At 45.3% G+C, this 57,321-nt stretch carries 57 protein-coding genes, 1 tRNA gene and 1 pseudogene (1 of these 59 only partly in view); 26 read left to right on the forward strand and 33 right to left on the reverse strand.

Going from position 1 to position 57,321, the window contains the following annotated elements:
* Window positions 1-251 precede the first annotated feature (251 nt).
* Window positions 252-440, reverse strand: a pseudogene (locus K4039_RS16390) (IS701 family transposase); the annotation flags it as partial.
* 627 nt (window positions 441-1,067) lie between these two features.
* Entirely contained in the window at window positions 1,068-1,295 is a 228-nt protein-coding gene (locus K4039_RS16395; protein ID WP_265236587.1) for a hypothetical protein, read from the reverse strand.
* 46 nt (window positions 1,296-1,341) lie between these two features.
* Between K4039_RS16395 and aspS the strand changes: the two genes are divergently transcribed.
* The 10 genes from aspS (at window position 1,342) to K4039_RS16445 (ending at window position 10,709) form a co-directional block, all read left to right on the forward strand.
* Window positions 1,342-3,138, forward strand: coding sequence for an aspartate--tRNA ligase (aspS, locus tag K4039_RS16400; protein ID WP_265236588.1), 1,797 nt, complete (start codon window positions 1,342-1,344; stop codon window positions 3,136-3,138).
* 148 nt (window positions 3,139-3,286) lie between these two features.
* Window positions 3,287-4,402: an ATP/GTP-binding protein gene (locus K4039_RS16405; RefSeq protein ID WP_265236589.1), complete on the forward strand. Its 1,116-nt coding sequence runs from the start codon at window positions 3,287-3,289 to the stop codon at window positions 4,400-4,402.
* Window positions 4,399-5,169: a DUF3226 domain-containing protein gene (locus K4039_RS16410; protein ID WP_265236591.1), complete on the forward strand. Its 771-nt coding sequence runs from the start codon at window positions 4,399-4,401 to the stop codon at window positions 5,167-5,169. The genes K4039_RS16405 and K4039_RS16410 overlap by 4 nt, the downstream gene beginning before the upstream one ends.
* A 199-nt stretch (window positions 5,170-5,368) precedes the next feature.
* Window positions 5,369-6,559: a M20 family metallopeptidase gene (locus K4039_RS16415; RefSeq protein ID WP_265236592.1), complete on the forward strand. Its 1,191-nt coding sequence runs from the start codon at window positions 5,369-5,371 to the stop codon at window positions 6,557-6,559.
* A gap of 192 nt (window positions 6,560-6,751) precedes the next feature.
* Window positions 6,752-6,874: a hypothetical protein gene (locus tag K4039_RS16420; protein ID WP_265236594.1), complete on the forward strand. Its 123-nt coding sequence runs from the start codon at window positions 6,752-6,754 to the stop codon at window positions 6,872-6,874.
* A gap of 583 nt (window positions 6,875-7,457) precedes the next feature.
* Entirely contained in the window at window positions 7,458-7,616 is a 159-nt protein-coding gene (locus tag K4039_RS16425) for a hypothetical protein (protein WP_265236596.1), read from the forward strand.
* Window positions 7,617-7,923: 307 nt separating this feature from the next.
* Window positions 7,924-8,130, forward strand: coding sequence for a HEPN domain-containing protein (locus tag K4039_RS16430; RefSeq protein ID WP_265236598.1), 207 nt, complete (start codon window positions 7,924-7,926; stop codon window positions 8,128-8,130).
* Between the two features lie 169 nt (window positions 8,131-8,299).
* Window positions 8,300-8,689, forward strand: coding sequence for a hypothetical protein (locus K4039_RS16435; RefSeq protein WP_265236600.1), 390 nt, complete (start codon window positions 8,300-8,302; stop codon window positions 8,687-8,689).
* A 73-nt stretch (window positions 8,690-8,762) separates the two neighbouring features.
* Window positions 8,763-9,548, forward strand: coding sequence for an exodeoxyribonuclease III (xth, locus tag K4039_RS16440; protein ID WP_265236601.1), 786 nt, complete (start codon window positions 8,763-8,765; stop codon window positions 9,546-9,548).
* A gap of 285 nt (window positions 9,549-9,833) precedes the next feature.
* Window positions 9,834-10,709, forward strand: coding sequence for an SDR family oxidoreductase (locus tag K4039_RS16445; RefSeq protein ID WP_265236603.1), 876 nt, complete (start codon window positions 9,834-9,836; stop codon window positions 10,707-10,709).
* A gap of 46 nt (window positions 10,710-10,755) precedes the next feature.
* Here K4039_RS16445 and K4039_RS16450 read toward each other — a convergent pair whose 3' ends face one another.
* Both K4039_RS16450 and K4039_RS16455 read right to left on the reverse strand, forming a co-directional pair.
* Window positions 10,756-11,880: an EAL domain-containing protein gene (locus K4039_RS16450; RefSeq protein ID WP_265236605.1), complete on the reverse strand. Its 1,125-nt coding sequence runs from the start codon at window positions 11,878-11,880 to the stop codon at window positions 10,756-10,758.
* Window positions 11,881-12,342: 462 nt separating this feature from the next.
* Window positions 12,343-12,416 (reverse strand) — tRNA-Pro (locus tag K4039_RS16455).
* 74 nt (window positions 12,417-12,490) lie between these two features.
* On the opposite strand from K4039_RS16455, the gene lipA reads away from it, so the two are divergent.
* The 3 genes from lipA (at window position 12,491) to K4039_RS16470 (ending at window position 16,124) form a co-directional block, all read left to right on the forward strand.
* Window positions 12,491-13,381: a lipoyl synthase gene (gene lipA / locus K4039_RS16460; RefSeq protein WP_321161620.1), complete on the forward strand. Its 891-nt coding sequence runs from the start codon at window positions 12,491-12,493 to the stop codon at window positions 13,379-13,381.
* Between the two features lie 701 nt (window positions 13,382-14,082).
* Window positions 14,083-15,351, forward strand: coding sequence for an RNA polymerase sigma factor SigC (gene sigC, locus K4039_RS16465; protein ID WP_265236608.1), 1,269 nt, complete (start codon window positions 14,083-14,085; stop codon window positions 15,349-15,351).
* A 245-nt stretch (window positions 15,352-15,596) separates the two neighbouring features.
* Complete coding sequence (locus K4039_RS16470; RefSeq protein WP_265236610.1) at window positions 15,597-16,124, forward strand: transcriptional repressor; 528 nt, start codon at window positions 15,597-15,599, stop codon at window positions 16,122-16,124.
* Between the two features lie 171 nt (window positions 16,125-16,295).
* Here the strand turns inward: K4039_RS16470 and K4039_RS16475 are convergent, their stop codons facing one another.
* From K4039_RS16475 to cysC, 15 genes are all read right to left on the reverse strand, one after another.
* Window positions 16,296-18,122: a peptidoglycan-binding protein gene (locus tag K4039_RS16475; protein ID WP_265236612.1), complete on the reverse strand. Its 1,827-nt coding sequence runs from the start codon at window positions 18,120-18,122 to the stop codon at window positions 16,296-16,298.
* A gap of 390 nt (window positions 18,123-18,512) precedes the next feature.
* Window positions 18,513-18,689: a hypothetical protein gene (locus K4039_RS16480; protein ID WP_265236614.1), complete on the reverse strand. Its 177-nt coding sequence runs from the start codon at window positions 18,687-18,689 to the stop codon at window positions 18,513-18,515.
* 541 nt (window positions 18,690-19,230) lie between these two features.
* Window positions 19,231-19,707, reverse strand: a complete 477-nt coding sequence (locus tag K4039_RS16485) for an SH3 domain-containing protein (protein WP_265236616.1) — start codon at window positions 19,705-19,707, stop codon at window positions 19,231-19,233.
* A gap of 313 nt (window positions 19,708-20,020) precedes the next feature.
* The gene (locus tag K4039_RS16490; protein ID WP_265236617.1) at window positions 20,021-21,529 is read right to left on the reverse strand and encodes an AAA family ATPase; all 1,509 of its coding nucleotides are present in this window, start codon (window positions 21,527-21,529) and stop codon (window positions 20,021-20,023) included.
* 360 nt (window positions 21,530-21,889) lie between these two features.
* Window positions 21,890-22,402 (reverse strand): DUF177 domain-containing protein, encoded by a 513-nt coding sequence (locus tag K4039_RS16495; RefSeq protein ID WP_265236619.1) that lies wholly within the window; start codon window positions 22,400-22,402, stop codon window positions 21,890-21,892.
* Window positions 22,403-22,618: 216 nt separating this feature from the next.
* Entirely contained in the window at window positions 22,619-23,092 is a 474-nt protein-coding gene (locus tag K4039_RS16500; protein ID WP_265236621.1) for a R3H domain-containing nucleic acid-binding protein, read from the reverse strand.
* Between the two features lie 11 nt (window positions 23,093-23,103).
* Window positions 23,104-24,252 (reverse strand): membrane protein insertase YidC, encoded by a 1,149-nt coding sequence (yidC, locus tag K4039_RS16505; protein WP_265236623.1) that lies wholly within the window; start codon window positions 24,250-24,252, stop codon window positions 23,104-23,106.
* A gap of 203 nt (window positions 24,253-24,455) precedes the next feature.
* Window positions 24,456-24,848 (reverse strand): PH domain-containing protein, encoded by a 393-nt coding sequence (locus tag K4039_RS16510; protein WP_265236625.1) that lies wholly within the window; start codon window positions 24,846-24,848, stop codon window positions 24,456-24,458.
* Window positions 24,820-25,224, reverse strand: coding sequence for a ribonuclease P protein component (gene rnpA / locus K4039_RS16515; RefSeq protein ID WP_265236627.1), 405 nt, complete (start codon window positions 25,222-25,224; stop codon window positions 24,820-24,822). The genes K4039_RS16510 and rnpA overlap by 29 nt, the downstream gene beginning before the upstream one ends.
* A 42-nt stretch (window positions 25,225-25,266) precedes the next feature.
* A complete protein-coding gene (gene rpmH / locus K4039_RS16520; protein WP_006632320.1) occupies window positions 25,267-25,404 on the reverse strand; it encodes a 50S ribosomal protein L34 in 138 nt (45 codons plus the stop codon).
* Between the two features lie 283 nt (window positions 25,405-25,687).
* The gene (locus K4039_RS16525) at window positions 25,688-27,325 is read right to left on the reverse strand and encodes an acetolactate synthase large subunit (RefSeq protein WP_265236633.1); all 1,638 of its coding nucleotides are present in this window, start codon (window positions 27,323-27,325) and stop codon (window positions 25,688-25,690) included.
* A gap of 139 nt (window positions 27,326-27,464) precedes the next feature.
* A complete protein-coding gene (locus K4039_RS16530) occupies window positions 27,465-28,832 on the reverse strand; it encodes an NAD-dependent succinate-semialdehyde dehydrogenase (protein WP_265236634.1) in 1,368 nt (455 codons plus the stop codon).
* A gap of 537 nt (window positions 28,833-29,369) precedes the next feature.
* A complete protein-coding gene (locus K4039_RS16535) occupies window positions 29,370-31,697 on the reverse strand; it encodes a tyrosine-protein kinase domain-containing protein (protein ID WP_265236635.1) in 2,328 nt (775 codons plus the stop codon).
* A gap of 140 nt (window positions 31,698-31,837) precedes the next feature.
* The gene (locus tag K4039_RS16540) at window positions 31,838-33,565 is read right to left on the reverse strand and encodes an SLBB domain-containing protein (protein ID WP_375339810.1); all 1,728 of its coding nucleotides are present in this window, start codon (window positions 33,563-33,565) and stop codon (window positions 31,838-31,840) included.
* Window positions 33,566-33,602: 37 nt separating this feature from the next.
* The gene (cysC, locus tag K4039_RS16545) at window positions 33,603-34,127 is read right to left on the reverse strand and encodes an adenylyl-sulfate kinase (RefSeq protein WP_265236637.1); all 525 of its coding nucleotides are present in this window, start codon (window positions 34,125-34,127) and stop codon (window positions 33,603-33,605) included.
* Window positions 34,128-34,430: 303 nt separating this feature from the next.
* Between cysC and K4039_RS16550 the strand changes: the two genes are divergently transcribed.
* From K4039_RS16550 to hetR, 6 genes are all read left to right on the forward strand, one after another.
* Window positions 34,431-36,338, forward strand: a complete 1,908-nt coding sequence (locus K4039_RS16550) for an FAD-dependent oxidoreductase (protein WP_265236638.1) — start codon at window positions 34,431-34,433, stop codon at window positions 36,336-36,338.
* 95 nt (window positions 36,339-36,433) lie between these two features.
* Entirely contained in the window at window positions 36,434-36,685 is a 252-nt protein-coding gene (gene patX, locus K4039_RS16555; protein WP_265236639.1) for a heterocyst-inhibiting protein PatX, read from the forward strand.
* Window positions 36,686-37,084: 399 nt separating this feature from the next.
* Entirely contained in the window at window positions 37,085-37,312 is a 228-nt protein-coding gene (gene patX, locus K4039_RS16560) for a heterocyst-inhibiting protein PatX (RefSeq protein ID WP_265236640.1), read from the forward strand.
* Between the two features lie 469 nt (window positions 37,313-37,781).
* On the forward strand, window positions 37,782-39,059 hold the full coding sequence (locus K4039_RS16565) for a transposase (protein WP_265236641.1): 1,278 nt from the start codon (window positions 37,782-37,784) through the stop codon (window positions 39,057-39,059).
* The gene (locus tag K4039_RS16570) at window positions 39,059-39,220 is read left to right on the forward strand and encodes a hypothetical protein (RefSeq protein WP_265236642.1); all 162 of its coding nucleotides are present in this window, start codon (window positions 39,059-39,061) and stop codon (window positions 39,218-39,220) included. Before K4039_RS16565 ends, K4039_RS16570 begins: the two co-directional genes overlap by 1 nt.
* A gap of 272 nt (window positions 39,221-39,492) precedes the next feature.
* On the forward strand, window positions 39,493-40,398 hold the full coding sequence (hetR, locus tag K4039_RS16575) for a heterocyst differentiation master regulator HetR (RefSeq protein WP_265236688.1): 906 nt from the start codon (window positions 39,493-39,495) through the stop codon (window positions 40,396-40,398).
* Window positions 40,399-40,572: 174 nt separating this feature from the next.
* Here the strand turns inward: hetR and K4039_RS16580 are convergent, their stop codons facing one another.
* On the reverse strand, window positions 40,573-41,427 hold the full coding sequence (locus tag K4039_RS16580) for a TIGR00297 family protein (protein ID WP_265236643.1): 855 nt from the start codon (window positions 41,425-41,427) through the stop codon (window positions 40,573-40,575).
* Between the two features lie 11 nt (window positions 41,428-41,438).
* Here K4039_RS16580 and K4039_RS16585 point away from each other — a divergent pair, with 11 nt between their 5' ends.
* Window positions 41,439-41,876, forward strand: coding sequence for a VOC family protein (locus K4039_RS16585; protein ID WP_265236644.1), 438 nt, complete (start codon window positions 41,439-41,441; stop codon window positions 41,874-41,876).
* A gap of 111 nt (window positions 41,877-41,987) precedes the next feature.
* On the opposite strand, the gene K4039_RS16590 is transcribed toward K4039_RS16585, so the two are convergent.
* Together K4039_RS16590 and K4039_RS16595 are read right to left on the reverse strand one after the other, a co-directional pair.
* Window positions 41,988-42,599: a triacylglycerol lipase gene (locus K4039_RS16590; protein ID WP_265236645.1), complete on the reverse strand. Its 612-nt coding sequence runs from the start codon at window positions 42,597-42,599 to the stop codon at window positions 41,988-41,990.
* Between the two features lie 2 nt (window positions 42,600-42,601).
* On the reverse strand, window positions 42,602-43,219 hold the full coding sequence (locus K4039_RS16595) for a triacylglycerol lipase (protein WP_265236689.1): 618 nt from the start codon (window positions 43,217-43,219) through the stop codon (window positions 42,602-42,604).
* 316 nt (window positions 43,220-43,535) lie between these two features.
* Here K4039_RS16595 and K4039_RS16600 point away from each other — a divergent pair, with 316 nt between their 5' ends.
* The gene (locus K4039_RS16600; RefSeq protein WP_265236646.1) at window positions 43,536-44,099 is read left to right on the forward strand and encodes a hypothetical protein; all 564 of its coding nucleotides are present in this window, start codon (window positions 43,536-43,538) and stop codon (window positions 44,097-44,099) included.
* Between the two features lie 104 nt (window positions 44,100-44,203).
* On the opposite strand, the gene K4039_RS16605 is transcribed toward K4039_RS16600, so the two are convergent.
* Entirely contained in the window at window positions 44,204-45,361 is a 1,158-nt protein-coding gene (locus K4039_RS16605; protein ID WP_265236647.1) for a tetratricopeptide repeat protein, read from the reverse strand.
* A gap of 108 nt (window positions 45,362-45,469) precedes the next feature.
* On the opposite strand from K4039_RS16605, the gene K4039_RS16610 reads away from it, so the two are divergent.
* Together K4039_RS16610 and K4039_RS16615 are read left to right on the forward strand one after the other, a co-directional pair.
* A complete protein-coding gene (locus tag K4039_RS16610; protein WP_265236648.1) occupies window positions 45,470-45,793 on the forward strand; it encodes a DUF4258 domain-containing protein in 324 nt (107 codons plus the stop codon).
* Window positions 45,783-46,007: a YgiT-type zinc finger protein gene (locus K4039_RS16615; protein WP_265236650.1), complete on the forward strand. Its 225-nt coding sequence runs from the start codon at window positions 45,783-45,785 to the stop codon at window positions 46,005-46,007. The genes K4039_RS16610 and K4039_RS16615 overlap by 11 nt, the downstream gene beginning before the upstream one ends.
* Before the next feature lie 18 nt (window positions 46,008-46,025).
* Here K4039_RS16615 and K4039_RS16620 read toward each other — a convergent pair whose 3' ends face one another.
* The 8 genes from K4039_RS16620 to sir form a co-directional block, all read right to left on the reverse strand.
* Window positions 46,026-46,793 (reverse strand): PPC domain-containing protein, encoded by a 768-nt coding sequence (locus tag K4039_RS16620; RefSeq protein WP_265236652.1) that lies wholly within the window; start codon window positions 46,791-46,793, stop codon window positions 46,026-46,028.
* An 11-nt stretch (window positions 46,794-46,804) separates the two neighbouring features.
* Window positions 46,805-47,251, reverse strand: coding sequence for a hypothetical protein (locus K4039_RS16625; RefSeq protein ID WP_265236653.1), 447 nt, complete (start codon window positions 47,249-47,251; stop codon window positions 46,805-46,807).
* Window positions 47,252-47,475: 224 nt separating this feature from the next.
* Window positions 47,476-47,904, reverse strand: a complete 429-nt coding sequence (locus tag K4039_RS16630; protein WP_265236654.1) for a lysozyme inhibitor LprI family protein — start codon at window positions 47,902-47,904, stop codon at window positions 47,476-47,478.
* A gap of 233 nt (window positions 47,905-48,137) precedes the next feature.
* Window positions 48,138-48,491: a lysozyme inhibitor LprI family protein gene (locus K4039_RS16635; RefSeq protein ID WP_265236655.1), complete on the reverse strand. Its 354-nt coding sequence runs from the start codon at window positions 48,489-48,491 to the stop codon at window positions 48,138-48,140.
* Between the two features lie 151 nt (window positions 48,492-48,642).
* Complete coding sequence (locus K4039_RS16640; RefSeq protein ID WP_265236656.1) at window positions 48,643-48,993, reverse strand: type II toxin-antitoxin system PemK/MazF family toxin; 351 nt, start codon at window positions 48,991-48,993, stop codon at window positions 48,643-48,645.
* Window positions 48,980-49,210: a hypothetical protein gene (locus tag K4039_RS16645; RefSeq protein WP_265236658.1), complete on the reverse strand. Its 231-nt coding sequence runs from the start codon at window positions 49,208-49,210 to the stop codon at window positions 48,980-48,982. The genes K4039_RS16640 and K4039_RS16645 overlap by 14 nt, the downstream gene beginning before the upstream one ends.
* A gap of 51 nt (window positions 49,211-49,261) precedes the next feature.
* Window positions 49,262-50,098 (reverse strand): 16S rRNA (uracil(1498)-N(3))-methyltransferase, encoded by an 837-nt coding sequence (locus K4039_RS16650; RefSeq protein WP_265236660.1) that lies wholly within the window; start codon window positions 50,096-50,098, stop codon window positions 49,262-49,264.
* A 231-nt stretch (window positions 50,099-50,329) separates the two neighbouring features.
* Window positions 50,330-52,321 carry a sulfite reductase, ferredoxin dependent gene (gene sir, locus K4039_RS16655; RefSeq protein ID WP_265236662.1) on the reverse strand — a complete coding sequence of 664 codons (1,992 nt, stop codon included), beginning with the start codon at window positions 52,319-52,321 and terminating at the stop codon, window positions 50,330-50,332.
* 287 nt (window positions 52,322-52,608) lie between these two features.
* On the opposite strand from sir, the gene K4039_RS16660 reads away from it, so the two are divergent.
* The gene (locus tag K4039_RS16660) at window positions 52,609-52,857 is read left to right on the forward strand and encodes a chlororespiratory reduction protein 7 (protein WP_265236664.1); all 249 of its coding nucleotides are present in this window, start codon (window positions 52,609-52,611) and stop codon (window positions 52,855-52,857) included.
* A 362-nt stretch (window positions 52,858-53,219) separates the two neighbouring features.
* Here K4039_RS16660 and K4039_RS16665 read toward each other — a convergent pair whose 3' ends face one another.
* Together K4039_RS16665 and K4039_RS16670 are read right to left on the reverse strand one after the other, a co-directional pair.
* Window positions 53,220-53,600, reverse strand: a complete 381-nt coding sequence (locus K4039_RS16665; protein WP_265236666.1) for a hypothetical protein — start codon at window positions 53,598-53,600, stop codon at window positions 53,220-53,222.
* A 118-nt stretch (window positions 53,601-53,718) separates the two neighbouring features.
* A complete protein-coding gene (locus K4039_RS16670) occupies window positions 53,719-54,858 on the reverse strand; it encodes a glycosyltransferase family 4 protein (protein WP_265236667.1) in 1,140 nt (379 codons plus the stop codon).
* A 617-nt stretch (window positions 54,859-55,475) separates the two neighbouring features.
* On the opposite strand from K4039_RS16670, the gene K4039_RS16675 reads away from it, so the two are divergent.
* On the forward strand, window positions 55,476-56,522 hold the full coding sequence (locus tag K4039_RS16675; protein WP_265236670.1) for an ABC transporter substrate-binding protein: 1,047 nt from the start codon (window positions 55,476-55,478) through the stop codon (window positions 56,520-56,522).
* Between the two features lie 161 nt (window positions 56,523-56,683).
* A protein-coding gene (locus tag K4039_RS16680; protein ID WP_265236671.1) for a sugar ABC transporter ATP-binding protein crosses the window boundary here: on the forward strand, window positions 56,684-57,321 show its beginning. The gene runs 907 nt beyond the window's last position; the window shows 638 of its 1,545 coding nt (coding positions 1-638); its start codon is at window positions 56,684-56,686; the stop codon falls past the right edge of the window.

Below are 57,321 nucleotides of genomic sequence, written 5' to 3' on the forward strand. Positions count from 1 at the left end.
TCGCAAAACTCTTTGTTATTCTAAATGTGAGGAAATGCTGAAGCATTCTATTAAGTTATTAATACATTACTTGAAATTTGACGATATTCCCATTCCTGGGGCATCCATACCTTGATTCAGCAACGCCCGAAATAATAAGCACTTTGAACCCTGTCCTGAGCAGATACTTGGATCTTTCTACACGGTAGTAAATCAATGAACTCCAGACTGCCAAGGAATTTCAACCATCCTTACCTTTAGGGCACTACCGATTTTTCTATTACTGTATCATCAATACTCAGTATTCCTCCTTCTAAGTTGATAATCTTCCGAGCTGTCTCGAATAAATCTTTCGGTTCATATCTTTCTCTTAATAAAAAGCGATTGATAGAATCATGCGAAACATCTCCCAATATCTCTGCTAATCTATTACACCCCCCAAACTTTGGTTCTAAGAGCAAAAATAAAATATACTTTTCTGGCCTTGCATTGTGCTGTCGAGGGTTTGGTAGTTTTTATCATTGTCAAATACCTGTTTCTAGACCACTCATATTTATAAATGCACTATGAGAGTTATTTTGTCAATGCGTAAGTCCTAGTTACATACCTCGCGAACGGGGACGGCACTCAAAGAAAAAATCCTTGTTGCAAAAATGAGATACTCCCGATCGTTGGGTTGTTATCTTTTGCGACTCAGATCGGATTGCTATGATACCCTGACAGCAGCGAGTTTTGTGATTAGCAAGGAAGAAGTTTTTGTTGTCGAAGAAGTTGGAAAATCACTCTTGTGCTATTTGGTGGAACTTCCTTTATTACTACAAAAATCACCAAATTTGATTAGCAATGCGCTGAAGGTTCAACCGATTCAATTGTATTCATTTTTTACATAAAAGCACTATCTAAAATTATTTGACTGAGTGCTGATGCCGAAGTCTCAAATCTAAAATGGTATAAGTTTGTTGGCTTGCCAACTAAGTCGTTTGGATAAGACTTGTTTATTTACTTTGAACGACTCTGAACTCAGCATTTTTTTTGAGTCTAATGCTATGATAGCTTTACATAAACCTGAATCCTTCAGTATACCAAGCTCAATATTGCTGCCAACTGGACACGGGTAATTTCAATAGCCGATCGCACAATTTTTCGGCGACTGGGGTTAAGCGTAACAGCTCAATACCCAAAGCCTTCAGCCAATACAACAGCTTGGCTTGTAATTTTGCTATGGGTGGGCTCGGCACTTGCACTCTCATGCACTCAATACCAAAACCGCCGTGGCGATCGCCCCTGCATTTGCATTCAGCACCATGTTCAGGCATACTGCATAATTAAAAAGCTTTATTTTTAGTCTATAACTCCCAACCCATGAGAACTTACTACTGCGGTGAACTGCGAAGCAAACACATCGGAGAGACTGTCACCCTTTACGGCTGGGTGGATCGCCGCCGCGATCATGGCGGGGTGATTTTTCTCGATGTGCGCGATCGATCGGGTATTGTGCAAATTGTCAGCGATCCTGAACGCACCCCCGACTCCTATCACGGCGCTGAGTCTTTGCGCGGCGAATACGTGGTGAAAATTACCGGTAGAGTCACCAGCCGCCCCGAAGATTCCCTCAACCCCAAATTACCCACGGGTGAAGTAGAAATTTACGCTGACGAAATTGAGTTGTTAAATGCGGTACGCAAGCAGTTACCGTTTCAGATTTCCACGGCGGATAGTGAAAATGTGCGGGAAGATTTGCGGCTGAAATATCGCTATTTGGACTTGCGGCGCGATCGCATGAGTCGGAATTTGCAGCTTCGCCACCAAGTTGTCAAAGCTATGCGCCGCCACCTGGAAGACGTTGGAGGTTTTATTGAAGTTGAGACACCGATTTTAACTCGATCGACTCCTGAAGGTGCGAGAGATTATTTAGTACCCAGCCGCGTCAACTTGGGGGATTGGTACGCTTTGCCGCAGTCGCCGCAATTGTTCAAACAATTGTTAATGGTTTCGGGTTTGGACAGATATTATCAAATTGCCCGCTGTTTCCGCGATGAAGATTTGCGCGCCGACAGACAACCAGAATTTACGCAATTAGACATGGAAATGAGTTTCATGTCTTTGGAAGAAATCATCGAATTAAACGAAGGTTTAGTCTGCCAAATTTTCCAAAGTGTCAAAGGTGTAGAATTGTCTCGTCCTTTCCCGCGCTTGACTTACGCTGAAGCAATGAATCGCTACGGTAGCGACAAACCAGACACTCGTTTCGGTTTGGAATTAGTCGATGTTTCCGATTTGATGAAAGATTCGGGATTTAAAGTATTTTCTGGGGCGATTGCTGCGGGCGGAATTGTGAAAATTTTGCCAATTCCGGGCGGGAATGAGGCTTTTTCTAATGAGCGGATTAAAAAAGGCGATTTGTTTAAGGAAGCCAGCGAAGCCGGTGCGAAGGGATTGGCTTTCATTCGCGTGCGGGAGAATGGCGAAATTGATACGATCGGCGCAATTAAGGATAATTTGACGGAAGCGCAAAAACAGGAATTGCTCGATCGCACGGGCGCGAAACCAGGTCATTTGTTGTTGTTTGCAGCAGCCGACGCGAATGCTGTCAATAAGACTTTGGATAGATTGCGTTTGTTTGTCGGTAACGAATTGGGATTGATTGACAAAGAGAAGATGAATCTGTTGTGGGTGACGGATTTCCCGATGTTTGAATGGAACGCTGACGAGAAGCGTTTAGAAGCTATCCATCACCCGTTTACTGCGCCGCATCCTGACGATATTCACGATTTGAAGACGGCGAGAGCTCAAGCTTATGACTTGGTGTTAAACGGCACGGAAGTGGGCGGTGGTTCTCTGCGGATTTATCAGCGGGATGTTCAGGAAAAGGTGTTTGAGGCGATCGGCTTATCGACTGAGGAAGCTTACAATAAGTTCGGCTTTTTGTTGGATGCGTTTGAGTATGGAACTCCGCCCCACGGAGGTATTGCTTACGGTTTGGATCGGTTGGTGATGCTGTTGGCGGGCGAGGAGTCAATTCGCGATGTGATTGCGTTTCCGAAGACTCAACAGGCTGGTTGTTTGCTGACGAATGCGCCTGCTGGGGTGGATGATAAGCAGTTGAAGGAGTTGCAAGTGCGATCGACTTATACGCCCAAGTCAGAGTCTAAATCGTAAGAATACCCGGCGGCTAGAAACCGCGTCGATACAGACAAAACCCGCCTCCGCGGGTTGAAGAGTGGGCGGTTAACATTATGTTATCTTCTTGAGTCCGCGGAGGCGGACTTTGTTCTTGTAGGCGCGGTTTCAACCGCCGTCTTATATTATGAAACACCTTGACAATTTAACCATCCATCGGTTCCGAGGCCTGCGAGATTTGAACTTGCATGATTTGGGTCAAATCAATATCTTGGTTGGTGGAAACAACTCAGGAAAAACCAGCGTTTTAGAGGCAATATCAACCTATTGTCGCCCCTTAGATCCCCTGGAATGGCTAAACACATCATGGCGCAGAGAGATTAAATATTCTCGAAAACCCCAGCTAGATGCTCTTAAATGGTTGTTTCCTCAAAACAGCGAAGTTTCTCACCTCGATCTCTATGAAGGAGAAACTTATGTTTCAAGTAATGGTGATTTTCCTGTCACAGAATTGAGAGCAATTTACCGAGAATTTGAAGGAATTTCGGAGTTAGGCGAGGTGGAAAATAGCTCAGAATCTCAACTCGAAATAGATGAAATAGAATTTGACCATATTCTCAGAGGTGCTGAATTAAAACTGAAAGTAGCAACAAAAATTGTTGGTCATGAAGAATTATCAGTAAGTTTTGAAATTTGGGAAAATCAGCGTTTCATTAACAGAAAAAATAGCTCCACGGCGGTACTACCAATTGATACAGTAACACCCTTTTCTCATCGCATAGAACAGTTACAAAATAGCTTACTATCCGAAGCTATTTTGTTGGGGATTAAGCCCAAGGTCATTGAATTACTTCAACAGATGGATTCGGAAATTACTGATTTAGTAATCTTGGCACCAACTGGCAAACGTCCCAGTCTCTATATCGACCACAAACGTGTAGGTGTTTCGCCGTTAAGTGCTTTCGGTGATGGAGTGCGGCGTTTGCTGTTCATTGCTTTAACACTGGTAAAAGTCCGAGGGGGAGTTTTATTGATTGACGAGATAGAAACAGCAATTCATACTCAAGGACTTGGCAGTTTCTTTACTTGGATTGTGCAGTGGTGTCAGCAATTGGACGTGCAGTTATTTGCAACTACCCACAGTTTAGAAGCAATTGATGCGATGTTAGATGCTAGCGATTCCGAGACTGATTTAGTGCTTTATCGTTTGGAAAAAAAGGAGTCACAAACTAAAGCAGTCAGACTTGAACGAGAAAGACTGCACAGATTGCGGGAAGATTTGGGTCTGGAGGTTCGCGTGTGAGATATGCGATTATTGGAGTAGAAGGGCCGCACGATCAAGCATTTGTCGGCAAAGTTCTTAAGCTTTTGGGTTTTAAAGATTTTCGGGAAGAGTTGAAAGGAGTTGAATCCGATTTAGACCCCTTTTGGCGCAAGTTTATTCCTGTTTATCCCAAAAAAGGAAACTTGTACAAACGTCTTGATATGCCTTCTATTCTCTTCACAGAGAGCCTTTCAATAGCAATTTATGCAGGCGAAGGAAGCAATCTTGTTACTAATCTAGATGATATTTTATTGGCAAATTCTGAGTATCAAACAAACTTGGCAGCATTCGGGATAGTGGCCGATTGCGACAAATCAACTCCCGATCGCATTGTCGCACCATATTCTAACAAGTTCCGCAGTTATTTTCCTAATTTTCCCGATAATCCTGGTGTTGTAGATAGCAATAGCCCGCGTACAGGAATCTATGTTTTGCCAGATAATCAACAGCCTGGTGTTTTAGATACTTTGCTTTGCGAGTGCGGACAGATAGCTTATCCCGCGTACATGGAGAAAGCTAGTTCGTATCTCAATGAGTTTTCGGAATTAGAGATAAAAGCCTTAAAATGGAAAAATTTTGATCGACAAAAAGCTTTAGTTGCTACTGTTGTCAGCGTTCTAAAACCTGGCAAAACTAATACAACAAGCATTGCAGATAATAATTGGGTGAGCCAACAGACACAGCAGGAAGTTCCGGCGTTGGCAAATTTTATTAAGTTTTTGATTGAGCTTTTGGAGTTGAATTGATAAATGATATCAAATCATGAGACTTGCATTGTATTAATTCGCTCTCAAAACTTGAAATTCATCTGCGTCTGTCTGCGTCTATCCGCCTGACATCTGCGGTTTACAGGCTCGATCGAATTATGCAATGCCAGTCTACCTAAAACAAAACCATAAACATATGCGTTAACCTAGTTGACTAAAGCTCTCCCCAAGATAATCTATGCTTCTTGCCCGCATCCAAGAACTAGCCGCCACCCTCGCACCCCGCTTGATCGAAATTCGCCGCCACATCCACTCGCACCCGGAACTCAGCGGCCAAGAATATCAAACCGCCGCCTATGTAGCGGGTGTTCTGGCTTCCAGCGGAGTCCGCGCCATAGAAGGAATCGGCAAGACAGGAGTGCTCGGCGAGCTCAAAGTTGACAACACCGAGCCCCGGTGGCTGGCAATTCGCACCGATATGGACGCTTTGCCAATTCAAGAACGTACTAACCTAGAATTTGCCTCCCGCAATGAGGGAGTGATGCACGCCTGCGGCCACGATATCCACACTACAGTCGGTTTGGGCGCGGCAATGATTTTGTCGAAGTTAAAAGAAAAATTGCCTGGTAACGTCCGCTTTTTGTTTCAGCCTGCGGAAGAGATTGCCCAAGGCGCTCAATGGATGATTAAAGATGGGGCGATGCAAGATGTTGATGGTATCCTCGGAGTGCACGTTTTTCCGACGATTGCGGGCGGTTGTGTCGGTATCCGCCACGGGGCACTGACGGCGGCGGCAGATGACCTAGAATTGATTGTAATTGGCGAATCCGGCCACGGTGCGCGTCCTCACGAGGCGATCGACGCAATTTGGATTGCTTCTCAGATAATTACCACTTTGCAGCAGGCAATTAGCCGCACGCAAAATCCTTTGAGGCCACTGGTTTTGACGATCGGGCAAATTAACGGCGGACGCGCGCCAAACGTGATTGCCGATCGGGTAAAATTATTGGGAACCGTGCGATCGCTCCATCCCGAAACCCACGAAAAACTACCGGCTTGGATCGAACAAATTGTTTCCAGCGTCTGCGCGACTTACGGCGCAAAATACGAACTCACCTACAAGCGCGGCGTGCCCGGAGTCCAAAACGACCCAAAACTGACGCAATTAGTCGAAACTGCGGCTTTAGAAGCTTTAGGGCGATCGCGCGTCCAAATTTTACCAGAACCATCCCTCGGCGCGGAAGATTTTTCAATGTATTTAGAACACGCACCGGGAACCATGTTTCGCTTGGGAGTTGGACTGACTGACAAACCCAACTATCCCCTCCATCACCCGCAGTTTGAGGTGGATGAAGCGGCTATAGTTACGGGCGCTGTCACCTTGGCCTATGCCGCTTGTCAGTATTGGAAACAGCAAGCAAGTAAGTGATATCGTTTCTAATCGTAGCTGTAGGGTGTGTGGCGATCGACAATCCCTCAACAAAGAGCGACAATCTAATAGCGACGCACCTTACCCAATATTTACTGTAGCTGTAGGGTGTGTGGCGATCGACCATCCCTCAACAAAGAGCGACAATCTAATTAGGATAAAATAAGAAAAACCAAACTCCCTCCTCGACCTATGGATGATCAAGAAGTCTTAAACTGGGCTGATGAATTCGTATTGGCCAACACAGCAAAGCATTTCAACCACGTACCAGAAGCGATTTTAGGTGGCACTTGGCAACGTCAGAAATACCCATAAATTGCTAAAAACTGCCATCTGAGTCAGGTTCATATCAAGAAAGTAGCATCGAAATTATGGAATATACTTTCGGAAACATTAGGCGAAGACATCAATCAAACTTTCGATATACAAACGATGGCAGTTTTTCATAGTTTCATCACATTTTGGCAAGAATGCACAAGTTGGTAAGTTCAAGGTTTGTGGAAGCCATCCTCAATCCTTATAAACCCCAAACTTAGAGAAGCAAAATCAGGAAAACTCTAGCAACAGTCAGCCAAAACTGCGATTGGATTTAGCTTATGCACTAGAACCCAACCTATTTTATAACCGCACATCCGAACTCATCACCCTCAAACAGTGGATTTTGGAAAACCGCACCCGCCTGATCACAATATACGGCTGATCCGGCATTGGCAAAACCGCCCTAACTCTCCAACTTATCCCACAAATTGAACACGAATTCGATTATATTATTTACCGCAGCCTCCGCAATTCTCCATCACTGCAAACCCTGCAAACAAACTTAATTCAATATTCAAGTCCTTTGTAGGCGCGGTGCCCGTGCCCGCTCGCGAGCGGGGACAGCACTATAAAATCAAAAATGAGATGCTCCCAACTGATTGATCTTTACCGAGGCAATCCCCTATGGTTAAATATAGTTGCAACTATGATTCAAGATTTATTCGGCGGCAGCGTTGCCGAGTTTCTCTCCTATGATACCTTATTTTTAGGTGATTTAGAGTCTCTGCTGCACCAGTAGTGCGATCGCCTAACCGAATCAGAACAACAGGCGATCGCATGGCTAGCCAATACCCCCGAACCAGCCGACATCTCAAAAATACCAGAAAACCTGCAACTATCACCGCCATAACTCTTGAAAGTCATGCAATCTTTAGGACGACGGTCATTAGTTGAAACAGTAAAACAAAATGGGCGATCGCACTTTACGATCGAGCCAGTAATCAGAGAATATATAATAAACAAAACCCGAAGCAAAAACGGATAAACTTATCACTCTGCTAAACTAGAGCTAAAATAGTCAAATTTTATGGAGGTATGCTAAACTTTTGAATAGACAAGATTTACAGAACCTAGCACTCACTAGACTTGAAGAAGTAGAAGTGCTGCTCAACAATCATAAATATTCAGGTGCTTACTACCTGAGCGTTTATGTCATTGAATGCGCTTTAAAGGCTTGCATTGCTAAGCAAACTCAGAAATTTGATTTTGCCGACAAAAAAACTGTTATGGACAGTTACACCCAGGATTTATAAAAGTTGGTTAAAGTTGCTAAACTTGAAAAACAGTTAAAATCTCTCCTCAACGATCATGACTTTTCATTGCGATGGTCTATGGTCAAAGACTGGTCAGAAGAAAGCCGTTATCAAACACATAACCGACAAGAAGCCCTGGATATTTACTCAGCAATTACCGAGTTTTACAATGGCTACAACAACATTGGTAAGTCAAGAAATAGAAGAAGGTAAAAGACTAATAGACGCTCTAAATGCAGCAAATCTATCAGTTGATTCTGCTCTCTGGATCTACGCGCCAGAACCGGAAACATGGAGGCTGATGCTCACCTCACCTCTGCACGATCGCGAAGGCTCCCTGAAAACTTATGGGGAAATTCTATCAGTCTTTCGCCAAGTTAAACCAGACTTGAAAATCGATTGGATAGCACTTGTAGCAGTCAGCCCAAAACATGAATTAATTGAAGGATTGCGTCAGTCACAACAAGATTGGAATTTAAACTTATCAGGCACAAGACTGACAAATAATTTTGTTGATCGCACGTGGATAGAAGATGCTTACATTTATCAAATCAAGTGAGTTGATAGGGCAAAAAATAGCTTAAAATAGATGCGATCGCTCTCCCTATGACCTAACCTTTAGGATTACTATAATGAAAATCGCTACCTGGAACGTCAACTCAATTCGCACTCGCATAGAACACGTTACTAACTGGTTACAAACCAACCAAATAGACATTCTCTGCTTACAAGAAACCAAAGTCACAGACAAAGACTTTCCCCTGCAACCCTTCCTCGACATCGGCTACAACTGTTACATTTCCGGTCAAAAATCCTACAACGGCGTAGCTATTTTTAGCCGATCGCCCTTGTCACAAATTAGCACCGGATTTTCCCCCATTCTCGGCCCCGAAACCGTCGGCAGCTTCGACGAACAAAAGCGCCTCATTGCCGGGGTTATAGACGATATTTGCATCATCTCCGTCTACGTTCCCAACGGTTCCGAAGTCGGTTCAGAGAAATATGAATACAAACTGCATTGGCTCAAACTGCTGCAAGAATACCTCAAAATAGCACTAGACAAATCCCCCAACCTGTGCATTTGCGGCGACTTCAACATCGTACCGGACGATCGAGATATTCATAATCCCAAAGCTGCTGCAAACTCCGCTGGCCTATCAGTAGCCGAACGCCAAGCACTAACAGAAATCACCGAATTAGGATTAAACGACCCCTTTCGCAAATTCACCTCAGAAGGCGGATATTATAGCTGGTGGGACTATCGCGCCGCCTCATTTCCCCGCAACAACGGCTGGAGAATAGACCACCATTATCTCAGCCCTCCCCTCTACGAAAAAGCAAAAAGCTGTACAATAGATATTGCTCCCAGAAAATTAGTCAAACCCAGCGACCACACCCCCGTAATTGTCGAGATTTGAATTGTGAGTTATAAATAAAACTAAGGCAAAAGAAACCCGGTTTATACCAGAAATCCTAGGTTTAACAACCAGAAATTTAAGAAACCGGGTTTCTTTCTAGAATCCTAGGCGATGCTTTGCAAAAGAAACCCGGTTTATACCGTAAATCTTAGGTTTAGCAACCAGAAATTCAAGAAACCGGGTTTCTAAAACCCCTTGCAGAAAATTGCTTCTTCAATCCGTTAAATCCGTTACAGAATCAGTTGCCGAACTTTCTTCTCCTCTAACAACCAACCAACAAAAATTATGTTCTTAGTAACTGGAGCAACAGGCGCACTAGGCCGCCGAATAGTACGAGAAATCAGACAGCAAGAAAAGCCTGTCCGCGCATTTGTTCGCCTCGCTTCTCGCTATTCAGAACTAGAAAACCGAGGCGCAGAAATTTTTATCGGCGACTTGAAACAAGACAAAGACATCAAAAAAGCTTGTCAAGGAGTGCAATACATCATCAGCACCCACGGCACCGGCGGCGACGTTCAAGCAGTACACTACCGCGCCAACATAGAACTAATCGACTGCGCCAAAGAAGCCGGAGTTGAGCATTTTGTCTTTATTTCGGTACTGGGAGTCGATCGCGGATATGAAGATTCAGCAGTATTCAAAGCCAAGCGAGAAGTCGAAAAATACCTGCAAAACAGCGGATTAAATTATACCATTTTGCGGCCTGCCGGTTTCGCTTCGAGCCTGCTGCCACTGGCCGAAAGATTTAGAGAAACCGGACTTTACCTGCTGATTGGCGACGGCAAAAACCGCACCTCTGTTGTCAGTACCGACGACTTGGCAAAAATTGCCGTAGACTCACCAACTACTGAAGGCGCGCGCAACCAAATTTTACCAGTCGGCGGCCCGGATGTTCTGAGCAGAGACGACATTGCTCGCATTTTCGGACGCTTGTTCAATCGCGAACCTCTGGTAATTAACCCGCCCTTGGTTGTGTTTGACGGATTGCGAAATGCCTTGGGCTTGTTGAATCCTCAAGCTCAAAAAGGCTTAGGAACTTTGCGGGTATTGCTGGCTAATGAGTTTTTCTGCACTCCCGAAGAAGTGCAAAATCTGGAATCAATCTACGGCATGAGAATGGAATCTCTGGAAAGCTTTTTGCGGCGCAATTTGAGCGTTTAAAAGACTCGTTTGCAGTTGCACAAAAACCAACGCAACTACAAACATTTTAATCAGACAAAGAAACAGCTTGTACTCCACCAATATAGCTAGTATTTGTTATGGGCGGAGAAGTCGGCTTAGCAATCAAATAACCTTGAACAAAATTGGCTCCTCGTTCCCGAACCCAATCTAATTCCTCGACCGTTTCCACACCTTCAGCCACAGTTTTAATCTCTAATTGAACGGCAATTTCTAACATTTTTTCAGTAATTAGTGCCTTATAATAATCTTGATGGACGTTGCGAATCAATTGCATATCTAACTTAATAAAATCGGGACGCAACTGGTGCATCAAATTTAGATTAGAAGAACCGCTGCCAAAATCGTCCAGGGCAATTAAAAATCCGGCCTCTCGGTAAAACCTCAGAATATTTATCAAGTGATCGATATCAGGGGGGTGCTGAGATTCCGCTACTTCAAAAACAATATTGCTGTGAGGAATTCCCGCTTCATCAATAGCCTGTACTGTTCTTCGCAGGCACGTAGCGGGATCGTAAACTGAAGTTGGAGAAAAATTAATAAAAAGTAGTTCTTTGATTTCGTGTACTTTGGCTTCGCGAATGGCACGAGTCCGGGCTAAAGCATCTAGTTGAAAAATTATACCTGCTGATTCAGCTTGACCGAAAAGCCGACCCGGAGGAATTAAGTTTCCTTGCTCGTCAATACCTCGGAGTAGTGCTTCGTGGGCAAAAATCTTAGAAGTATCTGAGGTATAAACTATGGGCTGAAAATGTGTAGTAATGCGTTCTTCGGATAATAAATCTAACAGCCAATCAGACTTGCTGAAGTTAATAAAAGAGTCTAAGGAAGTGCTGCGATAAAAATCTCTAAGTTTCGGCTGTTCAACTTCGCGCATCCACAAAACTTTTGTTTCTTTCAACTCTTGATTTGTCAGAACCGAGGCTGCTAGGGTGCTAAACTTTTCTTTTGCTATTCCCCCCAGGCTAATGTACAAACACTTGCTCTCCTCTAAAAACTGGAATTCAAGTTTAGCCCCTGTCAGTGCAGAAATAACCTTGTTCAGCGTGTGTGACACTGGAAACCACAGGTATAAACCTCCGCTGCCCTCTATTTTTTCGGGTACTGTTTCGCAGCGAGAGCAGGAGCCGAAGGTTTTGCCACTTCTTTTCACTAGAATATCCTCCGATTTTTGAATTAATTTCAGAATTACTATAATATAGATTATCAAATCTAAGCCTATTCAGCTATTAATACATCTACCTCAAGGTGTAAATATTGATTAAGGAATCGTTAAAAAATATTAGGGCAGTGTTTTTACTTGCCTCTGGTTTCAAACCTTGGTAAAATTTATAAGCACCGAATCGAGTAAATACAATCAAACCCTGTCCCGAATCTCAACAAAGGGAGAATATTCAGACTTGCTCTCTACTTTCTACTGCTGCTCTGATTCTTGACACATTATTCTCTACATTGCTTTGCAAAAATAACGGTTATAGTTAATTTTTAGGGTCAAGGGGGATTAACAGCCCGATCGCCAATTTCAGCCCCACCATAAGTATAGAACGCCTCGCGATCGCCCAAACCAAACTAAAACAAACTCAGTTGCTGCGGAATATCCGATTTAATTTTAAAATCGGGATGACAGGATTTGAACCTGCGACCCCCTCGTCCCGAACGAGGTGCGCTACCAAGCTGCGCTACATCCCGAATTTAGTCAATATAGTTTTAGCATATCACTCAGGTAAAAACTTAGCCAGCTCGTATATAATGTTTTGTAAAATATTACTCAGGCGGAGACAAACGTGACGGTTAAGCCCCAGTGGTTGCGAGTTAAAGCCCCTCAGTGGGAGCGCGTCGGCAATGTTAAAGAAATTTTGCGGGATTTATCCCTGAATACGGTTTGCGAAGAGGCTTCGTGTCCCAACATCGGCGAATGCTTCAGCGCAGGTACTGCCACATTTTTGATTATGGGCCCGGCTTGTACCCGTGCCTGTCCTTACTGCGATATCGATTTTGAGAAAAAGCCCCAAGCTTTAGATCCGACGGAACCAGAAAGATTAGCGCAGGCGGTGCAGCGACTCAAACTCAACCACGTCGTGATTACCTCTGTTAACCGGGATGATTTGCCGGATGGGGGCGCATCTCAGTTTGTCGAGTGCATTCAAGCGGTGCGATCGACAATGCCCGATACAACTATAGAAGTTTTGATTCCCGACTTGTGTGGCAACTGGCAAGCTTTAGAAATTATTCTCGCAGCCAAGCCCGATGTACTGAATCACAATACTGAAACCGTAAAGCGACTTTACCGCAAGGTGCGACCACAAGGAAAGTACGATCGCACCCTGGAACTTTTGCAGCGCAGCCGGGAAATCGCACCAGCGGTTTATACCAAATCCGGGATCATGGTGGGATTAGGAGAAACAGACGCCGAAATTCGGGAGGCGATGCAGGACTTGCGGGCTGTTGGCTGCGATATTTTGACAGTTGGACAGTATCTACAACCGACTCAAAAGCACTTGAACGTAGAAAGCTTTGTACCGCCAGAACAGTTTGATGCTTGGAGAGAGTTTGGCGAATCTTTGGGATTCTTGCAAGTTGTCGCTTCTCCCTTAACTCGCAGTTCGTATCACGCCGAACAAGTGAGGGAATTGATGAAGCTTTACCCACGCTAGCAATTTTAATTGGAGTTAACTCACGCGATAGAGAACCATTCTCAATTGCTGGCGCTCTGAGGTAAAGTTAACCGGGAAGCCACGGCAAACAGCAAAAAAATATCGGCCTCGCGCCCCATCAAACTCCATACTTACGCCAAAAATATTGAGAAACCGGGTTTCTTCCTCAAATTCTGGGTTTAAATCCAGAATTTTTGTCGAGAAACCCGGTTTTTGCGTCAGGCGCGAGCTTCGGTAATGCGAACTGTAAAAACTCTGAAGTTCATAACCGGCAACGGATTCAAGTTCCGCAAACTGCCAGTATTTAATCAAGATCGCCGAATTATGTAAAGTTTTATTAAAAAAATACCTATTTTTCTGAAGTGATCGGGAACCAGGTTATTGGTGATGAAGATTAACTTAACTTCTGACGAACGTCACTTGTTTTTAGCCAGTCACTATCTATACTAGCTACAGAAACAAAGAAGTACAACGCACTTTTCGGGCCTTCAACCTGTTACATCAGAAAGTTCTTAGCGTTTTCCCGAATCTTGGTAAAACAAGTGGGGCAGCAAAAGCTCGATCGAACAACAGCACAAAGTCAGGAAAGTTAGTCAAGAAACAAACAGCGGCGATGCTTCTTCTTAACAAAGTGGGCATCATAATTATAAATAACCGCTAAGCGTAGCATCTTTTCACCAAAAGCAATTGAGAAAATCACTATGCCAGCCACCTCTTTTTACGCTCAAGCTGAATTCGACGAACAACTGCGAGTGAATCCCTTGCAAGATGTAGATGTGTTGGATGAAGATGCTGAAGAAGCTGGAGACGAACCCATCGACCAAGATGCAGCAGAGACTGAAGATGCAGACACAGCATCCAAATTGCAAAAAAATGCTAACCGCCGCACTACAGATTTAGTGCGCCTGTACTTACAAGAAATCGGTCGGGTTCGTCTCTTGGGTAGAGACGAAGAAGTTTCTGAAGCTCAAAAAGTTCAGCGCTACATCAAATTGATGGAATTGCGCAACACCGTCGCTTCTCAGGAAGAAGGGCTGATTCAAAGCTTCGTACATTTAATTCAAGTGCGCGATCGGCTGTCTGCACAGTTGGGACACAAACCTTCCCTAGAACGCTGGGCATTAACCGCCGGTGTCAGTGACGTGCCAGAACTCAAGCGAATTATGGCCGAAGGCAAGCGCCATTGGGCTGAGTTGGCAGAGATGACGGTGGAGGAAATCGAAAGAATTCAATCTGAAGGCGTTGAAGCAAAAGACCACATGATTAAGGCGAACCTGCGCCTGGTAGTTTCGGTGGCGAAAAAATATCAAAATCGCGGTTTAGAATTGCTCGATTTAATACAAGAAGGTACTCTCGGACTGGAACGAGCTGTCGAAAAATTCGATCCGACGCGGGGCTATCGGTTTAGTACCTATGCCTACTGGTGGATTCGGCAGGGAATCACGCGGGCGATCGCAACTCAAAGCCGTACCATTCGCCTCCCGGTTCACATCACCGAAAAACTTAATAAAATCAAGAAAGCCCAGCGCAAAATTTCTCAAGAAAAAGGTCGGACAGCTACGATCGAAGATATCGGCGTTGAGTTGGACATGACCGCCGCCCAAGTTCGGGAAGTATTGCTGCGAGTCCCCCGCTCTGTTTCTCTGGAAACTAAAGTGGGCAACGAAAAAGATACAGAATTGGGCGACTTGCTCGAAACCGACAGCATCTCCCCAGAAGAAATGCTGATGCGAGAAGCTCTGCACCGCGACTTGCAGCAACTGTTGGCAGATTTGACCAGCCGCGAACGAGATGTAATTCTGATGCGCTTTGGTTTGGGTGACGGACACCCCTACTCTCTGGCAGAAATCGGTCGTGCTCTCGACTTGTCCCGCGAGCGAGTCCGCCAAATTGAAGCTAAGGCTTTGCAAAAACTCCGTCAACCGAAGCGCCGCAACCGCGTCCGTGACTATCTGGAGTCTCTGAATTAAATTAATGGGTGTGCATCTACTGTCGGTTTCTGAATTTAGATAGAAGGCGGAAAGCAGAAGTATTGATTTCTACTTCTCAACGATTTCTCTGTCTTCTGTCTGGGGCTTTCGGGCCTGTTTACGATCTAAAAATATCAAAAAATAAATTTTTTCCTCAACCTTTTTTCAACAAGCTTCGATATTTGCACAATATCTCGATCGTTGTGTATGATTGTCAATAGGCAGACTTTCTTGAGAGGGTCATAATGGCACTTTACACCGCGTCTTCATTCAAATCCGAACTCAATGACAAAGGCTGGCGGATGACTCCCCAACGGGAAACCATCTTGCACGTATTTCAGAACCTCCCCAAAGGCAATCACCTGAGCGCCGAGGATTTGTATACTTTGTTGAAAAATCGGGGGGAAAACATTAGCTTGTCCACCATTTACCGAACTTTGAAGTTAATGGCAAGGATGAGCCTGCTCCGCGAACTAGAACTAGCAGAAGGTCACAAACACTATGAAATAAACCAACCTTATCCGCACCACCACCATCACTTAGTCTGCGTTCAGTGCAACAGAACGATCGAGTTTAACAACGATTCGATCTTAAAAATTGGCATGAAGCAATCTGAAAAGTCTGGATTGCACCTGCTAGACTGCCAGCTAACCATTCATACGGTGTGCCATGAAGCTTTGCGGATGGGATGGCCGTCTTTGGTTTCCAGCAATTGGTCTTGTCCGAAGTCGATCGCCGAAAACGGTCACAACGCTCTGGATTCAATCGAGTGAATATACACTATTTTCGCGTTTCAAGTACAGATTGTTACAATAATTAACAAAAAAATCGGCGCAAGTGCGATCGCAGTTACGCCGAAACCGGTTTTTCAAGGAAAATACATCATTTCACGAATGACTCGGAAGTGAGAAACCCGATTTGTTTGATGTAGCGTCCGCAAGTCCTTAAAAAGTTTGGCTCAACAAATCGTCACTGCTAACGCCGTAACTGCGCTGAGCTCGATCGAGCGCGTCTCTCGTCGGAGCATCAAAAACTCCGCTGACTGAGCCTGTGTAAAAGCCGAGGCCTTGCAGCCGCGTTTGTAATTGCTGAATGCTCGATCGAGAATTGACAGTGCTGCTAATCGGAACAGCAGGAACAGCCAACCGTCGAGCCAATCCGTTTTGGAGCTCCGCCAAAGTTGCCGGAGTGGCAATACCCGTCGCCGGCGACAAATTGCGTTCCTGCTGAAACGACAGCACCGCCCATTCAGTCTCGGCTCCAAATACTCCGTTCACCGGGCCGGGATTTTTACCCAGACTTCTGAGCGCTGATTGAAGCTGTAGGACAGCAGGCCCTGTATCACCCCGCCGGATACCCGTTGCGACTGGCTGCTGCGCCTTTGTTGCCTGCCTGTTGCCTTCTCGCAAAGCCGATCGAGTGCTGCGATCCACCCGCCCTGTCCCGAACATCCCGCAATCTCTCTGAAACCGGATCAAAGCTTGTTGAGTTGGTCGATCGAACCAACCGTGAATCTGGCTTCTGTAATAACCCAATTGTTGCAGCCGCCTCTGCACAAATTCTACTTCTCGGCCTCTGTCGCCCAACTCCAAAAAATCTCCAGCATTACTCTGCTCGTCATTTTCCCATGCAGCCTGCCTGTTGCCTTGCCGCAAAGCCGATCGAGTGCTGCGATCCACCCGCCCTGTCCCGAACATCCCGCAATCTCTCTGAAACCGGATCAAAGCTTGTTGAGTTGGTCGATCGAACCAACCGTGAATCTGGCTTCTGTAATAACCCAATTGTTGCAGCCGCCTCTGCACAAATTCTACTTCTCGGCCTCTGTCGCCCAACTCCAGAAAATCTCCAGCATTACTCTGCTCGTCATTTTCCCCAGGATATGAGGTAATTTGATTAGCCCTCATCTGGGCATCGATAGCCGTCAAAGTAGCAGTATCAGCGCAGCCGTCAGAAACCAGATTGAAATCTTGCTGAAAACGAGTTACAGCGTAGAGAGTGCGTTCCCGATACTTGCCGTCAACGCCACCTTCAAAATAGCCTAAAGCTTTTAACTGCCGCTGGATCAAGTCTACCGTCGCCCCTCTGTCGCCGAACCGCAGCCCCTTGCAACCACCATTTCCCGCAATATTCCCCGGAGGCGTAGCGGGCGGAATCGGCCCGATGGAGCCAAACAGCAAAGCTAAAGTTTGCCTATCAGCAACTCCAGTCACCCGCAGCTCATTAATTCGCTGGAAATATCTCACCGCACGGACAGTAACTTCGCGAAAATTTCCTGTGGGATGAGTGTTGAAGTAGCCTAGCTGCCGCAACCTGCGCTGGAGGGCCGAAACCTCTGCACCGGTGTCTCCAAAACTGAGCTCGGTATAGCTATAGTTTGTATAAGTAGTTTTAAAAGGTCGATCGTCCTGGGCTAAACTGTTGAGAGCGATCGCCGTAGCGCGATCGGGCTGACCAGTCAGTGACAGTTGATAGTCTCGTTGAAAGTTAGTCAGAGCTTGTCTAGTTACTGGGCCGAGCTGACCGGTGGAAGAGCGGGGAAAATAACCGAGATCCCGCAACCTGTCTTGAACAGAGCGCACATCTGGACTAACAGGATCTATTTGAGCAAAAGCCGAACCGGCCGCACTTAAAACCGACAGCATCAAAGCCAGAGATAACAAACGAACATAAGTGTAACTCGATCGATTTTGCCACTTTGGCCCATCAAAAATTTTCGACTCTGCGGGTGCTTCGCAAACAAGAGCAAGTTCGAGGTAGGCGAGGGATTCCATAAATTTTTAGTGTGAAATTGTTTGTGGCTGTGATGTACGAGCAAACTCAAGCTGAGCTGTGAGCCGCCCAGGAGCTATCAAGGCTAATGTTTACCTGTTTGCACGAAGCACCCGTTTCTGAAAAAAAATTACCTTCAAAAATAATTACAGGCAACAACCAAGATAGCATCGCTGTTTAGCAAGACGCGAGTGTCAGAAAAATAGTTTGCAGCCACATCTTAGCCTTCATGAGAAAAAAATCAACAGTTTTTGCGTATTATTCGCTAAAAATTAATTTATTTATATAAAAATATTAATGATTGACGATCGACTAAAAATCCCCACCCTTGCTCGTTGCAAACAGGATGGGGATTTTATTGGTTAACTAATCTGTAAAAATGGGACATTCACTTAAATTAAGCCAAACCGATCGCAAATCAAAGCTACTCCCGCTGCAAAAACAGTAATTCCCAAGGCTACCAGCGGGTTTTGTCCTCTACTGACTGCAAAAGAAGTGACCACCCCAGCTCCTAAAGCCGCAGTTACAGCAGCAGTCGCCAAATCTCGATCGGGACGTTTGTCGTACATATTTTTTATGGCTTAAAACTTAGATCTTGTGATCAAAGCTACCACTCTTGCTTCTACTGCGGTGAGAAACCCTTCAGTTTTGCAACTAAGCTTAAAATTTTGCTAAGTTTCTTAACATACTCTTATTAATAACATAAGTTTAAATTATGTATCTTTCCGTTTCCCTGTCAAGTTTTAGCTATTAAAACCCTTTCTCTGCTGGGCTTTTATGTCGAATTTAGGATTTTGCTGGGGCGATCACACCCACAGTCTCAGCGTCTCAGATTGTAATTCCCAATATCGTAAATAAATTTAACTTGACTTTTAGGATAAAATGTGATAATGGATTTTTGAAGCCGGAGATTAACATGAGACTGATTGCATAAATTTTTGATCGATCGACCAAGCGCAGATTAAGGCAGATCAACGCAGATTAACGCAGATGCTTTTCCAGATATTTTGCGAATGCTGGCAATTCAAGTCTAGTAAAACTCAGAGGACTGAAGTTGTCAATACAAACCGATAATGGTTATTTTGCAGGACATAATTTGAGCCTGAAGTCCTATTCGCCCTCAACTTTTTCGGTATTGCCGCCCTTCACCCAACCTTCGCGATTGCCATCCTCAACCCGAATTCGCTGCCACTCTTTGTCCGGCGAATCTTCCAAAACTACAACTTTTTCCTTGTAACCAACACCGCCAATACGGTTCGAGTCTCGATTGCCACTATCCCGCAGAATTAAGCCGATCGGCTGAGTAACCAGAGCACGGTAAGCTCCCGGTTCCAGGGGTTTAGGAGACGGGGCATCGCTAGACGCAGCATCATCAGACGTAGAAACTGGGCTAGCCTGGCCTGTTGACTTCGCCCCAGTGCCGGCAATCTGAACTGCTGTTTTGTCGTTGGAAAAAATCGGTCTTTCGGGGGTTGTGCTCAGCTTAGCGGCAAAGTAAAGTGCAGCCGCCACGCTAGCGCCTGCCATTAGGACGATCGCTAGCAGAAAACCCACTAAAAATTTGAAGACGCTATATACACTGTTCATAAATTGAAAAAGGAAGAAGGAAGAAGGAAGAAGGAAGAAGGAAGAAGGAAGAAGGAAGAAGGAAGAAGGAAGACGGAAGACGGAAGAAGTCAGTAGTCAGTAGTCAGTAGTCATTAGTCAGTAGTCAGTAGTCAGTAGTCAGTAGTCAGTAGTCATCAGGAAGAAGGAAGAAGGAAGAAGGAAGAAGGAAGACGGAAGACGGAATCGGGAAAATCGGGAATCGGGAAATTTGGGCTGGGCGGGATAGACTCTGGGAGGAAAATTTCAGCTTCGATCGAATGCCGAATACTTTCTGCACAATGTCTTCGATCGACTATCCTTGAATCCGGCGGCTCAAACTGTCGTATCTGGAAGCAAGGCGAGCTTTCCCAGCAGCAGCCCAATCTTGGAGAAACTGAATTTGTTCTTGAGCTGTTCTGGCCAACGGCACCATCTGACTAGCTGATTCTAAAATATCATCTGTGGTGAAATCTCGATTTTGGCTAAACCCAATGTGCATTGCTTCAATCAAAGTTTGCTCGATTTCCGCTCCTGAAAAATCGGGAGTTTCGTAAGCCAAGCGCTCTAAATCGTAATTTTTGATGATGTGCGATCGCAACCGCAACAAATGTACCTCAAAAATCGCCCGCCGTTCCTCCTGACTCGGCAAACCCACAAAAAATATTTCGTCAAACCTACCTTTTCTCAGCATTTCCGGCGGCAAAGACTGGATATTGTTGGCTGTGGCGACGACAAAAACTGGCGAAGTTTTTTCGCCTAACCAAGTAATAAAAGTCCCGAACACGCGGCTGGTTGTCCCGGAATCGCTTTTACCGTCTAATCCCGAAAAAGCTTTGTCAATCTCGTCAATCCACAGCACGCAAGGCGCTAAAGCTTCCGCTAGTTGAATCATTTGTCTGGTACGGGATTCCGATTCCCCGACTAACCCGGCAAACAAGCGCCCGACATCCAACCGTAGCAAGGGTAAATGCCAGTGGTGGGCGATCGCCTTTGCAGTTAAGGATTTGCCGGTGCCTTGAATTCCGACTAGCAACAAACCTCTGGGATGCGGCAAACCGTATTGGCGGGCGCGATCGGAAAAAGCACCGCCGCGCCGCAGCAGCCATTCTTTGAGATTGTCCAAACCGCCGATATCGGAGATGTTTTCGCGGGCTGGGTAAAAGTCGAGAATTTGAGTTTGGCGGATTGTTTGGCGTTTTTCTTCTAAAATTAGTTCCGCGTCGTCGGGATGGAGTTCGCCTCTGGTGGCGATCGCCTTTGCCAAAACTCGGCGAATTCGTTCGATCGACAGCCCTTGACAGGAGCGCACCGTTTCGTCCAGCAAACGCCCTTCTATGGCTTGTCCGGTAGCTCCTAACAGTCTTTCCACCTCAATTCTGATTTCCGCCGCCGCAGGCAGGGGAAACTCCAAAACTGTGATTACTTCGCTAAGGTCTTCTGGGATCGAAGTAATCGGAGATACGATGACAATATTTTTGGGCATCGATTTGAGGAGTCTCGCCAAATTCCGCAGCTTGCGGGAAATTGAAACATCTTCTAAAAACCGCTGAAAGTCTCGCAAAATAAAGATCGCTGGCGCGGATGCGGGCAATTTTTCGAGAAATTCTAAAGCTTGTAGTGGGTTGCGTTTGCCAAAACCGGCATCGTTGGGATTGCCTTGGTAGCCGTCAACAAAATCCCAGATGTAGACGGCGCGAGCACCTTGTTTTTTGGCACATTGGGCGATCGCCACTTCGACGCGCTCTTCTTCCCGTGTGGGAATGTAAATTAGGGGGTAGCGCGATCGTAGCAGCAGTTCAAACTCGTCGCTAAAAATAGTCATTAGTTATTAGTCAGTAGTCAGTAGTCAGTAGTCATTAGTCAGTAGTCAGTAGTCATTACTTATTAGTTATTAGTTATTAGTTATTAGTGCTATCCCTGCTCGTTTTCCGTTATTAGTCATTAGTCATTAGTCATTAGTCCCCGCTCGGAAACGTCATTACTTATTAGTCATCGGTTGCTAGGTGGTGTTATTTTTTTGCACTCGTTATTCCACCGTTCGTTAGTGGGTAGCTATGAAAGCATTTGTTTCGGAGAGTAAAAATATTTTTTGTTTGAGTGCGATCGGGGACGTTCGCACTCGCGTGTAAAAGCAAAACTGAAATACCTCATTAGCTAATGACAACTGACTAATGACAACTGACTAAGGCAATTGCCGTTTAAGTGCTGCCAAAGATGCCCAGCGACTGTCAGAGATTGTTTCTGAGCTTTCTGTCTCTGCATCCTCATTGAAATCTATTCCCGGACATTTAGTATCGCATAGCTGTTTGTGTGGCAGTTCCAAACACAGTTGCTGATACACCCAATCACTTGGAGAAAAAGAGTCGGTAGGCGACAAATTTTCCACCAAATTTTCTAAATCAATTTCAAATTCTCCTGAACTTGCATCATGCTGATTCGGTTTTTCTTCGAGCCAAATTATTTCAGATGATTGGAGTCTCAAACGGTGATTGTATTGTTTCAAGCATCTGTGGCAGGTGAGAGTGACAATTGTTTCTGCTTTCGCCTTCACCTCAAGGAAATTCCCTTGGTGAGTAACTTGCAGTCGCCCCCGCACCGGAGTAAGAGTTTCTAAATCGGGGATAATTTCTTCAAAATCAATGACCTCTTTCCGCTCGGTTTTTGTGAGTAGATGAGGGATATAAATTGTCTCCATAATCATCTTTTGCCGTTTTATTCTCGTCGTCTCAAGGCAAAAGTCAAAAGGAATAGCTAATTTTTGGCTTTTTCCTTTTTCCTTTTTCCTTTTTTCCCAGAAAGAATTGGTTTAAAGCCGGAAGCCTGATCGGGATAAATTAAAATCAGACTATTCATTACTCGAATCCTCTTCCTTCTAGGTAGAGGTCGCTGTCAACTATCAACTGAATGAACGTCAGCGCCGCCGCACTACCAAACGCCGATCGGCATCTTGTCCTTGACTGTAAGTTTCTATATCCTCACATTCGCTCAAAAAGCTGTGGACTTGGCGACGTTCTGCCGAAGACAGCGATTTGAGTTCAACTTCAACTCCCGTCGATCGCGCTTGCTCTGCTGCGTACTCTGCCATCGATCGCAATTCCTCTTGGCGGCGGATGCGATAGCCGTTCAGTTCGACTGTATAAGCAATCGGTTCATCTGATTCGTGAGCTATGTTCGCAACCGTGTTGCAGAGGTACTGAATGGCATCTAGTACATTACCGTCTGGCCCGACTAAGATCGCAATTTGTTCTGGAGTCAGATTACTTTGATCGATCGTCATCCAATAGCAATCATCTTGCTGTTGGCTTACCACGTTTGATGGAATTGCGGACAGTTGTAGCAATTCTTCTAACCATTGCTGTCCGCCCTGCATTTGAGATTCTTTCATTTTTGTTAAAATCAAGCCTTTTTCTTAGAACGCTTGGGTTCAAAGGGAAGTGCATCTAATCCCTGTTCTTTTTGGGTTTTCGCCTCTGCTTCGTCCACGATTTTTTGGAGGTTTTCGGGCAGCGGTTCTTTGGACAAAATAAACGATTGAACTGTTTGGAAGATGTTAGCAATCAGCATATACATCAACACGCCAGCGGGCAGCGGGAAGAACAAAAACATCCCCGAAAATATGACAGGCGTCAGTTTGTTGATTGTAGCCTGTTGGGGATTGTCGTTTGGCCCTTGTGCTTGTCCCGAAAGAGTTTGGTTGATATACAAACTGATGCCGAAGCCCAGGATCATCACCAAAATATCCCAGTGGATTTTACCGTCAGGGTCGATCGCGCCAACGCGGCCGAGAGCTTCGATAAACAGGAATCCTTTGTTAGTCGCCAATCCGGGGATTGTGCCTTGAACTGTGGCTTCACCGGGCGCTAAAGCCACAATGTTGCCCTGTTCGTCTACCTTGACGAATTCTTCGCCTTTGATGATTTTCCAGCTAGGAACAAAATCAATTTCGCTCTTTTTTTCGGCCGCTAAGGCTTGGAGAGCTTTGCCCTCTGGGGTTTGAAAATCAATTTTGGTTGTGTCGCCGACTGCGAGTTTGTCGCCGCCTGGAATCACGCCCACAACTGGAGCATGAAAAGTACCTGTGACGTAAATATTTTGGGGCGGTGTAGCAAAAGCTTGCGGTTGAACAGCTTCGATTTGTTCTTTGGGCAAAACTTGAACGTTGACGCTGTAATTTATGTCAGAAAACGGCGAACCTCGGAGCGTTGCAAACAGTGCAAACAGCACTGGCATTTGCAGCACCAACGGGAAGCATCCCGCTAAAGGATTGCCAAATTCTTTGTATACCTTGCTCATTTCCTCCTGCTGTTTGGCAGGATTTTCTTTATAGAGTTTTTGAATTTGATCTACTCGCTCTTTCATCAACGGCTGCGCTACTTTCATGCGTCGCATATTGCGAAGAGAGCCTGCGTTGAGAGGATAAAGAGCAAAGCGAATCACGAGCGTCAGAGATACGATCGCTAAACCGTAGCTTGGCACGATCCCGTAGAAAAAATCTAGGATCGGCAGCATGAGGTTGTTGGAAAGAAACGAGATACCAAAATCCATTCGCTTTGAGTTAATTTAGGTGCTCTATGTTTGCTGTTGAGAACGAATTACATCCGCTGGATACGGGGCGCCTCAACTTTTAGGCTTTTGTCTACATCTTAGGACATTGCCCGTCGATCGACCGCCCGGCCTGCGGGTTTTTGCAATAAGTTTGCCAATACTCGCACTGAATTGGGTCTCTAATCAGGGTGAAAGCGGTTCGGTTATTTTGCTTTGGCCGCGTTGGCTTTTTGAGCGGCTGCGGGCAGTTTTTCGTTAATGTAGTCATACATGGCTCGAAATTTCGGCATCGCTCTGAGTTCCAAGCGGCCGCCATTTTTCATTGTCAGCACCATGTCTCCGTAACTCCCGAAACCGCGAGGTACTGTGACCATTTTGACTATATCGGAGTAGATAACATCTGTGCGATCGCGCCCCATCCAACCGCTAGTTACGGACACTCGGCGACTGGTGATCCGGTAGCGCAGCCACAGAGCCCGGACAATTGCTCCTACTGCGAGGGGGATTCCCACGACAGTCAGCCCCAGGAGTAAGTTGATAATCAAGTCTCCCGGCGCGGGGCCGCCTTCATAATATACTTCCTCTCGAATTCCCATCTAGTACCTCGGCTTCTACCAACAACTGCTCTAATTCTTGCAGAATTTCTGCATAATTGCACTCTTGTGCGATCGGACGCACGACAATTACTAAATCCCACCCGAATTTTAATCGGGGCAATAGCTGTCGCAAAGCAGCGCGAATCTGGCGCTTAATCCGGTTGCGGACTACAGCGCGCTTGCTGACTTTCAGGCTGATAGAAATGCCTGTGCGAGTCGGCTGCAACGATTTCTCGGCTGTCGGTTTGCTGATTTCGACGCTTTTGGGTTTACGCAGAGCTCTTAAGCTGAAATGAGCGGAGTTGCGGCGCATTCCCTTGCGGTAGACGGCGCTGAAGTCTTTGCGGTGCTTGAGTCGGTTTGTAGGAGGCAACATGGCGGCTGCGTGCGATCGGGCTTTTCAACCAACAGTGCAGTGCTAGACTGCGAGGCGGTGGCGACCTTTGCTGCGACGGGCTTTGATTACCAATCGACCGGTGGCGGTGCGCATTCTGGCGCGAAAACCGGATGTTCTTTTTCTTTTGCGGCTGGTTCCGTGCAGGGTTTGCTGTGTCATTTCGATTTCTCCCGGCTTGTTACTTTACTTTTGATTAATATTCACAATCTTCTAGTATACCATAGACTTGTTTTCTTGGCAATATTTTTTCAATTAGTGATATGATGATGCTTTAATCTTGTTGTTTTTAGGGAAGGACAAAGACAACTAATTTAAATAAAGAGCAGACGCTATAGCGGTTCTCAATTAATTGTCGAAGAGTGTCCTTTACCTGAAATACAGAGGATTTCAGGTAACTGAACTATGTTGATTTAGGCGAACACAAAAATGCCAGTTTCCTAACTTATATATTGCAGCTCATATCGTCAGATAATTGACTGAAACGAGCATTTTCCCGATAGTCTACCGGGCAGTCAATCACGCAGGGGACATCTTGAGCCAGCGCTTCCTTCAGGATAGGAATAAAATCGGTGGCGGATTCCACACGATAGCCTTTTAAACCCATACTTTCGGCAAATTTCACAAAGTCGGGATTGCCAAATTTGATGAAATCTGAATGACCAAAATGATCTTCCTGCTTCCATTCAATTAACCCGTAGCCGCCGTCATTAAAGATGAGAGTAACAAAATTAGTACCCACCCGCAACGCAGTTTCTAACTCTTGACAGTTCATCATAAAACCGCCGTCGCCCGTTGCTGCTACTACTTTGCGATCGGGATAAACGAGTTTTGCAGCCACCGCGCCCGGAATAGCAATGCCCATCGCCGCAAATCCGTTGGAGATTAAACAGGTATTCGGGCGATCGCAATGATAGTGCCGCGCGATCCACATTTTGTGAGCACCCACATCAGATATCACAATATCTTCCGGGCCCATAACTTGCCGCAAATCGTAAATGATTTTTTGTGGCTTAATCGGGAAACCATCATCGTTTGCATATTGTTCGTACCCAGCGCGAATATCCGCCCGCAATTGCTTCGCAAAAGGGTCTACTTTCTCCATGCGATCGGCACGCTGCAAAATTTCATTCAGCGAATCAGAAATATCCCCCACAACTTCTACAATCGGAATATAACTGCTGTCAACTTCTGCTGGCAGAGCTCCCACGTGAATAATCGGAATTTTGCCATCAGGATTCCACTTTTTCGGGGAATATTCAATCAAATCATAGCCAACAGCAATCACTAAATCCGTTTCTTCAAAAGCACAGCTAATGTAATCCCGTTTTTGCAATCCCGTCGTCCAAAGTGCCAAAGGATGAGTATAAGGAATTACACCTTTGCCCATAAAAGTATTAGCTACCGGAATATTTAATCGAGTAGCAAATTCTGTCAAAGCATCGCTGGCGTTAGCGCGAATCGTACCGTTTCCCACTAAAAGCAGAGGACTTTTTGCCTTAGAAATTGCCACAGCGGCTTTATTCAAACTTTGGTAAGCGCCAAAAGTTTTTTCGCGGTTGTCTTTAGTGAGCGGATTTCCTTCCACAGGCATTGCTGCGATGTTTTCTGGCAAGTCAATGTGAACTGCTCCCGGCTTTTCGCTTTGAGCAACTTTAAAGGCTTTGCGGACAATTTCTGGCGTCGTACCGGGGCGAACAATTTGAGCATTCCACTTAGTAACTGGTGCAAACATAGCGACCAAATCTAAATATTGGTGCGATTCTATGTGCATTCTGTCTGTGCCGACTTGTCCGGTAATTGCTACTAAAGGAGCGCCGTCTAAGTTAGCATCAGCAACTCCTGTCATTAAGTTAGTTGCTCCTGGGCCCAAGGTGGATAAGCAAACGCCGGCTTTGCCGGTGAGGCGGCCGTAAACGTCTGCCATGAAAGCCGCGCCTTGTTCGTGGCGAGTAGTAATAAATTTAATTGAAGATTTTCTTAGGGCTTCTAGAACTTCTAAATTTTCTTCCCCAGGCAGTCCAAAAACGTATTCTACGCCTTCGTTTTCTAAACATTTTACGAGTAATTCAGCAGTGTTCATTTCGGTTTTTTTCCTATTTAAGTGTAGTGGTGATTTTTGACAAACTTTTCGTCAAAATACTAAATTAATTTTAACCGCTGATGAACGCGGATTGACGCAGATTAATTTATGTTTTGACGAACAGTTTATCAAATTTTGTTTATTTTACCCACACTGTTTTGATGTTGACAAATTCGTGAATTCCTTGGATGCTCAATTCGCGTCCGTAACCGGAGCGTTTGATGCCGCCAAAGGGCAGTCTGAGGTCGGATTTGACTAAGGCGTTAATGAATACGGCGCCGGCTTCTAGTTCGGAAATAAACCGATCGCTCTCTGTTCTTACTGTAGTCCAAGCTGCTGCACCCAAGCCAAAGGATGTGCTGTTAGCTAGGGCGATCGCCTCATCAATACTTGCAACCCGGAATACTAAGGCTACCGGGCCGAAAAATTCTTGTTGGCGCGCCGCAGCATCCGCAGGAATATCTGACAGGATAGTTGGTAAGTAGAAATTGCCGGCATTCTCTGACAATGGCCGGCCGCCTGTCAGCAGTTTTGCTCCCGATTTGATGCAGGTTTGCACTTGATTGTCCAATTCTTTGAGGATTGCTGGGGTAGCTAAAGGGCCGATATCGGTTTCGGGCAACATCGGATCTCCTACTTTTAATTGCTCGAATTTTTCGATAAATCCTTTGATGAATTCGTCAGCGATTTCTTCTACTAAAATAAAGCGTTTGGCGGCGATGCAAGATTGGCCGTTATTCAGCATCCGCGATGTGACTGCTGTTGATAAAGCTGCTTCTAAATCGGCGCTAGACATTACAATAAATGGGTCGCTTCCTCCCAATTCCAACACTACTTTTTTGAGATTTTTGCCCGCATTTGCAGCCAAACTTTCCCCCGCTGGTTCGCTACCGGTGAGAGTTGCTGCTTTGATGCGATCATCCGCAACTATCTTAGCTACTTTGTCGGCTCCCACTAACAAAGTTTGAAAAACTCCTTCGGGAAAGCCAGCTTCCGCGAAAATTTCTTCGATTTTTAAGGCGCACTGCGGCACGTTGGAAGCGTGTTTGAGCAAGCCGACATTGCCCGCCATCAGCGCCGGTGCGGCAAACCGAAAAACTTGCCAAAATGGGAAATTCCAGGGCATGACGGCTAAAATAGCCCCCAGCGGTTGGTAACGGACAAAGCTGCTGCTAGCGTCGGTGGTTGCGGGTACGTCTGCCATAAATTGAGCGGCATTTTTGGCGTAGTAGCGGCAAACTAAGGCGCATTTTTCTATTTCGCCGATCGCCGATTTGAGCGTTTTACCCATTTCCAGCGTCATCATTTCGGCGTAAATTTCGCGATCGCGCTCCAAGATATCCGCAGCTTTCTGCATCCAGATTGATCGCTGCTCAAACGGCAGGTAGCGGTACTTGTTAAAAGCTTGCTGTGCTAATTCCAGCTTAGCTTCAATGGCCTCATCGGCGATCGGCTCGAAAGTTTTCAGCGTTTCTCCCGTTGCCGGGTTGATAGTAGCAATAGCCATTGTTTCATCTCCATTTCAAAAAATACAAAACTCTATTCTAGTTTTTAAGCTAGCATAGGGAGTCGTATTGATGTATTGCAAAATTTGGATTTACCAGCCATACTTTTAGGTTTTGCTAACTTGTAAGTGCCGGGATGTGTTTAAATCTCTCAACTTTTCATTATAGTGCAAGGTATTAATCACAAATCTTAAGAAATTTTGTTTTTAAAGTTTATGTTTGCGATCGAATACCTTTGCAGAATGGCGATCGAACCTTGATCATCTATTACTCGTTACCAGGCCAAGAGCGAAAGTAACGCAGATCCGGAGGCTCTGCCTCGATTTCCATTTTCCTAAGCGAGGCAGAGCATAAGAATCTCGATTCCTTTCGCTCTTAGCCTGGGAACCAGTTATTACGTTATTTTATTCAGTCCGCGGAGGCGGACTTCGTGTGTGTAGACGCGGTTTCAACCGCCGTCTGCTTCGGTGTGTAGACGCGGTTTCAACCGCCGTCTGCTTCGTGTGTGTAGACGCGGTTTCAACCGTACGTCCTATCTCCTAAACCGACTTTTCCTCAATGTAATTCTGCACGTAAGACTGATAGTAATACCTGCTGCCCTTATCATTATTCGCTACCATTCCCAACAGCGGAATCCCCGCCATTTTCAAATCCTCAAAAGCCAACAACAGCGCCTCCCGCTCAGTTTGATTCAGCCCCACCACCAGCATCAATCCGTTAGTATGAGCCGCCAACAAATTCGCATCCGCCAAACCCAAAAGCGGTGCAGTATCGTAAATAACCAAGTCAAAATGACTTGCCAAAGCAGCCATTAAATGCTGCATTTTTCGGGAAGAAAGCACCTTTGTCGGATCGGGAGGAACCGGGCCTGATGTTAACACAAACAGGTTTTCATCGCGGGGCGATCGCAAAATCACCTCTTGCACATCCAAATCCTCAGCAATCACATTGTGCAAGCCTTGCCAGTTGGGCAAACCGAGCATTTCGTGCACCTGTGGCCTGCGTAAATCCGCATCCACCAACAGCACTTGCTGGCCCATTGCAGCCGCCGCCCGCGCCAGATTTACTGCCACAGTAGACTTACCATCAGCCACTTGACAAGACGTAATTACACAAGAATTGATCGGAGTATCAACGTTTAGCAACCGAATATTAGCATTGAGCGATCGAAAAGCCTCTTGAAAAGCATCCGTCGGCATCGGCGAACTTCCCACATCAATCGTAGTTGTCTCCGCAGGCGGAAGTCTCAAAATTTTATCACTAGCAGGAATTACCCCCAACAAAGGCAGGCGAATCGAATGTTTGACATCCTCTGGAGTCTGGAATACAGTTTTATTATTAAACCGTTCCGCCAACTGCGCCGCCAACATACCGAAAACCAGACCCACTAATCCCCCCAAAGCCAAATTCAAAGGCATAATCGGAGCAACAGCCATCAACTCACCATTTTTGTAGCGCGGAATTTCCGGCTTAGCAATAACTTCCCAAGCCACCTCTTTTTTACCCACAGCTTCAAGCTGCAAAGTTTGCTGTTTTGCCAACAAACTATTCAGTGTATTATTCGTCAACTCCGACTCCCGCTGCAAATCTCCATAGCGCCGCAAAATCACCGGGAATCCTTGAGAGTATTGATTCAACTGCTTAGTAGCTTGTTCCAAAACTTGATTCCGCACTCCCAGCACCTGAATAGAATTAGCGGTATCAATAAACTTTTCGATTAACTTAATCCGCACCGGATCTTGAAAAGCCAGCACTTGGGAATTCACCTTACCTAAATCCGTTCCTAAAACCTGTTCAGCTTCTTTTTTCAACAAAGGAATCAGGTTTTTCTGCTGTTCTCGCAACAATTGCATTTGCGGAGTTTGATCGGTAAACGTAGCCGAATTAATCGCAATTTGCCCTTCTAGTTGCTGCAATTGAGTCAGCATTCCTTGATAGCGAGGTGCTTGACTTAGAGCCGAAGCCATCAGCGCTTGTTTTTGGTTCAATCCTAGCTGGTTTTGCAGGTTAGAGTAGAGAAAATTCTGCTGATTTAGTTGCGTTTGAGCGTCCAATCGTTGCGATTGAAGTTGAGTGATTTGTTGTGCGAGTTGTTGGGTTTGAATTTGCGGATCGATGAAATTGTACTGCTGCCGCAATTTTTGAATTTCGTTTTGCAGAGCTTGTTGGCGCTTTTGCTGGTTGGGAATTTGCGATTTCACAAAATCCAGACTCTGACTAATTTGAGTTCTGGTATCTTGCACGCTGTAGTTGCGGTAGCCTAGTGCAACTTTTTCCAAAACAAACTGAATTTTTTTCGGATCATAATCCCGATATCTAACTTCGATAATTTTGGTATTCTTGAACCGATTAATTGACAGCTTGGTTTCCTGATCAAACGGCAAATTATCGGCTTTTTGGTTCAACAGGTAGTTGTAATTTATTTCTGGGTATTTAGCCCGCAACTGTTTAATAATCGGCGACATTACTTGCGGGCTTTTCAAAACTTGAATTTGCGATTCGTAGTCAAAAGCTGGACTTTCTGGCGTCGCGGGATTCCCTGGTTGCAGTTTTAGTTCGCCGGAGTAGATTTTTGCTAAACTGTTTTGCGTAACTGCGGGTTCTACTAATAATTGAAAGCGTCCTTCGTACTCGCTTTTTTGATTCAGCGTCCAGGCAAAAACCCCGGTAGTCACTGCGGCTGCGACGGCGATCACTAAGAGCGATCGACTGCGGCTAACTTCCCAAAAACCTAGGGGTTCTGCCTCTCTTTGTTCCCGGTATAAAAAAATATCATCTTGATCAAGTACAGAAGATATTTTTGGCGTTTTTGCTGCTTTTTTATTGTGATTAAACAGTGCTAACTGAGAATTTTTATCTGGTTTCATTTTTTTTACTACAACTGATCATTTTAAACGTCTGTACGGCGTGGTTTCATCAACCCGGTTGATTTCTACATATATCGTTACCAAACCGAAATTTTTTGTAGAAACCGGGTTTCTGAGGTCTTAGCGCTAGTCTATTCAAATCACCGAAAAATGTTAAACAATCGGAATATTCCCAATAGCGGGCTGAAAGGAGCGAGAGTCCCGCCTACATTATCCGAGAATGCAGCGCGGCCCGATCGCCTTACCATAATTACATCATTATTTTGCAATTTTGGATTAGTTTCCTCATTGGCGGTTGCCGAAAAATTAACCTTAACAGTTAGGCGTGAAACAGTGCCGTTAGGATTGAGGCGAATTAAATCCACCGAATCCATTTCTGCCCGCGATTTATTAAACCCTCCCGCTGCTACCAGTGCTTGATTTAAAGAAGTGTTGGGAAGCACCGCAAATGCTCCAGGTTTCACGACTTCTCCCACAATGCTCACCTTAATCGTATCCGGTGAAAAATTAGAATTAGCAACTTGTGCACCTTCGAGTGTATTGAGATTTTCGGCTTTGGGAACAATTACCGTATCTCCCTGTTGCAGCGCTAAATCTTGCGATACATCTCCCGCTTCCAAAAGTTGCCACAAATTCACATTAATAATTTGTTCCGTACCCGCCCGCGTCAGGCGACGAACTTGTATTTGTCTGATATCAGCTACCGGCGTAATGCCGCCCGCCATTTTAATAGCCCTAGTTACAGTTTGCTGCAAAACTGTTTCCCCGCCGGGAGTTTCCTGAGCGGCAAACAAACCAGAATCTGCACCCATTTCATTCTCTTGTACCCTAGTTTGCACCTCTTTTGCCAAAGTATAAGTACCGGGGCGAGTTACTTCGCCCACCACAGCAATATTAATTGGTTGAGTGCTTTGGCCGGTAATGTTAGCTACTGCTAAAGTCGGTGCTTCTTGGCGGTTGAGGCTAGTGACAGTGGGAATAAATATCGTATCGCCGTCGCGCAAAGTCATATCGGCGCGCAAATCGCCGTTTTGCAATAATTCCCACAAATCCACACTAATAATTTGTTCCGGTGCGTTGCGCTGGGGGCGGCGGATTTTGATTTGCCGCACGTCTGCTGACTGGGTAATGCCGCCCGCCAGTCGCAGAGCTCGCGATATCGTGGGCATTTGAGTCCCGATTTGCTCTGATGTGCCTCCGGGGCCTGCTGCTGAGGATATTGTATAGGCTCCGGGGCGATTGATTTCGCCCGCGATCGCAATTTGCAAAGGCCGCGCAGCTAGCAGTTTGAGAGTAATCCAAGGACGTTTGAGGTATTTGCCGTATCGATCTTTCACAGCATTAGAAGCTTGTTCTAAGGTCATCCCAGCCACTCCCAGGCTGCCAATTAACGGCAAACTCAGGGAACCGTCGGCTTGTATTTGGTGTTGACCGTTGGGGCCGCTGTATTCTGGGACGTTGAAGATGTCCATTTGAATGCGATCGCCCGCGCCCAAAGTGTAAACTTCCGATCGTACACTTGAAGGTGCATTTGCCGGAAATGTCGAAAATCCCGGCGCTGCGGGTACCGGTACAGGAAGGGGAGAACCCGAAGCAGGAGGAGGAGGAGGAGGCAAAAACTGGGCCGCCGCCGGAGATGAGCCCACAGCCGCCGCCAGCACAGACACGGTTAAACTTTGGAAAATTAAATTTTTGACAGCATTACTTGCCCGATAACCCAGCTTGCCACTTTTGCTCAAAACGTCTCCCTCAGACCCTTTCCTGCGAAGATAGGGGAGAACTTCTCTCCTTTCCCTGTCCGCGAAGGAGGCCGAAGGCTGAGATTTTTTATCAAGTTGCACGCCGCGCGAAGAACTTTTCACCACCATCGCTGTTTGCCCCTATCCTGTTCCTACCCCGCCAATCTCAAATGTAACCCAACTCTTCTAACTTGCTCAGAATTTGTTTAACACAGTCTTCGATACTTTCCGGCTCTGTGTAACAAATGATCTCAGGATTCAGGGGTTCTTCATAAGCATCGTCAATGCCCGTAAAGCCCTTAATTTCTCCTGCTCTCGCCTTAGCGTACAGCCCCTTGACATCACGGGCTTCGCACACTTCTAAAGGCGCTTTGACATACACCTCAACAAAATTTGGCTCGATCGCCCTAATTTCATCACGAATGGCTCTGTAGGGGCTAATCGCTGCCGTAATTGCCACAATTCCATTGCGGCTCAACAGGTTCGCGACAAATCCAATCCGCCGAATATTAGTATCTCGGTCTTCCTTGCTAAATCCCAAACCTTTTGACAAGTTGGTGCGAACGACATCTCCATCCAATATTTCAACTTTGCAGCCTCGACGCTTCAATTCGGGTTGGAGAGCTTTGCTGATAGTTGTTTTACCGGAACCACTCAGCCCGGTGAACCACAAAATAAAACCTTTTTCCATTTTCAATTGCTTGGTGATTAGTGAATAGTCGGGGAAATTACACGACGCAGGACTTTACTGTGCGAGTTCCCTACTTTCCGATGCTTTTTAATTTTATCTGTCTCCCACAACTAATTTTTTTTATGAACCGCAGAGGACACAGAGGACACAGAGGACACAGATTCCCTGGTTCGAGGGAAGAGGAGAAATAGGCAATCTTAAAATATGTTTGCTAACGCCCATGCCTAACATCTATCCTGTATTACCTGAAGGAGTCTTTGGCAATCTAAAATCTAAAATCTAAAATCTAAAATCCTATTCCCCATGTCCCCAACCTTAAAAGCAGATGTTTTGGTAGTCGGTGGCGGCACCGGTGGTACAGCAGCCGCCGTGCAAGCAGCCCGCCGCGGTGCCAAAACTATTTTGGTGAGCGAATTCCCCTGGCTGGGAGGAATGCTGACTTCGGCTGGTGTTTCTGCCCCGGACGGCAATGAATTAGCAGCTTTTCAAACTGGTTTGTGGGGCGCGTTTCTCCGGGAACTCCAGCAGCGACAGCCGGGAGGTTTGGATTGGGGCTGGGTCAGTTTTTTTACTTACGATCCCCGCATCGGTGCGGAAATTTTTGCTGATTGGGTTAAGTGTTTACCGAACTTGCAGTGGATTTCTGGACAAAAACCTCAAGATGTGCTATGGGAAGGCGATCGCATTTCTGGAGTTCGGTTTGCAGATTTTACGGTTTCGGCGAAAATCACTTTGGATGCAACGGAATTGGGAGATTTGCTGGCTTTAGGGGAGGTTGGACACCGCTGGGGTTGGGAATTCCAAGCTGAGTGGGGAGAACCCAGCGCGCCGATCGCCTCTAACGATCTCACAGAACGGTATTCGGTGCAAGCTCCGACTTGGGTGGCAATTATGCAGGATTTTGGGGCTGGTGTGGCCCGGCCAGAAATTCCCGCGCCGCCTGTTGACAATCCCGATCGATTTTCCGATGCTTGGAAAGATTACACTCCTGAACAATTTCTCAATTACGGCCGACTGCCGGGGGGATTGTTGATGATTAATTGGCCGATTCGTGGTAATGATTATGGTGAAGGAGTCGATCGACTAATTGGATCTGAAACATCTCGACAAGAATTCCTCCAAGAAAGTCTCTGGCACAGCCAAAGTTTCGCCCGCTGCATTCAAATGCAACTCGGCCGCCGCTACGGTTTAGCACAAAACATTTTCCCCATTTCCCAGAGCGAAAATCCACAAACTTCTCCCCTTGTTTCTTCTTCCTTCTCCCCTCTTCCTTCTTCCTTCTTCCCTCTTCCTTCATCCTTCGCCTTACATCCTTACTACCGAGAAAGCCGCCGTTTGCGAGGAATAAGTACAGTCAGAGAACAAGATATTTTGCCGATTGTCGGCGGCAGAGTTGCGAAATTGCCGATCGATTGTGAGGGAATTTGCGAGACAATTGCGATCGGCAACTACGCCAATGACCATCATTATCCCAGTGGTGACATTCCCTTGCAGCCAAAATCTATCCGCTGGGGCGGCCGCTGGACTGGAACGACCTTTACAATTCCCTACAGTGCGCTAATTCCTGCGAGTACAGACGGATTGCTAGTCTGCGAAAAAAATATTTCCGTCTCTCACATCGCCAACGGTGCAACTCGCTTGCAACCTTTAGTGATGAATATTGGACAAGCTGCGGGGATGGCGGCGGCTTTGTGCGCGGAAGCTGGATGTCAGCCGCGGGATTTGCCGGTGAGGGTGTTGCAGGAGGCTTTGCTGCAAGATGCTTTGGCTAGGGCGGCGGTTGTTCCTTTATTTAATTTGACACGGGAGCGATCGGACTGGCTCGATTGGCAACGCTATTATCTCGATCGACCTCAAGCATATCCCGCCAGCGGCGAATGTCCTTTGTCAGTCAAAAACTATGGAGAAACCCCGTTTCTCAAGGAAAGTTCTGTATTTGAACCCGGTTTATACGTAAATCCGCCCAGTAAAACAGCAAATACCGAGAGCGAATTTTCGGGAATTTTCCGCCGTCTGGGCCCACAAGACTGGACACTGAGGCTGACAAGTCCCGCATCCTTAGCCGATCAAACTTGGCAACTCGTGACTTTGGACTGGGAAACCGACAGATTTTTAGAGAGTTGCGAAACCGAAAAGCCTCTGACGGTATGGGGCAGGCTGAATTTTTCTGGTGCTTGGCTACTGGCGACAGGAGTAGCATTGAAGGGGTGAGGTTTTTTGCAAAGTTCCGAAAATTGCCAGAAATTTATCCTGACGGATGGGGGGAAGTCTGTATCAGGTTATAGACACTGACACGGATACTACCCATGCACACCTACACTGCAATTGCTTTACTGAGCCTGTTGGGCATTACCTTGAGTGCCAGCGCCCAGAGAGCTTTTGAATCTCTAATCCAACTGCTCGAAATTACCATCGCTCATTATATTGTTTTAGCGCCAACTCAATCACAAAAAGGCGATCGTTCTCCCGAAAGAGGCAGCGGACGCAGAGAGTTTGCTCAGACAGATATTTACCAAAAAATTGGGAGTATGTCAAATACCAGCATTTTAATGGCATAGGACGAAAGGAAGTTCTGCAAATGAGTGGGTTTCGCCCGCCCGTGTCGCTCTGATTTTCTGGGATTCTAGTTGGTCATGTTCATCTGGCAACTACACTTCTTGTTGACAGTTATTAGGATATTTTTTGTGTGTTAAAAATAATAGCAGATCGAGCTGCAACCGCCATCTATCAAGGGATTTACTCTTGCGATATTTGGCGGTTTTGTCTGTTCCAGGCTGGAGATACATTTTACCTATCAATGTAGGCAACTAAAATTTATTGTGGGTGACACAATTTGACAAGTTAAATAATTCTCGCATCATGTTTTTTGGATAGTCTGGCAATTTCAGGGAAATCAATCCTGATTAGCAAGGGGAAAGTCCGTATCTCTAAATAGACACGCTCCACGGATACTACCCATGAAAAACTACACTGCAATTGCTTTACTCAGTCTGTTGGGCCTTAGCTTGAGTGCTACCTGCGCTCTATCCATAGAATCCCCAGTCGAACAGCTAGAAACTTCCACCGCTCAATATATGTTGTCAGCGCAAACTCAACAAAGAGGAGATCGCGCTCCCCGCAGAGGCAGCGGACGGTACGATTTTATGGGGCGCAGCGCTGACACTCAGCTACAACAAGAATTTTAATCGCATTGCCAGAAAGCTCGTTCCGCAACAGACTTATTTCTTATTTCGAGGCTGGTTTGACATCGCCCCTGTCGATCTGATTTTCTGGGATTTATAGTTGGTCAGGTTGATCAGGCAACTGCACTTTTTATTGATACTCCGTAGGAGATTTTTTTCGTAATAAATGTCACAATATAAACTGCAACCTGCCATCTACTTAGAGATAAATTCTAGTAGGTGGCGGTTTTTTATTGAAAACGCTCTCATAAAAATAATACGGGAAGCGGGAAACGAGCGCGACTTTAGTCCTGAGAGGAAAGCGACGCGGGGGACTTCAGTCCCCGTGTCTTTCTTAGTTAGCACAATGGTGTGGATATTCTATATATTTCTTAACGACTTCACTACTAAATAAAATTGTGTTGTCGTAACTTGACTTGTCCACAATATTCCTCTAAACTAAATAAATCAATTAATTTTTTAGGAAAAAGGGGTGGCTAAAATCAAAAAAGCAATGGGAGTACAACAGGTATTGCTGGCTCCCACCAAAGAAGTTGAAGCAGTGTTGCAGTATCTCTGTCGGCAATCGGGCAAGCTATACAATAGCGCTGTTTATTTCGCTCGTCAGACATTTTTTAAAACGGGAAAACTGCTAACAGGAAAATTCGACTTATCTTTTGAACCGTCAATTTCTAAATCGATGGTTGCTAAGTCACTGCCTTCAACACCCATGCAGCAAACTCTGATGTCGGTGGCGGAGGCATTTAAAAGCTTCAAGGAATTGAGAAAATTATATCTTCAAGGTAATTTACACTTTAAACCTAAACCGCCGAACTATCTAACGGGGCCTAAACTATTTAAAGTAGCTTACCCCAATTCGGGAGGACTAAAGCCAGCCCTTGTCGGTAATCAATTGCGATTTTCCCTGGGTTTAACAGTGCGGCGATGGTTTGGGATTTCTGAATTCTTTCTGCCGATGCCATCAAATATTGACTGTGCAAAGGTTAAAGAGTTCACGATTCTCCCGAAAAACGGTGCTTTCTATTTGGAAGTGTCTTACGAGGTAGAATGCCAGCAGCATAATTTAGATCCCAGTCAAGCATTATCAATCGATTTGGGAACTGCCGACAATTTAGCTGCTTGTGTTGACACGTTGGGAAATTATTTCTTGCTCGACGCTCGCGTTATGAAGGCGATGAATCAACTTTGGAACAAGAAAGTAGCGACCAGGAAAGAAGGGAAGCCCACAGGTTATTGGGATAGCTGGTTAGACCGCGTAACTCGTAAGCGCAATCATCGGATGCGCGATGGTGTCAATAAAGCTGCAAAGTTAATCGTCGATTATTGCTTGAAGCACGGTATTGGCAATCTAGTAATTGGATGGAACCAAGGGTTTAAATCCAATGTTGATATGGGCAGTCTGAATAATCAGAAATTTGTTCAGATGCCTTTGGACAAATTGAAAGAGCGTTTAAATCAACTTTGTGATTTGCACGGTATTCAGTTCACCGAAACAGAAGAAGCGTACAGTTCCAAAGCTAGCTTTCTTGATGGAGACTCCCTACCCAAGTACGGTGAAAAACCGCTTGGGTGGAAAGCGTCTGGAAGGCGAATTAAGCGTGGATTGTATTGTTCTGCGGACGGAAGTTTAGTTAACGCGGATCTTCACGGTGCCGCTAATATTCTAAGAAAAGTAGCCAGTAAGTTAGGTGTAAAACTTGACCGACTGGGTAGACGGTGTTTGGCTACCGTAGCGAGAATCAGGCTTTAGTGATAACTAAGGTTATTCTGTCAGCAGAATCGAGCGTGGCTTCAGCCCGCTTGAGTGTCAATCTCCCCCCTCTCGGAGCCACCTCAAATTCCTCCGATCGCAATAGTTCTTTACCTTTTCCCCCCGCAGGTGGGGTTGAATTTTCAACGGCTGCACTATAATTAACGTGCGATAACTAACTTATATATAAGTACACCCTGAGTGCAGAGGGTGCAGCACTTGACTTAAATTGGCCAATAAGAACCATTTATTCGGTGTCGATCGCCTTTAAGTCAATGCCCCTGTTATCTCAGGGAAATGAACTCGCCTGAATATTAGGGTAGCTGCCAAGATTTCCGGCGACAGTCGGCTATGCTTGATTCGGCGGTCTCGCAATATTTTATTAATGGAGGATGAAAAGATGCCTCCAAGTTTTACTATTTCGGAGATTGTGATGAAAAATGACTCTTTAGATTTGGTCAAAAGCCTGAGCCCCAGTGCAATGGATCAGATCATGCTATATCTGGCGTTTAGCGCCATGAGAACCAGTGGGCACAGGCACGGGGCGTTTCTAGACGCGGCCGCAACGGCGGCTAAGTGTGCCATTTATATGACCTATATGGAGCAGGATAACAACCTGCGGATGACCGGACACTTGCATCACATTGAGCCTAAACGGGTGAAAGTGATCGTCGAGGAAGTCCGGGAAGCTCTGACTAAGGGAAAATTGCTGAAAATGTTGGGTTCCCAAGAACCTAGATATTTGATTCAGTTTCCTTATGTCTGGCTGGAACAGTATGCTTGGGTTCCGGGACGCCCTCGGATTCCGGGCAACAGTTTGACTGCGGATGAAAAAAAATATCTCGAAGGCAAGGTTCCTGCTAATCCACCTGATGCTCAACTGATCAATTCTTTTCAGTTTATGGAGTTGATCGAGTTTCTGCACAGGCGATCGCAAGAAGATATGTCTCCAGAAAGGCGAATGCCTTTGAGCGAAGCTCTAGCAGAACACATCAAGCGCCGCTTGATCTATTCGGGAACAGTGACTCGCATTGATTCTCCTTGGGGAATGCCTTTTTATGCCCTCACCCGCGCTACTTACTCTCCGGCAGAGCAGGAAGAGCGGACATTTATTATGGTGGAGGATACGGCTAGATATTTCCGGCTGATGCAGGATTGGGCGGAAAAACAACCCAAGGTGATGCGAGTTATGGAAACTTTAGATATTCCGCCGGAACGGCTCGACCAAGCTGTTGAGGAATTAGATGAAATTATTCGTAATTGGGCCGATCGCTATCACAAACGGGGCGAACCAACGATGATTGTACAAATGGTTTTTGGGCCACAAGACGACGATTAATGTGGTTAGTCAGTTGTCAGTTGTCAGTTGTCAGTTGCTTGAAACTAATGGGTAATGATTAATTACTAATTGTGCTGGGCGCAGAAACCGGTTTTTTTCCGAAAACATTGCATTAATGCCTTGAATTGTGGTAAAAAACCCGGTTTCTTGAGTGGCGATTACATCCAGCACTGACTAAGCAAAAAAAGCTTTCCAGACAGAGGCTAAGACGATCGCAGCGATCGCTCCGATGAGCGTATTAAAAAAATTCACTACCTCATTCGTCAGCCACTCAAACTGTGATTGCACCGTAGCGCCAATCACGCTCTCGATATTCGTAGCAATAAAAGCTGCAATAACACAAACCAGAATTCCTGTCAAGTCAATTAAACCCACAGCCCAGCTAACAAGCGCCATCAGAATCGATCCGACAATACCCGCGATCGTTCCTTCCAAACTTACCGCCCCTTCCGTACCCCTAGGTACAGGCTGCAAGGTAGTAATCAAAAACGTATGCTTCCCGTAAGCTTTGCCGATTTCGCTGGCGCAGGTATCAGAAAGTTTGGTGCAGAAACTCGCCGCATAACCCAGCAATAACAGGGAAATCAGATCTTGTGACACAGGCATCTTGCCTGTGTCTCCTAAAAAATTGCCTGTGTCTCCTAAAATACCGCCTGTGTCTCCTAAAATAGATAAAGCCAAAACTCCCACAGCACAAGTAGCAGCGGTTAAAGCCGAACCCCAGACATTTTCCGGGCCTCGTGCGCCAGATCGCTTTTCAGCTATGCCTTCAGCTTCTTTTTGGGCTTTGCCAATGCGGGTAACTCCAGATCCGACAAGAAAGTAGAACATGACCACAGCATAGCCTTGCCATCCCAAACTGCCCCAGATGATGACACCCAGCAGCCAACCGTGGAGTTGTCCAGCCGGAGTAAGCAATTTTTTGGGAGCAAGTGTGGCGATCGCGAGTAAAAATGTATTCAGGGCGATCGCCACCAACCAAGGATTAGACCAAGATAAATAATTAAAGAACAATTCTGAATTCTGCATTTAGTACCTCCATGAGTAAAGTCTTATTTCATCTTGCCTTCCCCGTCACCGATATTGCCCAAACAAAAGCCTTCTACGTAGACGGGCTCGGCTGCGAACTCGGTCGCGAATCGCCGAATTCTGCAATTATGGGGCTGTGCGGCCATCAAATAGTCGCCCACCTCAGCCACGAACCTTTGACCCCTCAGCGAGGCATCTATCCCCGGCATTTTGGGTTAATTTTCACTTCAGAAGCTGACTGGGAAGGGTTGTTAGAAAAAGCCCAGCAAAACAAATTGAATTTCTATCAAGAACCGAGAAGGCGATTTATCGGTTTGCCCACAGAACACCGCACTTTCTTCTTACAAGACCCTTTCCACAATATACTGGAGTTCAAGTATTACTGCGAAGCTGAAGCAATTTTTGGCCGCAGCGAATACGCTGAAGTCGGCGATACAGTTGACAGTTGACAGTTGACAGTTGACAGTTGACAGCTAGTAGGGTGCGTCCGCAGAGAGTTATTTGGTGTGTCATTGAGCATCTGTATGCTGACGCACCGTACAAATGATAGTCGCCACAAGTTAATAAGAATTTTTCAATGGTTCTGAAAGTGCTTCAGTGACCGCTTTTAAACTGCGGTCATGCCTCGCCATCATAGCATGGGCGAACACGGACAATTTTACTTCTTTTGCTGCTGATATTTGGGAACTAGAAGCAGGGACGATGATGAAATCCCAATCTGTCCAAATCGAAGTAAAATTCAGCTTTTCCAACAAGGCAGCATCTCGATTTAAATCTTTCAGAAAAGCACTGCGCGGACGCATTTGGATGCAGCCTTTTCCCCAAAGAACCCAAGCCGTCCAAGTACCGCTGTGAGGGGAAGATATGGCAATAAAGCGCTGGACTCGGTTAATTCCGCCTAACCTTTGCAAGTAATAGCGAGTTACTAAACCGCCCATACTCAATCCTACTATATCTAAAGGCTGTTGTGGCTCGAAGTTTTTGTCTATGTAATCTGCCATTTGTTGGGCTAATTCGTCGATGCTGGCGTTGCCCCAGTGGGGCGAGAGATCGAGGGTGTAGACTGACCAACCTAAATCTCTGAGGTAGGCAGACATTTTGTGGAAAATTCCCGATCTTCTAAAGATTCCGTGAATTAGCAAGACTGGGTTGCGGCTGAAATTGCTATTCATTTTTAAGTGGGAACTTTATTTTTAATAGGTGCTTTTAGTTCTTCAACTAATGCGTTAATACTTTGGGGTTCTGTCACCATTTGGCGGTGCAGCATGACGTTTAGTTTGACTTCTTTACCTACTGGCATTTGGGAACTGTTTGACGGTAAAATCATGATGTCAAATGGTGTCCACATTGATGTAAAATTTATGCGTTTGAGTACGGTTACATCTTGATTTAAATCGCGCAGCAAGTCGCTATTGGGTCGCATATCCAGGTATCCTGGTAGGGGTAGGGAATAGGCTGTGAGGGTTCCTTTGTGGGGGGAAGATATGGTGATGAAACGCTGGACTCGGTTAATGCCTCCGAGTCGCTGGACGTAGTAGCGGCTGACGATGCCGCCCATGCTGTAGCCTACTATGTCTAAAGACTGTTTTGGATCGAAGGTTTCAGAAATGTAGTCTGCGAGTTGCTTGGCTAGGGAGTCGAGGCCGAGGCTGCCGTCGTTGGGGGTGAGGTTGAGGCTGTGGACGCACCATCCGAGTTGGGTGAGGCGGGCGGACATTTTGCTGAAAATAGCCTTTGTGTCCCAGATTCCGTGGATCAGGATGACGGGATTGCGATCGAGCGAACTGTTCATTTTGCGGAAAAATTGCTTGCCGATTACAGCATAAATCACTGCCTTAGGGAGTTTGACCCCTAGTGGGACAGATCGCGAATCGGATCGAGGTATCTCGGGCAAATTAGGAAATAAGTCATAAATTCTGAGATAATCGTGAATAAGTGCAAAGTTAAGACTGGCATTACTGAGTAAAAATTACTAGAAGCTCTACATTTTTAATCAAACAATGTTAATATTGATTAAGAAATGTAGACAAAAATTGCCTTACCTCGTATTCTAACTTTGTTGACAAACTTGTACAAATTTCTCTAAAAGAACAAAAGGAGTAAGTCTAATGTTTGGTTTTATCAAAAATTTCTTCGGCGGTATTTTCGGCTTTTTTGCCGGACTGTTGGGCTTGAAAAAGTCTGAATATTTCATGGATTTAGGTGAATCTTCGGCGAAGGAACCCGCTAAGGTTGCACCTGCGAAGGAACCCGCTAAGGCTGCACCTGCGAAGGTAGAGGCTGCACCTACGAAGGTAGAGGCTGCTGTTGCGAAGGTAGAGGATGCTGTTGCGAAGGTAGGGGATACTGTTGCGAAGGTAGGGGATGCTGTTGCGGCCGTACCTGCAAAAGTTGAGGCTGTTAAGTCAGGCAAGTCTGAACCGGCTAAGAAGGCTAAGGTAGAGAAAAAGTCTAAGAAAGAAAAGGAACCAGTCGCTAGCGTTCCTGCTAAGACTTCCGAACCCGCCAAGGTACCGGCTGCTGCAACTAACGGAAAAGTGCCGAGTCAAGCTGAACCGATTCGGACTTTTGCTCCTAATAATTTAATGCCGATACCAACTGCAACTCGTCGCAGCCCTGGCCCTAGCATGAACAATTTCCGGGAAATGGCACGTCAGGTAAAAATGAAGTAGGAAATTGAGAATTGGTAATAGGGAATTGGGCATTTGAGAATTGCAAATGCTGGGGTTAAAAAATTCAAAATGTCATTGCTCATTTTGAATTTTTAACTCTTTTTTTATTCCCTATTTCCTAGGTTTTTGAGAAAGGCTAATCCACTGTATAGCTGGAACGCAGAGTCCCAAGGAGTTTCGGATTTGCGCTCGACCTCTACATGAGATACGATTTTGCTTAACATCTGCGTGTAATCGAGGACTGTCTCGGCAAATAAAGTAAATTCCGACCACACTGTAACGTCAAGCTGTTGGTCAAATATTTCCAGCAAGTGATTCCAGTTAATTCTGGTGGTACTTTGAGGTATTTGTGGGGATTTTTTGACTCTGGATGTTTTGTTTTTCGGGTTCGGTGAAACTGCGCTAGTTGCTGAAATTTGGGTGAAGTCAACGCCTTGTTGAAATTCGTAGCTTTGGTCGCAAATTCGCAGAATGCAGTTGCGGCTGGGAATGTGCAAGTCGCAGATTTGAGCGTAATCTTGGGTAATTTCTTTGTGGCGAAATTGATCGGTTCTGCGGTTGGGCGAGTAGTCCATGATTTCCATGAACATCGGCAACAAGCCTTCTACTCTTTGGCTGACTTCTGACCAGTGAAATTCTATAGAACCGAGTCTATTTAGGTTGTCTTTGCAAACAACGGCTGGGGAAGAGAGAGACTGGAAATGTTGCACTCGGAAGATTTGGATTTTTTGAATGTCGGCTAGGGTTGCCCAAAATACGGGAATTCCGGCGTTGATGAGTTCTTTGCCGTAAATTCGGAGTTCGGCGATGCGGCCAGTTTTGTAGAGTCTCCAGCCGCGGCTTTGAATTTGCGTCCGGGTTGTGTAGGCGTCAATTTTGAAGATTCTGCTGATATTTTGTGTAGCGGCGGGTTTGTTTTCGGGGCTGACGGCTTCGAGGATTAGGAGTCCGGGTTCGAGGTTGCTGGGGTCGTTTTTGGCGGTTTCTATGGCTTGTTGGCGGAGGTTTTGTTCTATGGTTTCTATCCGTTGAATCCCTTGGCGCGCCTGGGAAACGATTTTGGGGTTGGTGATGTCGCGGAGTATTTGTTTGTAGGTTGTTTGGGCTTTTTCGAGGTTATTGGTGAGTTCGTAGTAGCGGCCGATGTAGTATTGTACCCAGGGATTTTCGGGGGATTCTTTTTGCAGTTGTTTGATGAGTTGGGCTGCTTGTTTGTAGTCTTGGCTTTCTAGGGCGGTGGCTATTTGGTGGATATCTGTCATGGCGGTTGGGGGAATGGGTGTGTTTCTATCTTGGCTGATGTTTGGTTGCTTTGGCCAGTGGTTAACAATTTTGACTCTTGTGTTAAGTTATAGATATGATATGAAACTATGACAATCATTGAAAAAATACGTGTCAAAATTGTAAAAAATGATTTTGAGCTTTCACAACACGCAGTAAACCAAAGCATAGTTCGCGGTATCAGGGTACAAGAACTCCGGGAAGCAATAATGACTGGTGAAGTTATCGAAGAGTATCCCGATGACAAATATGGCCCAAGCTGTTTGATTTTCGGCTTCACCATTGCCAATAGACCTTTGCACGTTCAGTGCAGTTATCCATCTCGCCCTTTGGTAAAAATCATTACTTTATACGAACCAGATCCGAAAATTTGGCTTGATTTTAAGTTAAGGATAAATCAAAATGAACAATGATATTTGGAAAGAAACAATGGTGGAACAAAAGGTAACTTACACGCTTGAAATCAATGGTAAGTTTATTATTATTGAAAATGTTCCTGCTAGAGTGTGTTTGGAAACGGGAGAGCGTTTTTTTTCGCCTGAGACTGTGGAACAGTTGCAGAAGATGATTTGGGAAGATAGAAAGCCGACTAGGGTGATTGAAACACCTGTTTTTGAGTTTGCTTAGCGGTTGGTTAAAGTTTAGTTAAAGTTGGTTGGAATTAACGCTTAATGTGTAAGTACCTTTGCTGGTGCGATCGAGTCCTTGAACAATTATTTTGTAAGTGCCGTTACTAGGCAATTTTACGGTGATTTGGGATTCTCTGTTATTGACGCGAACAGCTTTGATGTCTACAATTTTATTGCCGCTGGGTGCGATGAGTGTGATGAAGTGCTCGAATGATCTGCTTTTGAGGTCGATGGTGATGGATTGATTTGCACGTCCTTGGAAGCTGTGTTCGCGGTAAAAGCTGCCGTTGGGAAGGCTGGGGTCGCCGTCTTTGAGGGTTCCGCGTTGCTGTAGGAGGGAAAGGGAGGTGAGTTTTGGTCGATCGACATTACTGAAATCTAAGCCATAATTTGTCATGGGTGTATCCAAACCATTTCCTTCTCTGACTGTGATGATAAAAGCAGTTTTATTTTTGGTATCTGGGACTATTTTATCAATAAAATTGGCTTGTATTTTGGGTTGATTTAAAGATTTTGGTTGGTTAAAATTGGGTTTTGATACACATAGAATCACGCCTCCATCTTGATAGCGGGCGCTGTAGAATAAATATTTTTGACCGTTAGTTGTAAATTCGTTTCTGAAGAAGATAGTGTATCTTTCAAGTTGGGGTAGTTGTTGGTTACGGCGACAATTTTTATCGATGTAGATTTCGGTGGCTGGCTGCGCTTGGGCGAAAATCGCTGGTGTGATGGCGGTTATAAATGATGCTGAAATGAGGGTGATGGTAAAGGGGAGAGTTTTCATAATACTTGCTTCTATTTCTTTTGGTCAGGAATTGTAGTGAATACGCGGATACATTCTGCGAGTCTTTTTTCGCCAAAATCAGGTAGTTGGCTGATGTTGAGTTGGTGCCATTTACTGAAATCGGCGGGTTTCCCGGAGGAGTATTGCCATTTAAGGCGATCGTAACCTCGGTCGGGAGGAGATGCTATGGTTTGAATATTAAAGGTATTCTGACTAATTGTACCTTTTAAACAGCTATTGTCGCTCGTATTGCTGCGGTATTCAAAGGCTGTGAAAGTTTCACCAGTTTTCTCGAAAATTATGTATTGAGTTGCTAGGCGGTTGGCTTCTGGTACTTCTCCGTAAAAATATTTGCCGTCTGGTAGGTTTTGGAGTGTCTGCGCTGGCTGGGCTAAAATGGGTAAACAGCAAATATTGAAGATTGCTAGGTTGGTGCTGAGTAGGATGTGCGATCGCATTTTTATGATTTTTTTAGTTATTTTGGGCGATCGCTCTTTTATAACACAAAATCAAGTTGATTCGTCAGCGTTCAAACGATCGCAGGACTAACATAAAAATTGGTTTGATGCGCTAATTGAAGGGGGAAGGTGCGCACTGCGCACCCTACATCAGCTTCTGTCTAAGTTTTGTCTTCGTCAAACATCGCCAGAAACACCAACTTTTACACGGTGTACTTCCTGTTTTATCTCTTTTTTAAACGATTTTGTAATTCAGCGGTGCGTTGTGTGGTTTTTCTTTCTAAACATTGATTGAGAAAACCGCTATAACCAGTACCACCTCGATTGATTGAAACTTCAAGATTGCAGTCTTGATCCCGTGACTTAATCCATTGTCGCTGTATTTTGATCAGTGTCGATCGCTCTTGGCGACTTAATTTAGACATCAGTTGTTTGTAAACCTGGTTCAGTCGTTTGTCCGAGGCGTTGTACCTTAAGCGCAGACACCTGTTAATCTCTATGTTAGTTGTGGCGTTTTCGCAAATATAGTGTTGTTGAGCTATCAGAGTTGGTGTGACTTCGATCGCCCTTTTTGACTCTGCAAACACTGGCGAAGACGTAAATCCAACAATAGCTAAGCCTACGACTGCATTAAAAATCGATCGCCCTTTCATAAATTTTCCTCTGTGTTATAAGTTTTCTTGTTGTTGCAAATGCAGCCTTGGTAAACCGCAACAGCAATACTCAAAAGGCTGTATAGATATATCTCTCTCTTTCAGCCTCTTTCCGCTCTATTTGTGCGAAAAATCGAGTTTCTTACAAAACTTTACATAAAGTTGCCAAATCTGGCTGGATACGAATAGGGGGGAATTGAGATCGATCGCACTTAAAGCAAATCAAACCGGTTTCAATACTTTTCCAATTCCGCAGTGCGCGCTTTTGTCATCCGATCCAAACATTCATTAAGGAAACCGGAATGGCCAGTACCGCCACGACTTCTATAGGTTTCAAATTCGCAGTTATTGTCGCGCAACTTAATCCACCCTAATTGTGCTTCCGCAAGAATCGATCGCTCTTCGCCACTCAATTTAGCAACCAGTTGCTTGTAAACCTCATTCAGCCTCTTGTCCGAGGTTTCGTACCTAAACCTAATACAAGCTCTGACTTCCACGTCTCCTTGCGGGCGATCGCAATTAATCTGTTGAGCAATCACAGAGCGCCCAGATTGTGCAAAAACTGATGTTGTAGCTAAAACTGTCACAAGTGAGATCGACCAAAAGAGCGATCGGCTTTTCCGTAAATTTATTTTCATTAGCCGTCAACCTATTTTACGAATTTTAATAACACAAGACTGATTTGATTCAATGAATTTAAAGATTGTTTTTAGATTTTGCGAGCGATCGCCCTGTTTATCAGATTGCTAAAGTATGCTTGAGCGCTGCATCTACTGCGGCCATATTTGACCAAATACCAATTTTGCGATCGATTTCAACTTCTAGAAGCGTCACCAGATTGTCTGTCATGATTACCGAGTCAGCCAACAATCGTGTTTGCTTACCTTCCGGTGTTTCTAGGGAAACTAAAACTCGGCTTGGATGTCCTGCACGGGCTAAATTGCTAGTAATCATTGCTGTAATAGTTTGCCCTAAACCAGACCTCAAATTGTCTGATTGAACTATCAAAACAGGACGGCGTTTTGCTGTACGTAAATCAGCATTTGGAAACAGAACTAGCACTACATCACCACGCCTATAAAGCATCATAAGCATCCATTTCCGGTCGTTCCCAATCCTCTGCAAATCTGCTCAACCTGATCCTTAAATCTGCTGCTTTTTCCCGATCGATACCGCGAGATTGTAGCTCTACCAATCCTGATTCTGCCAGAAAAGTAACGATAACTTTCCCTTCTGTTAAGTCACCCGGAGTTTCCAATAACACAACTTTGCCATCTCGATATATACCCTTTACTGATTTTAACATTTTAGTTTTATTCCTAATGAATCATTGACATTTTAGCTTCGTTTACGATATCTAGCACTTCAGGGAAATATTTGTTGAGGATTGCCACTTTTCAAAAGCTGCTCCTACTAACGATAAAGCCACCATCGGTGCTGTTACTGCTCTCAGGATTCTACTACCCAAAGAAACAGGTTCAAAGCCACATTCGATCGCCCTTTCCACTTCTCCATCAGTCCAGCCGCCCTCCGGGCCAACCGCAATCGCGATCGATTCCAGTTCTTGCTCCCCCCTTAGCAAGGGGGGCTGGGGGGGTTCCTCCGGTTCTTGCTCCCCCCTTAGCAAGGGGGGCTGGGGGGGTTCCAAACCGCTCAAACAATCCCACAAATGCCGATTGTCGCCGCGAGCAAGACAAATAAATCGATGTTTTTGACTGCAATCTTTGACAGCTAAATCAAAGGAAACAGGTTCATAAACCGCTGGTACAATTTGACGTTCCGACTGTTCCGCCGCCTCCGCAGCAATCCTTCTCCAGCGATCGACCTTTTGAGCACTAGGTTTGAGCAAAGTACGATCGCTCGTCATCGGCACAATACTCGCCACACCCAACTCCGTCGCCTGTCTCACAACCTCGTCAAAGCCGTTTCCTTTGGGCAAAGCGGCAAGCAAAGTTACTTCCACTGGTAGCTCCATGTTTACAGCAATCTCCTCTGCTATCGAGGCAAATAACCCGGTTTCCCGTGCTTCTAGGGCTGCTGACCACCAATGTCCCCGTCCGTCCATTGCAATAAATCGATCGCCCTGATTCAGTCGCAACACTCGGCATAAATAATGCTGTTGTTCGGGGGTTAAGTTGATTGTGCGATCGCAAATTTGATCTGCATTAACTGCTAATCTTTGTAGTTGGGGCATTTAATTTTGGATTGTTCGTTTTTCTATTAGATTTTTTTTCTTTAACCGCAGAGAGCGCAGAGAACGCAGAGGAAGAGAGCTGGAGAAGGGATCGTTTTTTTTTTGCAAGTTTAAAGGCAAAGCATTTACAACCAGATTTATGTTGAAAATCTAATTTTTTCTGCAAATGCTTTGCCTTTATATTAATTTTGTGTGAGGTTTATCTGATGCGATCGAAAATCGAGAATCGGCTTATGCTTCCTCCTTAATCTTCTTCAAATAAGTGGAAATTGCCTCTGTAGCTAACTGCGTGATTGGCTTGCCCTGACGGGCTGCTTCTTCCTTGAGCTCGTTGTAGATTTCATCGCGGACACTAATTCGACGGCGGACTTTGCCACCGCCAGCAGTGGGAGTCTCGTTTTCATCGTCGTTACTAGACGTAACAGCTAAATCATTAATCTCAGTTGTCATCGAGTCAGTAGATTGGTGATTGGTTACAAATTGACGGATAGATTCTAACCCAACGCGATCGCAAAAATCGCCAAAACTCTCACTCTTTTGCCGTTTTTGCTTGAAATAAACAAAAATCGGCTCCAGAAAAGCTTCAAAATTATTGATGTGCAGCTTTTCCTCAATCGGTTTTGCCAGCCGCGTTTGCGAGGGAGAACCGCCCAGCCAAATCTGGTAGGATTCCGGCGAACTCCCGACAAACCCCAATTCTGCCATATAAGGGCGGGCGCATCCATTGGGGCAACCAGTCATCCGCACCACAAAATGCTCATCTTCTAAACCAACTTTGGTCAAACTCGCCCGAATTCGCTCTAAAATTGCCGGAATCACGCGCTCGGACTCGGTAATCGCCAGCCCGCAGGTTGGGAATGCCGGACAAGCCATAGAATAACGCACTAAAGGGTCGATCGCAGTTTCCCGCTGAATGCCACATCGATCGAGTATGCCCTGAATTTCTGATTTGACATCCGGTGAAATATCGTAAATCAGCACATTTTGGTGCGGCGTTACCAGCATCGGCACATTGTACTTCTGCACGATTTCCCGCAAAGCCGTTTTTAGCTGAAACGAGCCTTCATCCTTAATCCGGCCATTTTCTACGGAAATGCCGACAAACAGCTTGCCGTCGCCTTGTTCGTGCCAGCCCAAGAAGTCCAAATACTTCCACTCAGGCAGAGGTTTAAACGCTTCTAGCGGTTTGCCAAAATATTCTGCGACTTTTTCTTGGAACCACTTGACACCTTTGTCATTAATCAGGTACTTCAGTCGCGCGTGCCGTCTGTCTGTGCGATCGCCAAAATCTCTTTGTGTTGCTACAATTGCCTTGACCAAATTGTAAACATCATCCTTGGCAACATAGCAAATCTCATCAGCAACGCGAGCAAAAGTCTCTTCTTTATTGTGAGTGCGGCCCAAACCGCCGCCGGCAAACACATCAAAACCTTGCAGATTCCCAGCTTTGTCGGTAATTACCACCAAGCTCAAATCCTGAGAGTACAAGTCAACCGAATTGTCTCCCGGCACAGTAACAGAACACTTGAACTTACGCGGCATATAATGCTCGCCGTAAATCGGCTCTTCCTTGTCGTCGCTAAAGATTGTGCCGTTACCGTTTTGCTGTCTGGCGGCCTTGACTGCGGGGTCTTCCTCAGCCGAAACAGCTTTTTCGCCGTCGAGCCAAATTTCGTAATAAGCACCGGTTTGCGGTGTTAGCAAATCGGCGACATTGTTGGCATATTTGAGCGCATACTCGTATTCTGGGCGATTTTTGTACGGTGCAGGCGGTGCCATGACGTTGCGGTTCAAGTCGCCGCAAGCTCCCAAGGTTGACCCCATATTTTTAATAATGGAGGAAAACACTGCTTTAAGATTTTTTTTCAGCACGCCGTGAAGTTGGAAACCTTGGCGGGTTGTGACGCGGAGCGTGTGGTTGCCGTATTCTTCCGATAGCTTGTCTAAAGCCAAGAATAGCTGCGGCGGAACGAACCCGCCGGGATTGCGGGTGCGGAGCATGAACTGATAGTCTTTTTCTTGTCCTTTAACTCGATTGTCGCGATTGTCTTGCTGGTACGAGCCGTGAAATTTGAGAATCTGAATCCCGTCTTCGGTGAAGTGGGTTGTTTCTTGTAACAGTTCAGTCGCAACGGGTTCTCGCAAGTAGTTGCTGCGTTCTTTGAGACCTTCTGATTTAGAGGGCTTGCGCGCCGCAGGGGTTGAAGTGGTAGATGTGATCATGGGAATGTATAGTGCCAGTTATAATTAGATAAAGGTCGATCGAATATTTCTTGAGAATTTGACGCTCGACCAACTTGTAATTGAGAAACATTCGCAGAAATGCTTGCTCGGATCTGTTGAGAACTCGGTTAACAACTAAGTTAATAACGGTAATCCGGTAGGAATTCTGATGTTGTTCAATTGTAACACGATCGAGCCGGGGCAAGAAAATTGTAATTAAGAGTTTATACTTTCGATCGCTTAAGTGTACGAAACTTTAGAAATAATTAACCTCAAACACTGAAACTATGTCACTGTATGACGAAGACACCTTTGTGGTGTTAGAAACCAACCAGCCGGAGCATTTTTTGACTGCGGCGGAACTATTAGAAAAGCTGAAAGCGGTCTTAGCTCAGGAACACGAAGATTTGCCAGCCGATGTGCTAAAATTTCCTTCGGTGGAAGCTCAAGCTAAGTATTTAATTGATACTTATTGTGAATTAGATGTCGGGCCTGGAAAGTTTTTGCAGTGGTACGCAGTCCGTCTAGAAAAGTAATTTTTGGCATGGGGCATAGGGCATAGGGCATCGGGCATCGGGCATAGGGCATAGGGCATCGGGAATTGGGCATGGACAATTGGTTATTAAAACAAATAACAAGTAACAAGTAACAAATAACAAATAACAAGTGACAAATAACAAATAACAAATAAGCTGTTCTACATTTAAATTGTGTGTCAAAAATCAATCAAACAATGAGTGGTATGGGATTCGACGCCGTACCGAATATGTAATTTAAATGCGCGACAGCTTAACAAGTGACAAATAACAAATAATAACCAACAATTAACTCATGCCCGATGCCCAATGCCCAATGCCCAATGCCCAATGCCCAATGCCCAATTCCCAATTCCCAATGATTAATCTTCTAATTGTTGTACCGATGATACTTCAACGGCGGTAACGTCGATCGTACCGGGCGGCGTCAAGCGGCTAAAATGACCTTCCTCTATTTTCAAAGGTTCGCCACAATTAGCACACTGAAACTGAGTTTGATTTAAAGCTGTGAATTCGTATTGACAAACTGGACACTTGTCTTCAATTAAATTGCGTTTCAACCACCACTGAAGCACGAAAAATCCCACCACAGGTGTCAGCAGCAACAAACCTACTACAATCAAAAATGATTTAACTACCCAGCCCAAACCAATTGACACCAACAAACACGCGATGCCCAGCAGTATCAGCCAATTGCTAATACGCGGTAAATTTAAAGATATTTTGGGGGTGCCTTGGTTCACGGTGGTCTCCTTGGGTGTCTTTGCAGGTAGGCTTGACTCTATCCTACTAAGAAATTTTGGCGGTCGATCGACTTAATCTTCCCATTGTACACGCATAAACCGCTCTCTACGTTACAAGTTAATCTGAGTCAGAGGGTTGAAAAATCCCTTGTAAAGATTGACAAAGGGATTGAAAACTAAATCTTACTAGGGTTTGTTCCCTCAACCACGCGCGATCGCACCTTTGATCCTGTCCTCGCAAAATTTCTACACAAGCAACCGCTACTGCTGCCGAATCTCGGTGAGGAACTCGCCATCCCAGTTTACCATCTTGCAGCGGATCTGCCGAACCGTCCGCGTCCCCCGCCAGCACCGGTACTCCGCAAGCTAAAGCTTCCAAATAAGCTATACCGAAGCCTTCCTGGGAGGGCATTACATAAGCATCCGCCAACTGGTAATGTGCTGCTAAATCTGCTGTCGGTACAAAACCCGCAAATATTACTTTTTCGGCAACTCCCAAATCTTGGGCGATTTTTGCTAATCTAGGGCGATCGTCCCCGCGTCCAATAACTAAGTATTTCACATTGGGAAAACTTTTGGCAATTTCCGGCAAAGCTTGAATTGTGACATCGATTCCTTTGTAACTATCGTGCGATCGCAATCTTGCCACTGTTATCAATATTTTAGCATTAATGAGATTATATTGTTTTAATAAATGTTGCGATTTTGGGCCGATTGTAAATATATTCCCATCTACCGTACAAGGCACTATGGGGAATTTTTCTGGATTTAAGTTGTTAATTTGGCAAGTGCGATCGCGCGTGTACCTGCTAATTGTCCAAATGCTGTCCGCTTGTCTCATTGCTGTTTGATATTTCGGAGCCAGCGGTTCCCACACTTCCTTGCCGTAAGTTAAAATTGTATAGGGAATTCCCAGCGATCGGCACAAAGTTTGAATCAGCGGTGCGAGGTTGATGTGACCGCAAAAAACTCGCTGCGGTCGTTTTTGCACCAAGCAATTTAGCAATATTGTAGCAAACTTAAGACGACCCAACCAAGGACGATCGGTTTTGAGGTAATAAAATTTAATATTTTTTGACTGGTAAGGATTCTTGCAGTCTGGAGAATCTCGCAACAGCAAAACTTGAGCTTGCGGCGGAGAGTTTGCCGCTGCGGTTAATGACACGTAAGCTTTCAGGATGTCTCGAACGTAGGATTGAATCCCGCCTTCGCTGGAAAATATTTCTAAGAAGCAGAATAGGTAATTTGTCGATCGCATCTCAGATTTACGCCTTGAGGGCGCAGACAATTATTTCTGTAAAATGAGTTTGCGAAAAAATGGCAATTACAGTCTACTATAATCGACCCTAATGGACTCTAAACTTAATGAATTTTTACAATCTCCTACACCGAGCAAACTTTAAGAATTATTGAGTTAGCGGAATCAGACCAGAATGCGGGTTATTATTATCAGTGCCGATATAGAGGATCGGATATTTAGTTTTTGGTAGAAGTATTGTCTATCCAAAGATAGATATTAAGCCCCTATTTAACTGTTAGGATAAACCAAGATAGAGAACTAAATTAAATATGACTCGCTCGGGTTTTAAAAGCAAGTTGTGAAATATTTTGTCAAAAATTGTCTCTTAAAAGTTTTCTTGAAGATTGAAAAAAAGTATGCTCATCAAGCATTTAATACATTCAAGCATCGTTGATTTTATTTGCAGCTAGGACAGAGATTTATATTCGTATTTCTTCTGTTCGCACAAGCAGTCTAGCGAGCCGATCGAGAAAATTTTACGAGCGCAAAAGAAACAAGGTATCGTACAATCCTGTACCGGGAAAATCCTGTTACCTAAAACATTAGGTATTCGAGCTGAAACCTGACAAAAGCTAATGTTAGGTTGGCAACGTCATATTTACGAACGACTCTCTCCAAACGAGCCTTCATTGGAGTTTGAGGTGAAACGAGTAACGATCGCACTCAGTCTTTTTAGTCTACTCAGCAGCGCTCTGGCAAGTTGCACAGCAGCTTCCCGGAACGCTCAAAACGGCACACAACCAAGCAACTCTGAACTTTCATCAGTTGCTGTAGCAGTCCGCGACCTCGGTAATCCATTCTTCGTACAAGTCGGCAAGGGCGCTGAGGCCGAAGCCAAGAAACTCGGCGGTGCAAACGTGAGGACAACTCTCGTTTCCAGCGGCGACGATTTAAATCAGCAATTTAATCAAATCGAAAACTTTATTGCCTCTAATGTCAGCATGATTATACTTAATGCTGCGGACACCAAAGGCATTGCACCCGCTGTCGAAAAAGCCAAGCAAGCCGGAATTCCGATAATTGCAGTTGATACCGCCGCCGAGGGAGGCGTTGATGCGACAGTTACTTCAAATAACGTGCAAGCTGGCGAAGTAAGCTGTCAATATATAGTCGATCGCTTGAAAGGAAAAGGCAGCGTTGTGATTATCAACGGGCCTCCCGTCGCTTCAGTGGTCGAGCGAGTTCAGGGCTGCCAGAGTGTGCTCTCCAAATATCCCGATCTCAAGGTTCTTTCCAAAGATCAGAACGCAGAAGGTAGTCGCGATGGCGGGTTAAGAGTGATGAGCGATTTGCTTACTTCCTTCCCAAAAATTGATGCTGTTTTTGCAATTAATGACCCCTGTGCCATTGGTGCAGAATTAGCAGCCAAACAAGCACAAAGGAGCGAATTCTTTATTGTTGGAGTTGATGGTGCACCTGAAGCTTTAGATGCGCTCAAGCAGAACAACAGTTTATTTGTGGCTACAGCAGCTCAAGATCCCTTTCGCATGGCAGCCAAGGCAGTTGAAGTCGGCAACGACATTCGGAAAGGCAAAAAGCCAGCCAATCCAAACATTCTGATTCCAGTCGCGCTGATTACTCGCGAAAACGTCAATCAACATAAAGGCTGGACAAGCGAGTGACCTTCTTCGTGTCAAGTTAAGACTAAAACCTTGGAGGAATCCCGTTTTTACCCTAGTCTAGATTCCCCTTAAGAATGGGGACTTTGAAAAGCATCTTCTCCCCCTCTTAAGAAGGGGGATATAAGTTTAATAGTCAAGCAGATTTCCTTAAGGTATTTACGATGGTAAATAGCACTCAAGATTCAATTAAAACTAAGCCAGTCCTCGAAATGCAAGGTATTACAAAAACCTTTCACGGTTTTACAGCCTTGCACGATGTAAATATCACCATTTACCCAGGCGAAGTCCACGCCCTCATGGGGGAAAACGGTGCGGGCAAAAGTACGCTGATGAAAATTCTGGCGGGAGCCTACATAGCTGATGCAGGCGAAATCAGAATTGACGGTCAAGCTGTTAAGATGACAGACCCCGGTCAAGCCAGAAATTTAGGGATAGCGATTATTTATCAAGAACTCAATCTCGCCCCCAATCTGACAGTTGCTGAAAACATTTTTATGGGCAGCGAACTGAAGAAAGGAGGTACATTTTTAGACCAAGATGAAATGCGACGTAGGGCCGCTGAGGTATTAAAAAACCTCGATGCAAGTTTTGATGCTGGAGACCTTGTTTCCACACTTTCAATTGCCGAACAGCAGCAAGTGGAAATAGCTAGGGCGCTCAAAGATAAAAGCCGAATTTTAGTAATGGACGAGCCGACGGCAGCGCTTTCAGACCGCGAAACAGATAAGCTTTTTGAAGTGGTTCGCCGTTTGCGGAATGAGGGAATTGCTATTATTTACATCAGCCACCGGATGGAAGA

Origin of the sequence: Lyngbya sp. CCAP 1446/10, assembly GCF_026130175.1 — a bacterium.
Lineage (GTDB): Bacteria > Cyanobacteriota > Cyanobacteriia > Cyanobacteriales > Microcoleaceae > Microcoleus.

What these genes read in the sequence shown, in the direction of transcription:
- K4039_RS16495 (WP_265236619.1), bottom strand. Translation starts at nt 22,402, where the DNA reads ATGGAGACAATTTATATCCCTCATCTACTCACAAAAACCGAGCGGAAA.
- K4039_RS16485 (WP_265236616.1), bottom strand. Translation starts at nt 19,707, where the DNA reads ATGAACAGTGTATATAGCGTCTTCAAATTTTTAGTGGGTTTTCTGCTA.
- patX (WP_265236640.1), top strand. Translation starts at nt 37,085, where the DNA reads ATGAAAAACTACACTGCAATTGCTTTACTCAGTCTGTTGGGCCTTAGC.
- K4039_RS16490 (WP_265236617.1), bottom strand. Translation starts at nt 21,529, where the DNA reads ATGACTATTTTTAGCGACGAGTTTGAACTGCTGCTACGATCGCGCTAC.
- rpmH (WP_006632320.1), bottom strand. Translation starts at nt 25,404, where the DNA reads ATGACACAGCAAACCCTGCACGGAACCAGCCGCAAAAGAAAAAGAACA.
- K4039_RS16395 (WP_265236587.1), bottom strand. Translation starts at nt 1,295, where the DNA reads ATGCCTGAACATGGTGCTGAATGCAAATGCAGGGGCGATCGCCACGGC.
- aspS (WP_265236588.1), top strand. Translation starts at nt 1,342, where the DNA reads ATGAGAACTTACTACTGCGGTGAACTGCGAAGCAAACACATCGGAGAG.
- K4039_RS16475 (WP_265236612.1), bottom strand. Translation starts at nt 18,122, where the DNA reads ATGGAATCCCTCGCCTACCTCGAACTTGCTCTTGTTTGCGAAGCACCC.
- K4039_RS16525 (WP_265236633.1), bottom strand. Translation starts at nt 27,325, where the DNA reads ATGAACACTGCTGAATTACTCGTAAAATGTTTAGAAAACGAAGGCGTA.
- K4039_RS16425 (WP_265236596.1), top strand. Translation starts at nt 7,458, where the DNA reads ATGAGATGCTCCCAACTGATTGATCTTTACCGAGGCAATCCCCTATGG.
- K4039_RS16630 (WP_265236654.1), bottom strand. Translation starts at nt 47,904, where the DNA reads ATGAAAGGGCGATCGATTTTTAATGCAGTCGTAGGCTTAGCTATTGTT.
- K4039_RS16605 (WP_265236647.1), bottom strand. Translation starts at nt 45,361, where the DNA reads ATGACAGATATCCACCAAATAGCCACCGCCCTAGAAAGCCAAGACTAC.
- cysC (WP_265236637.1), bottom strand. Translation starts at nt 34,127, where the DNA reads ATGGAAAAAGGTTTTATTTTGTGGTTCACCGGGCTGAGTGGTTCCGGT.
- K4039_RS16595 (WP_265236689.1), bottom strand. Translation starts at nt 43,219, where the DNA reads ATGAACAGTTCGCTCGATCGCAATCCCGTCATCCTGATCCACGGAATC.
- K4039_RS16585 (WP_265236644.1), top strand. Translation starts at nt 41,439, where the DNA reads ATGAGTAAAGTCTTATTTCATCTTGCCTTCCCCGTCACCGATATTGCC.
- K4039_RS16415 (WP_265236592.1), top strand. Translation starts at nt 5,369, where the DNA reads ATGCTTCTTGCCCGCATCCAAGAACTAGCCGCCACCCTCGCACCCCGC.
- K4039_RS16620 (WP_265236652.1), bottom strand. Translation starts at nt 46,793, where the DNA reads ATGAAAACTCTCCCCTTTACCATCACCCTCATTTCAGCATCATTTATA.
- K4039_RS16675 (WP_265236670.1), top strand. Translation starts at nt 55,476, where the DNA reads ATGTTAGGTTGGCAACGTCATATTTACGAACGACTCTCTCCAAACGAG.
- K4039_RS16640 (WP_265236656.1), bottom strand. Translation starts at nt 48,993, where the DNA reads ATGATGCTTTATAGGCGTGGTGATGTAGTGCTAGTTCTGTTTCCAAAT.
- K4039_RS16540 (WP_375339810.1), bottom strand. Translation starts at nt 33,565, where the DNA reads ATGGTGGTGAAAAGTTCTTCGCGCGGCGTGCAACTTGATAAAAAATCT.
- rnpA (WP_265236627.1), bottom strand. Translation starts at nt 25,224, where the DNA reads ATGTTGCCTCCTACAAACCGACTCAAGCACCGCAAAGACTTCAGCGCC.
- K4039_RS16480 (WP_265236614.1), bottom strand. Translation starts at nt 18,689, where the DNA reads ATGTACGACAAACGTCCCGATCGAGATTTGGCGACTGCTGCTGTAACT.
- K4039_RS16615 (WP_265236650.1), top strand. Translation starts at nt 45,783, where the DNA reads ATGAACAATGATATTTGGAAAGAAACAATGGTGGAACAAAAGGTAACT.
- K4039_RS16470 (WP_265236610.1), top strand. Translation starts at nt 15,597, where the DNA reads ATGGCACTTTACACCGCGTCTTCATTCAAATCCGAACTCAATGACAAA.
- hetR (WP_265236688.1), top strand. Translation starts at nt 39,493, where the DNA reads ATGAAAAATGACTCTTTAGATTTGGTCAAAAGCCTGAGCCCCAGTGCA.
- K4039_RS16580 (WP_265236643.1), bottom strand. Translation starts at nt 41,427, where the DNA reads ATGCAGAATTCAGAATTGTTCTTTAATTATTTATCTTGGTCTAATCCT.
- yidC (WP_265236623.1), bottom strand. Translation starts at nt 24,252, where the DNA reads ATGGATTTTGGTATCTCGTTTCTTTCCAACAACCTCATGCTGCCGATC.
- K4039_RS16420 (WP_265236594.1), top strand. Translation starts at nt 6,752, where the DNA reads ATGGATGATCAAGAAGTCTTAAACTGGGCTGATGAATTCGTATTGGCC.
- K4039_RS16445 (WP_265236603.1), top strand. Translation starts at nt 9,834, where the DNA reads ATGTTCTTAGTAACTGGAGCAACAGGCGCACTAGGCCGCCGAATAGTA.
- K4039_RS16600 (WP_265236646.1), top strand. Translation starts at nt 43,536, where the DNA reads ATGTTTGGTTTTATCAAAAATTTCTTCGGCGGTATTTTCGGCTTTTTT.
- K4039_RS16530 (WP_265236634.1), bottom strand. Translation starts at nt 28,832, where the DNA reads ATGGCTATTGCTACTATCAACCCGGCAACGGGAGAAACGCTGAAAACT.
- K4039_RS16550 (WP_265236638.1), top strand. Translation starts at nt 34,431, where the DNA reads ATGTCCCCAACCTTAAAAGCAGATGTTTTGGTAGTCGGTGGCGGCACC.
- K4039_RS16510 (WP_265236625.1), bottom strand. Translation starts at nt 24,848, where the DNA reads ATGGGAATTCGAGAGGAAGTATATTATGAAGGCGGCCCCGCGCCGGGA.
- sir (WP_265236662.1), bottom strand. Translation starts at nt 52,321, where the DNA reads ATGATCACATCTACCACTTCAACCCCTGCGGCGCGCAAGCCCTCTAAA.
- K4039_RS16535 (WP_265236635.1), bottom strand. Translation starts at nt 31,697, where the DNA reads ATGAAACCAGATAAAAATTCTCAGTTAGCACTGTTTAATCACAATAAA.
- K4039_RS16590 (WP_265236645.1), bottom strand. Translation starts at nt 42,599, where the DNA reads ATGAATAGCAATTTCAGCCGCAACCCAGTCTTGCTAATTCACGGAATC.
- K4039_RS16435 (WP_265236600.1), top strand. Translation starts at nt 8,300, where the DNA reads ATGGCTACAACAACATTGGTAAGTCAAGAAATAGAAGAAGGTAAAAGA.
- K4039_RS16650 (WP_265236660.1), bottom strand. Translation starts at nt 50,098, where the DNA reads ATGCCCCAACTACAAAGATTAGCAGTTAATGCAGATCAAATTTGCGAT.
- K4039_RS16670 (WP_265236667.1), bottom strand. Translation starts at nt 54,858, where the DNA reads ATGCGATCGACAAATTACCTATTCTGCTTCTTAGAAATATTTTCCAGC.
- sigC (WP_265236608.1), top strand. Translation starts at nt 14,083, where the DNA reads ATGCCAGCCACCTCTTTTTACGCTCAAGCTGAATTCGACGAACAACTG.
- xth (WP_265236601.1), top strand. Translation starts at nt 8,763, where the DNA reads ATGAAAATCGCTACCTGGAACGTCAACTCAATTCGCACTCGCATAGAA.
- K4039_RS16645 (WP_265236658.1), bottom strand. Translation starts at nt 49,210, where the DNA reads ATGTTAAAATCAGTAAAGGGTATATATCGAGATGGCAAAGTTGTGTTA.
- K4039_RS16625 (WP_265236653.1), bottom strand. Translation starts at nt 47,251, where the DNA reads ATGCGATCGCACATCCTACTCAGCACCAACCTAGCAATCTTCAATATT.
- K4039_RS16405 (WP_265236589.1), top strand. Translation starts at nt 3,287, where the DNA reads ATGAAACACCTTGACAATTTAACCATCCATCGGTTCCGAGGCCTGCGA.
- K4039_RS16610 (WP_265236648.1), top strand. Translation starts at nt 45,470, where the DNA reads ATGACAATCATTGAAAAAATACGTGTCAAAATTGTAAAAAATGATTTT.
- K4039_RS16660 (WP_265236664.1), top strand. Translation starts at nt 52,609, where the DNA reads ATGTCACTGTATGACGAAGACACCTTTGTGGTGTTAGAAACCAACCAG.
- patX (WP_265236639.1), top strand. Translation starts at nt 36,434, where the DNA reads ATGCACACCTACACTGCAATTGCTTTACTGAGCCTGTTGGGCATTACC.
- K4039_RS16500 (WP_265236621.1), bottom strand. Translation starts at nt 23,092, where the DNA reads ATGAAAGAATCTCAAATGCAGGGCGGACAGCAATGGTTAGAAGAATTG.